The organism is Aeromonas sp. V90_14, from assembly GCF_029967615.1.
Classification (GTDB): Bacteria; Pseudomonadota; Gammaproteobacteria; order Enterobacterales; family Aeromonadaceae; genus Aeromonas; species Aeromonas hydrophila.
Genome location: NZ_JASCAS010000044.1, coordinates 115,344 through 173,014, shown reverse-complemented (window position 1 = coordinate 173,014; position 57,671 = coordinate 115,344). Strand labels below are relative to the sequence as shown.

The following is a 57,671-nucleotide window of genomic DNA, read 5'->3' as shown; positions in this document are numbered from 1 at the left end:
CGTTCCACTGCAGGGTCTGCTTGAGCTCGGGGATGCGGGTGTGCTCGTCGATCACCACGCACTCGATGCCCATGAGGTCGGCGAAGGTACGCAGTTGCTCGATATCCACCGACTGGGTGAACACCGAGTGGTGGGCGGCCCCGGCCAGGATCCAGGCCTCGGCGCTGGTCTGCAGGTCCGGCATGGGCTGCCATAGGGCGCTGGCCACCGGCAGTTTGGGCATGGCCTCTGGCAGGTCCACTACCTCGAGCTGATTGACTACCAGCCGGAAGCGGTTGCCCAGATCGATCAGGCTGGCATTGACCGCCTTGCCGGCGGGGGCCGCAAACAGCAGGCGGGCCGGGTCGGCCTTCTTGCCTATGCCCAGATGCTGGGCATCCAGCACGGGTTTATTGGCGGCGATGGAGGGGCACACCTCCAGCATGTGGGCCCCCAGCACCAGGTTGTTGCCCGCCTCCAGGTGGTAGGTGTAGTCCTCCATGAAGGAGGTTCCGCCCGCAAGACCGGCACCCATCACCTTGAGGGTGCGCAGCAGGGCCGCGGTCTTCCAGTCCCCTTCTGCCCCAAAACCAAAACCTTGCTGCATCAGGCGCTGACAGGCGAGCCCCGGCAACTGGTGCAGGCCATGGAGATCCTCGAAGGTGGTGGTGAAGGCGCCAAAACCGCCGTCGGTGAGGAATTGCTTCATCCCCAGCTCCTGGCGCGCCGCCTCATAGAGGGAGGCGCGAAGCTCCCCGCCTGCCTGCACCGCCTCGGTCAGGGTGTAGGTTTCTTCGTATTCGGCCAGCAGCGCCTCGATGTCGCTTGCGGGCACGGCGTCGATCACCTTCACCAGGTCGCCGACCGGGTGGTAGTTCACCTGATAGCCGAACTGGATCTGGGCCTCAATCTTGTCGCCCTCGGTGACCGCTACGTTGCGCATGTTGTCGCCAAAGCGGGCGATCTTCAGGTGGCGGCTGTCGTGAATGGCGGCGGCGACCCGCATCCAGTTGCCCAGCTTGCGGTGGGCCTCTTCATCCTGCCAGTGACCGACCACCACGGTGCGCGGCAGTCGCAGCCGGGCCCCCATGAAGCCGAACTCGCGGCCGCCGTGGGCGGTCTGGTTCAGGTTCATGAAGTCCATGTCGATCTCGCTCCACGGCAGATCCCGGTTGAACTGGGTGTGGAACTGCAACAGGGGTTTTTGCAACTGACTCAGCGCCGGGATCCACATCTTGGCGGGGGAGAAGGTGTGCATCCACACCATGAGCCCGATGCAGCGCTGGTCGTGGTTGGCATCACGGGCCACCGCGCTTATCTCGTCGAGGGTGGTGCCGGTGGGCTTGAGCACGATCTTGACCGGCAGGCCCGCGCGCTCGTTGAGCTGGCTGGTGATGGTATGGGCGTGATCGGCCACCTGCTTCAGGGTGGCGGCGCCATACAGGTGCTGGCTGCCGACCAGGAACCACACTTCCAGCTGTTTCATCAATTCCATCTTGGTGTCCTCTTTATGCTTTTGTCTGGCCGTAATAGGCGTGTTTGCCATGTTTGCGCTGGTAGTGCTTCTCCAGCAGGTAATCGGGCAGGGGGCGGGCCGCGGGGTTGATCTGGCCGGTGAGCCAGGCCATGCGCGCCACCTCCTCCAGCACCACGGCGTTGTGTACCGCGTCCTCGGCGCTCTTGCCCCAGCTGAAGGGGCCGTGGTTGGCCACCAGCACCCCCGGCATGGTGAGGATGGGGGTCTGCTTGAGGGTCTCGACGATGAGATGACCGGTCAGCCCCTCGTAATCCTCCTCCACTTCCCCTAGGGTGAGCAGGCGCGAGCAGGGGATCTCGCCGTGAAAGTAGTCGGCCTGGGTAGTGCCGAAAATGGGGATGGGGCGCCCCGCCTGGGCCCAGGCGGTGGCGTGGGTGGAGTGGGTGTGCACCACGCCGCCCAGCTCCGGATAGGCGCGATAGAGCACCAGGTGGGTGGCGGTGTCGGAGGAGGGGCGCAAGGCGCCCTCCACCTGCTTGCCCGCCAGATCCAGCACCACCATGTCTTCGAGCAGCATCCGCTCATAACTGACGCCGCTTGGCTTTATCACCACCAGGTTGCGCTCTCGGTCGATGCCACTGACGTTGCCCCAGGTGAAGGTCACCAGCTCGTGGCGCGGCAGATCCAAGTTGGCGACGAGCACCTGCTCCTTGAGCATCTTGAGGTTCATGCCGGAACTCCCCGGTTGTAGAGCGGCTCGGCGGCGGCGCCCCAGGCGAGGTAGCGCTGGTAGAGGCGCTCGTATTCGACGACCCGCTCAGGGTCAGGCTGGTGAGTGCGCTCCACGGCGCTCGCCATGTGGTGCTGGGCCTTGGCCACATCGGCGTGGATACCGGCCGCCACGGCGGCAAAGATGGCCGCCCCCAGGGCGCAGCACTGATCCGAGGCCACCACCTGGATGGGCCTGTTCATCACGTCGGCGCAGGTCTGCATCACGGTGGCCGACTTGCGGGCGATGCCGCCAAGGGCGATCACCTGCTCCACCGGCACCTGCTGACTGGTCATGCACTCCATGATGCTGCGGGCCCCGAAGGCGGTGGAGGCCACCAGGGCACCGAACAGATCGGGCGCATCGGTGCCGAGGTTGAGCCCGGTGACGGTGCCTTGCAGACGCTGGTTGGCGTAGGGGGTGCGGCGGCCGTTGAACCAGTCGAGCACCACCGGCAGGTGGGCCAGATCCCGCTGCTGCTCCCAGGCGGCGGCGAGGCTTGGCAGCAGCTCCCGCTTGTGGGCCTCGATGGCGGTGCGCAGCTCCGGATACTGGGCGGCGAGGCTCTCCAGCGGCCAGCCGAGCTGGCGCTGATACCAGGCATAGATGTCGCCAAACGCCGATTGTCCCGCCTCCAGCCCCACCATGCCCGGCACCACGCTGCCGTCCACCTGGCCGCAGATCCCGGCAATGGCGCGATCACCTATGGTGGCCTCGTCGGCGATCAGGATGTCGCAGGTGGAGGTGCCTATTACCTTGACCAGCGCATTGTTGCCGGCCCCGGCCCCCACCGCGCCCATGTGGCAGTCAAAGGCGCCACCGGAGATCACCACCTCGCAGGAGAGATGCAGCCGCTCCGCCCACTCGGGGGTCAGGGTGCCGACCGGCAGATCGGCGGTCCAGCTGTCGGTAAAGAGCGGGTAGTCGAGATCCTCGGTCAACAGCGGATCCAGCGCGTTGAGAAACTCGGCGGGGGGCAGGCCGCCCCAGCTCGGGTGCCAGAGGGACTTGTGGCCGGCGGAGCAGCGCCCGCGCCGGATGTCGGCCGGGGCCTGGGTGCCGCTCAGGATGGCGGGGACCCAGTCGCACAGCTCGATCCAGTTGCAGGCGGCGGCGCGCACCGCAGCGTCACTGCGGGAGACGTGCAGGATCTTGGCCCAGAACCACTCGGAGGAGTAGACCCCGCCGATGTAGCGGCTGTAGTCGGGGAACTGGCCGCCATGGCACAGGGCGGTGATGGCCTCGGCCTCCTCGATGGCGGTGTGATCCTTCCACAGCACGAACATGGCGTTGGGGTTGTCGGCAAACTCCGGGCGCAGTGCCAGCACTCGGCCCTCCTCGTCGATGGGGGCCGGTGTGGAGCCGGTGCTGTCCACCCCGATGCCACGCACGGCGGCGCGCTGACTCGGGGTGAGCTGGCTCACCACCGCCACCACCGCCTGCTCCATGGATTCCAGATAGTCGAGGGGGTGGTGGCGAAACTGGTTGGTGACCGGCTGACAGTAACGACCGGCCTGCCAGCGCGGGTAATAGACGACCTGGGTTGCCAGCTCGGCGCCGTCGTGGCAGCGCACGGCGAGTGCCCTGACCGAATCGCTGCCGAAATCGAGTCCGATGGTGATCTGCTCGGACCTGGGGTGCTCAGACATAAGTGCTCCTGACCATCAATGAGGGGTGACTGGGGAGGAACCATAGGAGATGGACTGGATGGGCGGTTAGCCATTGGCTGCTGGAAATATGGATTTAAACGCTATGCCGGCAAGAGGGTGACGGCCATCGAAGATCGGATATGTGATTATTTTGCTGAAAACATAGACAAAACAGCTGCAATTTCATGGCGTGATCCTGCTCTCCATTTTTCCATGTGAAAACGATTACAACTTGGTTCGCTCAACTAGCAACAACAATAACGTCCTGTTTAAGCATGTTTTTATATGGCTGCGACTTGATTGACTCAAGGAGCAGCACGGCGTGGATACATGGATTGATAGAACACCTGGAGACACTCGCATGAACAAAATCGTTAACAGCATGATCGCAATGGGGTTTGCCCTTGGTATGGCAAATTCTGCTTTCTCGGCCGAGACACTGAAGCTGGGCTACCTGGTCAAGCAACCGGAGGAGCCCTGGTTCCAGACTGAATGGAACTTCGCCGACAAGGCGGGCAAGAATCTCGGCTTCGAGGTGATCAAGATCGCCGTCCCCGATGGCGAGAAAACCCTCAATGCCATCGACAGCCTGGCGGCCAACGGCGCCAAGGGCTTCGTCATCTGCACCCCAGACCCCAAGCTCGGGGCCGCCATCATGGCCAAGGCCAACAGCATGGATCTGAAGGTCATCACGGTGGACGATCAGTTCGTCAACGCCAAGGGCCAGCCCATGGAGCAGGTGCCGCTGGTGATGATGGCCGCCACCAAGATTGGTGAACGCCAGGGCCAGGAGCTCTACAAGGAGATGCAAAAACGCCAGTGGGACGTGAAGGCGACCGGGGTGCTTGCCATCACCGCCGACGAGCTCGACACCGCCCGCCGCCGGGTCGAAGGCTCCCTGAGCGCGCTCAAGGCCGCCGGTTTCCCCGAGGCCCAGATCTACCGCTCACCCACCAAGGCCAACGACATTCCGGGGGCACTGGATGCCGCCAACTCCATGCTGGTGCAGCACCCCGAGGTGAAGAACTGGCTCATCGTCGGCATGAATGACAACACGGTGCTGGGCGGCGTGCGCGCCACCGAAGGGCAGGGCTTCAAGGCCGAGAACGTCATCGGCATCGGCATCAACGGGGTGGATGCGGTGAACGAGCTCTCCAAGTCCAGCGCCACCGGCTTCCTCGGCTCTTTGCTGCCAAGCCCGGACGTGCACGGTTACAAGAGCATCCAGATGCTCCATGACTGGGTGGTCAACGGCGCCGAGCCGGCCAAGTTCACCGAGGTGACCGACGTGGTGCTCATCACCCGCGACAACTTCAAGGTCGAGCTGCAGAAGAAAGGTCTGTGATTGACGCCATCTAAACCCTGATACCGAGACCGGCATGGCGCAGTGCGCCATGCCGGTCGGCTGGAGTGAAACATGAATCAGTCAGTTCCTTATCTGGAGTTTTGCGGCATCAGCAAGGAGTTTCCCGGCGTCAAGGCGCTGAAGAACGTCTCCTTCTGCTGCCAGCAGGGCACGGTGCACGCGCTGATGGGGGAAAACGGCGCGGGCAAGTCCACCCTGCTCAAGATCCTGAGCGGTTTTCAATCGCCCACCACCGGGGTGGTGAAGCTGGCCGGCCAGGAGCGGGTCTTTCAGAGCACGGTCGATGCGCTGGAGAGCGGGATCGCCATCATCTATCAGGAGTTGCATCTGATACCCGAGATGACGGTGGCCGAGAACATCTACCTCGGTCAGCTGCCGACCCGGCGCGGGGTCATCGATCGGGAGAAGCTCTATCAGGATGCGGCCAGGCAGCTGGCGCGTCTCGGCATGGACGTCTCCCCCGAGACGCCGCTCAAGTACCTGTCGCTCGGGCAGTGGCAGATGGTGGAGATCGCCAAGGCGCTGACCCGGGATGCCAGCGTCATCGCCTTCGACGAGCCGACCAGCAGCCTGTCGTCGCGCGAGATCGAGCAGCTGTTTCGGGTCATCCGCCAGCTGCGTGACGAGGGCAAGGTCATTCTCTACGTCTCCCACCGGATGGACGAGATCTTCGCCCTGTGCGACGCCATCACGGTCTTCAAGGACGGCCAGTTCGTGCGCACTTTCGCCTCCATGGCCGAGGTGGATCGGGATCTGCTGGTCAAGACCATGGTGGGGCGCGAGCTGACCGACATCTATGGCTACAGCCCAAGGCCGCTCGGCGAGGCGGGCCTCAAGGTAGATAACCTGATGGGGCCTGGGCTCAAGGCGCCGGTATCCTTCGAGGTCAAACGCGGGGAGATCCTCGGCATCTTCGGGCTGGTGGGGGCCGGGCGCAGCGAGCTGATGAAGCTCATCTTCGGTGCCGACAAGATGCACAGCGGCGAGATAGCGGTGTTCGGCAAGCCGGTGCTCATCGGCAGTCCCATCGACGCCATTCGCAGTGGCATCATGCTCTGCACCGAAGACAGGAAGGCACTCGGCATCATCCCCATCCACTCGGTGCAGGAGAACATCAACATCAGTGCCCGCCGTCACCACGCGTGGGGGGGCTTCTGGATCAACCAGCAGTGGGAGGACGAGAACGCGAGGCTCAGGATCCGCGACATGCGGGTCAAGACCCCGTCTCCCCAGCAGGCCATCATGAACCTCTCCGGCGGCAACCAGCAGAAGGCCATTCTGGGGCGCTGGCTCTCCGAGGACATGAAGGTCATCTTGCTCGACGAGCCGACCCGCGGCATCGACGTCGGGGCAAAGAACGAGATTTACAACGTGATTTACGATCTGGCCAAGGTGGGCATCGCCGTGGTGGTTGTATCCAGCGAGCTGCCGGAAGTGCTGGGCATCGCGGACCGGATCATGGTCATGCGGGAGGGGGAGATCGCCGGCGAGCTTTCCCACGACGAGGCCAACGAGGTCAAGGCGCTCAATCTGGCCATGCCGGCCCGTTGATCTGCTGACCGCAACGAGATAGCACCCGGAAACTTCAGGAGAAATACCATGACAACTACTACCTCAGTCGGCCAGGCCGCCAGCGCCGCGACGGCCAGCGGCTCCCGCCTGCAACTGGCCCGCGTCTGGGATCAATACGGCATGCTGGTGATCTTCGCCATCCTGTTCCTGCTGGCCTGCGTGCTGGTACCCAACTTCGCCAGCCTGATCAACATGCGCGGGCTCGGGCTCGCCGTCTCCATGTCGGGCATGGTGGCCTGCGGCATGCTGTTCTGCCTCGCCTCCGGCGAGTTCGACATGTCGGTCGGTTCCGTGGTGGCCTGCTCCGGCGTCGCCTGCGCGGTGGGCATCAACGCCACCGAGAGCATCCCCCTCGGCATTCTGGCCGGTCTCTCGGTGGGCCTTGTCTTTGGCCTCATCAACGGCATCGTCGTTGCCAAATTCAAGATCAACGCCCTCATCACCACCCTTGCCACCATGCAGATGGCGCGCGGGGTGGGCTACATCATCTCCGACGGCAAGGCGGTGGGCATCGTGGAGGAGGGCTTCTTCGAGCTTGGCAACTCCGCCCTGCTCGGCATCCCGACGCCCATCTGGCTGACGGCTGTCTGCTTCGTGCTGTTCGGGCTGCTGCTCAACAAGACCACCTTCGGGCGCAATACCCTGGCCATGGGGGGCAACGAGGAGGCGGCGCGCCTGGCCGGGGTGAACGTGGTGCGCACCAAGATCATCATCTTCACCATGACCGGGCTGATTGCCTCCATCGCCGGCATCATACTCGCCTCGCGCATGACCTCGGGCCAGCCGATGACCTCTATCGGCTTCGAGCTGGTGGTGATCTCCGCCTGCGTGCTGGGAGGGGTCTCCATGAAGGGGGGGATCGGCAAGATCTCCTACATCATCGCGGGGGTGCTGATCCTGGGGCTGATGGAGAACGCCATGAACCTGCTCAACATCTCCCCGTTTGCCCAGTACGTGGTGCGTGGCCTCATCCTGCTCGCCGCCGTGCTGTTCGACCGCTACAAGCAGGTGCGCAAGGCGCGTATCTGATCCCTGTCCAACTGCAGGCCCGCGCGTTGCGGGCCTGCCGAGGGTTGTCCCCTGGCGCACGACACATCCCGTTGTGAGCCAGTTCACCAATTTCACACGGCGCCACGCGCCGGATAGCGCGTTCTCAAGGTGAGTCTTTACAATGGCCCAAGCCGATTTTTTTACCCAAGCGCTGTTTTCCGCCATGTCCTCGATGCAAAAAGAGAAGCCGAAACAACTCAACCCCCTGCTGCCGGGCTATGCCTTCGACGTCTTCCTGGTCTCGGGCATGACCCCCATAGAGCAGGGGAGTGCGCTCGACTTCATCATCGACCGCCCTCAGGGGATGAAGGGCTTCATCGTCAATCTGACCATCAGGGGCAAGGGGCAGATCTTTCAGGGGGAGCAGGCCTTCACCGTGGAGCCTGGCGATCTGCTGTTGTTCCCACCCGCGGCCGTGCACCATTACGGCCGGGCGCCGGATGCCCAGGAGTGGTACCACCGCTGGGTCTATTTCCGGCCGCGGGCCTACTGGGCCGACTGGCTCAAGTGGCCGCAGGTGACGGAGCGGGTGGGGCGATTGCAACTGGCGGACGCCACCTTGCTCGCCGAGTTCGATGCCCTCTTCCTTGACATTGAAGAGACCCACCAGCAACTGCGGCCCATGTCGGAGCAGCTGGCCATGAACCTGCTGGAGCGGCTGCTCATTCGCTGCTACGAAGCCTCCTCCCTGGATGCCTATCCCGCCATCGACCATCGGGTTCACCAGGCGTGCCAGATCTTAAGCGAGTCGCTCTGCGCCGAAATCTCGGTGGAGGCGCTGGCCGAGCAGGTGTTCTTGTCCCCCTCGCGCCTCGCTCACCTGTTTCGCGAGCAGGTGGGGGTGAGCATAGTGCGCTGGCGCGAGGATCAGCGCATCATGCGGGCCAAGCTGCTGCTGCAGACCACGCCGCTGTCGGTGGCCACCATCGGCCAGCAGGTGGGCTATGACGATCAGCTCTACTTCTCGCGTGTGTTTCGAAAGCGGGTGGGGGTCAGTCCCACCGAATATCGCAAGTGCGCCACCCCGCTGTGACCCCTCTTGCCTGAGGCTGCGGCCCATCTTGTCCATTCAGCATTCACCCCATGATGGGGTGGCTGCCTGGGGCTGCTGCTTTCTTCATCACTCCTCGTCGATAGCGGCGAAGCGCTCCACCAGATAGTCGATGAGGGCCCGCACCGAGGGGAGCAGGCCGCGCCGGGAGGGGAACACGGCGTGGATGAGCTCGGGCTTCGGCTCCCAGGCGGGCACCACCTTGACCAGGGTGGCGGCGGTCAGCTGCTCCTGCACCATCAGCAGCGGCAGCTGCACCACCCCGACCCCGGCCAGCGCCGCACTGCGCAGCGCCACCATGTCGGTGGTGACGAAGCGGGGCTGGTGGGTGAGGTCGGCATGCGCCCCTTGCGGCCCGAACAGCGACCAGAGGTAGTGCTGCCGCGGTGCCCCCAGCCCCATGCTGGGCCAGCCGTGCAGATCCGCCGGCGCGGCGGGCAAGCCCTGCTGTGCGACGAGTGCCGGGCTGGCCACCAGGCACTGGCGACGCTGTGCCAGTATCCGGATCACCAGCTCGCTGTCCTGCAGCGGCGGTGGCCTGACCCGGATGGCCACATCGACCCCTTCGGCGATAGGGTCGACCCGCCGATTGGTCCCCTCCAGCTCGACCCTGATCTGCGGGTGACGGGCCATGAAATCCGCCAGCATGGGGCCGATATGGGTATGCAGCAGGGCGATGGGGCAGCTCATGCGGATGAGCCCGCAGGGCTCGGCCCGGGTCATCTCGATGGCGGCCTGCGCCGCCTCGGCCTCCACCAGCATCGCCTTGCAGTGCTCGTAGTAGGTGCGGCCCAGCTCGGTCACCGCAAACTGGCGGGTCGAGCGTTGGAGCAGCCGCACGCCGAGCCGCTCTTCGAGCAGTGCGATGCGGCGGCTGAGACGGGATTTGGGCATGCCGATGGCGCGGCCGGCGGGGGCAAAGCCGCCGTGATCCACCACCTGGACGAAATAGTAGAGATCGTTCAGATCTTGCATAGGGTGCTCTCATCGTTCCAAAAATAGGACGCTGATGCCCAATTTAGCAGCCTACCCACCTGTTCGTCTCGAAACTATGCTGTCTCCAGTGTTCAATTCCACCGGATATGTCAGGAGCGACAGATGAAAAAGATCCTCGGCGTTTACAGCGCACCCCGTCCTCACTGGGTAGGCGACGGCTTTCCCGTCCGCTCTCTCTTCTCCTACAACAGCCACGGCAAGCAGTTGAGTCCCTTCCTGCTGCTCGACTATGCCGGCCCGGCCAACTTTACGCCGACCAGCCGGCCGCGCGGGGTGGGTGAACATCCCCATCGCGGTTTCGAGACGGTGACCATCGTCTACAAGGGCGAAGTGGCGCACCGGGATTCGACCGGTCAGGGCGGCGTGATAGGCCCGGGCGATGTGCAGTGGATGACTGCCGGCGCCGGTATCCTGCACGAAGAATTTCACGCCCCGGCCTTCAGCGAGTCGGGCGGTGAGCTCGAGATGGTGCAGTTGTGGGTGAATTTGCCGAGCCGTCACAAGATGACGCCGCCCGGCTACCAGCCCATCCTGGCGGGCGACATTCCGACGGTGGCACTGGCCAGCGACGCGGGGTCGGTGCGGGTCATCGCCGGCGAGTTTGAGGGGATCCGTGGTCCGGCCCATACCTTCAGCCCTCTGCATGTCTGGGATCTGCGTCTGGTGCAGGGCAGTGTCAGCACACTCGAGTTGCCCGAAGGCTGGACCGGCGCGCTCATCGTGCTCAAGGGGACCGTGCAGGTCAACGGCAGTGCCATCGCCCGGGAGGCGCAGATGGTGGTGCTGGACCGGGCAGGGCGGCAGGTGGTGATCGAGGCAAACAGCGACGCCACTGTGTTGCTGCTGAGCGGCGAGCCCATCGAGGAGCCCATCGTGGGTCACGGCCCCTTCGTGATGAACAGCCATGAGGAAATAGTGCAGGCCATCGATGACTTCAACAGCGGCAGATTCGGCGTGATGCCGGAGTGATAAATGGACAAGGCCCTCGCATGAGGGCCTTGTTTTTATGAGGCTGCGGATCAGCGCTGACGGGCCTTGAACCTGGGGTTGCTCTTGCAGATCACGAACAGCTTGCCGCGGCGGCGGACAATCTGGCAATCGGGATGGCGCGACTTGGCCGATTTGAGGGAGGAGAGGACTTTCATGACTGCGCTTTTCCTTTGTTGAAGAACTGACCGAAACGCTGGCCGAAACGGGCGACCTGACCTTCCTTGCTCACCTGCTTCTGCTTGCCGGTATAGAAAGGGTGTGACGCACTGGAGACATCCAGCGTCACATAGGGGTAGGTGTTGCCGTCTTCCCACAGCTTGGTGCGATCGGTCTTGAGGGTGGAGCCCACCAGAAAATAGGTGTTGGCGGTCAGGTCGTGGAACAGAACCTGACGGTACTCGGGGTGAATGTCGGGACGCATGATGCTGGCCTCATAATCTGATTGTTATAACATAACAAATGAATCATGCCTTTGTTGAGAATGAATATCAACAATTTTTTGTCTTGTGTGATGCTGGGGCGATAGACCGAACGAGGTTCTGCCTCTACGGCAAGCAGGGTAACCGGCCGGGTTTGGTGATGCCGCAGCAGGGTTGGCAACAAGAGGTTGATGATGGGCTTTACTTTTGATTTTTACTGTATAAAAATACAGTTATAAATCATGGAGAAGTATCCTATGCGTCTGGAAATCATCATCGACAAAAAACATCAGGTGCCCACCTCGACCATGGAGGCGCTGCGTCAGGAGCTGCTCAAGCAACTGGGCGAGAAATTCCCCGACCTGCATGTGCGGGTCGCCCCCGGCAGCGCCATGGCACTGACGGTCAGCCGCGCCAGCAAGGAGGACAAGGAGCTGGCAGAAGCCATGGTGCAGGAGGTGTGGGAGAATGCCGACAGCTGGATGCCGGAGAATGTTGCCTCCTGAGCCCGCGGGTCGGGCGTCGAATACATGCAATCTGGATGGACAGAAAAAACGCAGCCCAAGGCTGCGTTTTTTGTTGCTGCTGGGATGAGCTCCCGAGCCGATGGTGCGTCAGCACTCAGCCTTTAATCCTCAACCGTCAAAGCCCGGCCCAGCGTTTGAGGCTGTTGACCTGCACCCGCTGATCGGCCTGGGCGATGTCGCCGCTGGCGCGCAGTGCCTTGAGGGCGACAGGCAGGGCGGCCCGTACTTCGCTGGCCGTCATGCCGGCCTGCAGGGCCGGGTGATAGGCGAGCTTGAGCAGCACGTAATCGAGCCCGGTCGGGAAGCTGTCGATGCTGTTGTCGTTGAAGATGGAGGGGAACACCTTGTCCGAATCGTTGGGCAGTCCCATCACCTGGGTGAGTTCTTCCACCACGCAGTCGAGAAAGCGCCCCTTGGCGCGGCTGTAATCCACCGGAATGATGATTGTGGCACGGGCCATCTCGCGGCGGGTATTGGTGGTGAAGTTGGCCATGCAGAGCCCCTCCTTGAGCGCCGTCTTGACGGAGGCATCCTGCCCCATGGTGCGCTTGGCCCAGCTCGCCATCTTGGCGCGTTCGGTCATGATCAGCGTGATGTTGGGCCGCTCGCTGACCAGGGCGATGGGGCGACCTATGATGCCGGCCAGATGCTGGCTCTGTACTCTGACCACCTCGCTTTGCAGCGCCTTGTCGCCAAATTCGTTGACCAGCTTGAGCCGGATGGGCTGCTCCCAGCGGGAGAAGTGCACGTTCTGTTCGTGGCCGTACTCCCGCTTCATGGCGACCTCGAAGAAACTCTCGGTGAGATAGGCATCGCTCTGCCAACGCTCGGCGGCTTGCAGCCAGGGGCTCAGCAACAGGAGCACCACCAGCCAGCGGCCGAGCGGCCGGCGCCGGCCTGAGTGGTGCACGGCAAGGTAACGGCGCAATGAAGTCATGTCTCCTCCTTGAAACAGTCGGGATCAGCGCGTGGCCCGTTCGAGATCGCGCCAGGTGAGCCAGAGCCGCAGATCAAACTCCAGTTGATGATAGTCGGGCTCCATATGCTGACAGAGCTGATAAAAGCCCTTGTTGTGATCCTTCTCCTTCAGGTGGGCCAGCTCGTGCACCACGATCATCTTCAGGAAGGCCGGGTGGGCCTCCTTGAACAGGGCGGCGATGCGGATCTCGTTCTTGGCCTTGAGCTTGTTGCCCTGTACCCGGCTCACATAGGTGTGCAGGCCGAGGGCATCCTTGATCACGTTGATCTTGCCATCGAAGATCACCTTGGAAAGGGGCGCCGAGCTTTTCAGGTAGCGGTTCTTCAGCTCCATGGTGTAGGCGAGCAGCGCCTTGTCACTCTGGATGAGGTGGGTCTCTGGATAACGCTTGGCCAGCACGTCCCCCAGCTTGCCCGCCGCGATCAGCTGTTGCACCTGGGCCTTGAGGGGCTCGGGGTAGCCACCGAGGTAGGTCAGTTCCGCCATGTCTGCATTACTCGTCATATCAAAAGAGCGCCATTGTAGTCAGCGTGCAGTCGCTTGCCTACCGTTTCGGGCCTTGCCTGCGTTGGCGCAATGAAAAGGGCCGTCATCGCGGGATGACGGCCCTGTTCGGTCAAGGGGGCTCAGCGCCTGCGATAGAGGCCCGGATCCACCTCTTCATACTGGTTCACCAGATATTGATAGAAGGCGAGGCTGGAGGGGGAGCTGGGCTTTTTGAGCTCATCGGCCACCCGATCCGGCTTGGCGATGATGAACTTGGGACTCTGGCGCTTGAGGTCGGCCAGCACCCGCTCGCGCACGTCGTAGGGCGGGTTGACGTTGGCAAAGAAGAGGTAGGCGGAGGCCGGCTGGCGATCGGTCCAGAGGTAATATTGCGGCTGGATGCCGTCTACCCAGATCTTGTCGGTGGGGCTGGTTTCGGCCTTGATGCGATCGACCCGTACCTGGGCCGGCGGGTTGAACGGCGTGCCCTTCAGGGTGCCTTCCCAGGCATTGTTGAGCAGCAGGGCCAGCATGGCGAGCGAGGCGAGCCAGGGGGTGGCGCTGCGCACATCCCAGGCGCGCCACAGGGGCACCAGGATGAGCACCGGCAGGGCCCACAACAGGCTGTTGCCGAGCACTTCGCGCACCCGTTCCAGCGACCACTCCTTGGTGCTCCAGCCGTAACCCAGCTGCTGGGCCAGCAGCCAGCTGGCGGTCAGCACCACCAGCGAAATGCAGAGCAGGCCGAGGCCATCGGCCTGCTGTTCGCTGCGATCCAGCAGGCAGGCGAGCGGCAGCAGGGCCAGCGGCAGATAGAGCACATCGTAGTGATCGAACACGTGGCCGGAGACCGAGTTGGCGATCAGGGTGAAGATGACCCCAAACAGGGTGGCGCACAGGGCCGGCAGATACCACTCCTGACGGCGTCCCATCATCAGCACGATGAAGGCGGGCAACAGCATGATGAGGCCGGTACGCAGCAGGCCGACACTGCCCACATCCGGCGAGAAGCCGTTGCCGTAGCTCCCCTCGAAGAAGATGTCGAAGGCGTAGTATTTGAATTCGGCCAGCAGGTTATGATGCTGGAAGTAGGCCAGCAGCGGGCCGCCAACCAGTGCCAGCCCCAGCAGGCTGGAGCAGAGCAGGGAGAGGGCGCAGCGCCACTGTTCGCGCAGGCACCAGTGGCAGAACAGCACCAGATACCAGGCACCCCAGAAGGCGCCGTTGTTGGTGCGCATCCAGGCAACGATGGCAAAGGTGAGCGCGGCCACCAGCGCCGGTCCCCAGCTGCAGCGCTTGTCCAGCAGCATGGTGATGAAGGCCCACTGGGCGATGAGGGCCAGATGGAACGTCCAGTCCTCGGTCATGTTGCCGTAGTAGTAGCGGGTGCCGTAGAGCGCCAGTATCGCCAGCATGCTGCCGAGCCGGGCCCGCAGCGAGAGGCCGAGCTGGCCGAACGCCTGCCAGCTAGCCAGCAGCCCCAGCCAGCAGAGTGCCCACTCCAGCAGCCAGATCCCGAAGAAGCCACCGACGCCGTAGCCGAGGGCGTCGAGGGCGAAGATCATGGGGCCCTTGATGTCGATCATGTCCCGGTAAAGCACGCCCCCTTCGCTCCACATCTTGCCCATCACTGCAAACAGCGAGGCGTCAAAGCCTGGCGCCATGCCGTGGAACAGCGGGTTGCGCAGGCAGAACAGCAAGGCCAGCAAGCCGGTGAGCAGGATCACCAGCGGCCGCAGGCCCGGATTGACGCGAGGAGGGGTAAAACGGATGGCATGATTCATGGGTGACCTGTTCCTGCTGGGAAGTCTCGAAAGCGGGCCTATCTTGCCGAGCCTGACAGCACGATGCAATGGGCGAGGGGAATGTGCTTGAAATAATTTGTAAAAGTGCCGCTTTACGGCATGAAAGCGGCACGTTTTCTGACAAAACCGGCTAAAGCGACCTGGCGGGCCATCGCCAAATGGCCCGCCAGATCCTTACCGGGTAGACGGCCCCTGATACTCCACCAGTGCCGGCGCAGCGGCGAGTTCGGGCAGGTAGCGAGCCCAACGGATGAAGGCATCCGCCAGGGTGATGCCGAGCTCCTGGTTGTGCTGGGTCAGGGTGCGGGCCAGCGCGGTGTAGCCCTCCTTGCCGGAGGCGGTGTAGGCGCTGGAAACCCCCCGATAGATGGCGTCGGCCTCGACCGGCTGCCACTGGCCGGGGGCGCGCTCCCACTCCAGCCGGGTGATCCGGCGCCCCTTGGGCTGGTCTGCCTGATAACAGAAGCGCACGCCGGCGGTATAGGGGAAGCTGCCGCTGCCATTGCCCGTCACGCCGTTGTTGGTGGCGTTGTCGATGGCCCCCTCCAGCGCCTCGGCGAGCTCATGGCCGTGCACCCGATAGAGGGTGAGCGGGATGGCGAAGGGCAGCAGGCGGCCGGCGATGTCCGCTTCGCTGAGCGGTCCGGGTTCGAGGGAACAGCGCACCCCGCCGGCATTGTGCAGGGCGAAGTCCACCTGACCGACCTGCTCGCGGGCCCCGGCCAGCATGGCGCTGGCCACCAGGGGCGCCACCTGGCTGCCGGCCGGCAGGCTGGCATCGGGCAGCCGCTGATGGTGCAGCGGCCCGCCAAGGCGGGTCACGATGCGCTGGGTCATGGTCTCGAGCTCGGGCCGGTAGCGTTTGGCCAGCAGTTGCTCGAGCGCGGGCGCCGGCTCGCAAAAATGCAGCCCGGCCGGCGGCGTCGAGGCAAACGGCCAAGGCTGCCAGGGCAGCCACTCCAGCTGGCCACGGCTGCGCGCTACCCGGCCGTGCTGGTCAAACGTCAGCTCGCACACCCCGAGGCAGAGGGCGCTGTGGGCGGCGTGCAGGATGGCGACGCCGTTTCGCATCAGCGGATAGCTGCCCTCGCTCGCCAGACCGAGCGGCGCCAGATCCCCCAGCAGGCTGTGGGTGTGGCCGCCGATGATGAGGCTGAGCTCGGGGAAATGCTCGGCCAGCTGTTTGTCCTGCTCCAGCCCAAGGTGGCTCAGCAGAATGATGTGGCGGATGCCGGCGGCCTTGATCTCTGCCAGCGCGGCCTTCAGGGTCTGCTCGATGCCGTGAAAGCGGGTATGGGGATCGGGGCTGGCGATGGCCGCCATCTGCGGCAGCGTGATGCCGAGCAGGGCGAAGGGCACGTCGTCGATGATGCGCTGGTGCCAGGGACGGCTGGCATCATACAACTGGGGCAGGCCGCGCAGCCGCAGCGGGGCGTCGACGGGCTCCTGGCTGCTGTCGAGGTTGGCAGCCAGCACCGGAAAGTCGAGCTGGCGCAAAAACTCCACCAGCGGCCCGTTGCCCAGATCGAACTCGTGATTGCCGATCACCATGGCGTCCGGTCGCAGCAGGCTCAGCAGGTCGGCGTTGGCGCGCCCCTTGAAGCGGTTGAAATAGAGCGAGCCCTGGAAGGTGTCACCGCCGTGCAGGAACAGGCAGGTCTGGCCCGCCGCGTCGGCTTGTCGGCGCAAGGCGTTGAGCCGGGTCAGGATGCGGGCGTAGCCGCCACACTGGGTGCGCCACTCGGACTCGCCTGCGGGGGCGAAGCGCATGGGAGCGCCATCGAAATGGGAGTGGCAGTCACTGAAGTGGGCAAGTTGAACCGTAATACTCATCTCGGTCCTCCTTAGAGAAAAAAGAGCACCGAGTCTACTCCAATGGCGGGGGGAGATACCAGCCCGGCTGCAGGCCGGGCTGGTCGAGCGAGATAGAGGCGGGGCATCCGCTCAGGGAGCCCCGGCCAATTTAGGCGGGCACCATGATCTGGGTGGCGAGGATCACCACCAGCAGGCCGACCGCGACCGGCACCGAGGTGCGCTTGACCACTTCGAACGGAGAGAGGTTGCCCATCCCCGCACAGGCGACCACCACCCCGGAGACCGGCGAGATGGTACGGCCCAGGTTGGAGGCCTGCAGCATGGGGATCACCAAATAGGCGGGGTTGACGCCGAGGCTGGTGGCGAGATGGGGAATAAGCTCCACGAAGGCGTAGAAGGGGGCGTTGCCGGACCCCGTGGTAAAGGCGGCCAGGGTGGTGATGACCACCAGCACCAGCATGATGACGATGCCGCCGGTACCAAAGCTCTGGGCCAGATCCAGGAGGTTGGCGATGAAGCCGAGCCCCATCAGGCCCTGGGCAAACACCCCGGCACCCACCAGCAGCATCACCACGCCGGCGAAGGCATCGGCCATGCTGCGCCAGCACACCTGCAGCCCGTCCAGCAGCTCTTTGCCGTTGCGCTTGCGGGCCAGCTCCAGCAGGGCGGCCAGCACCAGGCAGATGACGATGATGGTGACGATGTCGAGCTTGGGCCCGAGTTTGCCGTCAAACAGCAGCACCCCGATGATGGGAGTGAAGGGCAGGATGGCGTAGAAGCCGGGGGCATCGGTGATGAGATCGCTCGGGGCGACCGCCTCGTTGTGCTCGCCGGCCTTCTGATCCAGATAGCGCTGCCAGAAGAAGTGGGTCACCGCCATGGCGGCGATGGCCACCAGCGAGATGGGCAGGGTCAACTTGAAAGCAAAATCGAGCAGCTCCATGTTGGCGGCCTGGGCGGCCATCACCACGTCCCCGGAGGTGGGGGCCAGGATGATGGCGGCCGGTGAGGCGCACACCGCCGCCGCGGCGCCACGGGAGATCCCCATGTTGACCATCAGCGGGAACAGGGTGGCCATCAAGAGCACGCCCAGACCGGTGGCGGAACTCACCGCCAGCGACATGGCGCAGGCCACCAGATAGGCGGCAACCAGCAGGATGTAGGGGGACTTGATGATGCCAAGCGGCTTGCTGGCCAGCTTCACCAAAATGGTGTTGGCGCCGATGTGGCTCATGTAGCCGGCGAAGCCGCACAGCACCATGATGAGCATGCCGAGGCCACCGCCCCGATCCACCAGCAGGAAGCGCACGTATTCGAAGATGTCGGTGGCCACGTGGCCGGTGGAGGTGACGCTGGTGGGCAGCACCGCCTTGCCCATCAGGGCGGTGATCGCCAGCAGCAGCAAGCCGCCGCTGAGCAACACCCCGGTGGCCGAGTAGCCCTTGAAGATGTAGCGACCCACAGCCAGGGTGACCAGGGTGCCGATAAGGAGTTCCATCATAGAGTGAGTTCCTGAGTACGAATGAAGGTGGATGCATTCCTGGCGTCAACTTGGAGGTTAATCTGGCCAATCCCGAAATGTATCGACATAAAACTCGGCGATTATTATCCAATAAGGGGTATCTCACCATGATGTTGCGCATCACTTGTGATCTTGCTTGCAAATCAATGGCGGTGCGGGGTTGCGACTTGTCAACCTGACACTTAGGCTTTGTGACGGGAGTAGGTGACAGTCGCGGGGATCGCGGTTAATCTCCTGCTTCGAGTATTAATGCGTTGATTATTAATTAAAATAACAACCCCGCCAGCAACGAGGTCAAGGCAGCAGAGATGGGAATGGTCAGCAAAGTTTTCATGGTGGCATTGATGTTGTTCGCCGCCACGGCCGGGGCCGAGAGTTCCCATTACACCGGTATCAAGGCGGTGCCTGACATCAAGGTCGACTTTCAGTTTTATCGGGTTTCCGGACCGGACGTGGCGAGCCTGGCACGCCAGATGACCAACGCGGGCACAGCCCGGGCCAACGGCCACATCGGCATGGCCAGTTACCAACTCTCCTGGCAGTTGCAGACCCGTCCCGAGGCGCAGCGCTGCGAGCTGGAACAGGTCAGGGTCACCACCCGGATCAAGGTGATGGTGCCGAACTGGATGGACAAGGCCAGGGCCTCCGCCGCCGAGCGCCAGAAGTGGGACAAGCTGGTGGCCGCCATGTTCGACTACGAGAGCCGCCACAAGGATATCTTGCTGGAGAGTGTCAGCCAGCTCGGCATCCAGCTGGCACAGCTGCCGGTGGAGCGCGACTGCGCCGCCCTGGAATATCAGGCCTGGCAACGGGGGCAGGGGGTACTGGCCAGCTCGCGCCAGCGTTTCAGCCAGTTGCAGCAGCAGACCGATCACGGTCGCAAGCTGGGGCTTAACTGGCCAAAGGGCATCTGAGCCCGACAGGATTTGAGCGAACAAAAAGGGCTCCCGCTGGGGAGCCCTTTTTGTTGTTGCGCCTTGCCGAGCATCTGAATGCTCACTGGAGCGGCTTGCCCTTGAGCAGCTTGCGTACCCAGTAGCGGGCCGGGTGGAGCGCCTCCAGCAGATCGGCTGCCAGCGGCAGCGGATCGCCGCAGATCTCGCTGGCCAGCAGCTCGCCGCAAAGGGGGGCCGAGCAGAGTCCCCGCGAGCCGAGTGCCCCCAGCACATAAAGACCGGGATGCAGCGGCAACGGCGCCGCGTTTTGCTGATCGCCCTGCAGTCCGGCGTAGTGATCCGCCAGGTTGGCCAAGCTGGCGACTGGCCCCACCACCGGCAGGTGATCCCGGCTGGCACTGCGCACGCCGACCCGGGCCTGATTGCCACTCACATCCACCTCGGCGGGCCAGCTCTGCTGTGGCAGGCAGGCTTGCAGTCGCGCCTGGTTCTGGGCCTGTTCGTCGGCGCGAAACCCGAGGTCGGTCTGATTGCGACCATAGCTGGCCCCGATGCAGTGGTGATCGTGGTGGGCCGGGGTGAGGTAGCCATCGTAACAGAGCACGGTGTTGAGCTTGCTCAAACTCGCCGAGGTCGGTACATGGCTCACCTGGCCGCGCACCGGGTAGAGCGGCAGCTCGGCAAAGGGAATGAGCGCAGGCAACTGATGGCCGGCAGCCACCACCAGATTGGGGGCTTGCCAGCGGCGCCCGTCACGACTCTCGACCTGCCAGCCATCGGTCTGTTCGGCCATGGCGACCACCTCGGTATTGAACGCCACCTCAAGCAACCCGCGGGCCTGCGCCTCCTTGATGGCGGCGCGGGTGAGATCCGCCGGGCAGAGCCAGCCCCCCTGCGGATAGCTGACGCCACCGTGACCGCAGGGCAGGCCGATCACTTGCTCAACCTCCGGCTCGGAAAGTACCTGCATCAGTTCGGGCGGGAAGGGGCCTTGTGCCATCTTGGCCAGCTTGGCGGCGGATTTGTCGTCATAGCCGAGCTGGGTGACGCCGCACAGCGAGAAGGCGACGGGGTGGCGCTCGGCCAGGGCCAGCAGTCGGCTTCTGGCGAAGCCGAAGGCCAGGGAATAGAAGCGCGACAGGGCATCGTGCTCGCCGTTGAGCAGCGGGTAGAGGGCCCCTTGCCGATTGCCGGAGGCGCCGGTCGCGGCCTCGCCATCCTGGCACAAGAGCGTCACCCTGCGGCCTCGCTCCACCAAGGAGAGTGCGGTCATGGCCGAGGCGATGCCGCCACCTATGATCAGCACCTCGCCCGCGCGGCCGGCGGGTCTGGCATACCAGGGGGCGATGGTCTGCTGTGGCTGTTTCTCTGCGCGCTCCCCGGCCAGCATCTCCCGCTTGCTGCCGTGGCCCTTGACCTTCTTCATGGCAAAGCCGGCGGCAATCAGGCCGCGGCGCACGAAGCCGGCGCAGGTAAAGGTGGCAATGGAGGCGTCGGGGCGAGCGAGACGGGCCAGGCCATCGAACAAGGCTTGCGTCCACATCTCGGGGTTCTTGGCGGGGGAGAAGCCATCCAGATACCAGGCATCCACCAGCCCGCCCTCCTGATGGGGGACTTGCGGCAACATCTCCTTGATGTCGCCAAACCAGAGATCGAGCCGGATGCGGCCCTTGGCAAACTGCAGGCGATGGCAGCCCTGGACTGGCAGCGGCCACTGGGCGATGAGATCCTGGCTCAAGGGAGCGAGCTCGGGCCAGGCGGCCAGCGCCTTGCGCAGATCCTCCCGGGTCAGCGGGTATTTTTCGAAGCTGATGAAGTGGAGGTGGGCACCGTTGCCGGATTGGGGCGCCTGTTCCAGAAAGGCGGCCATTGTCGCCAGAAAGTTAAGACCTGTGCCGAAACCTGTCTCACCTATCACGAAAATGTCACTATCGTGATGCGAAAATCGCGCTGGCAGCCGATTTTGCTGCAAAAAGACGTAGCGGGTTTCACTTAGACCGTTATCATTGGAAAAGTACACATCCCCGAACTCACTGGAGACTGGAGTTCCCGCTTCATTCCAGTCCAATCGGGCATGATGTAAGGATGTTTGACTCACGTTTTCCTCTGCTCGCGTCACAAAATCGCGGGCATTCTACGTGAAAGCAGACCAGTTTGGCAGCCGAAAGCGGGTAGACTTGGCGCCAGTTTTTCCAGACGAGATGAATTAATGAGAAGAGCAGTGATCACCGGTATCGGCGTCATCTCCAGTATCGGCAACAACAAGGAAGAAGTGCTGGCCTCCCTGAAAGCAGGCAAATCTGGCATCACCTATTCCGAGCAGTTCGAACAGTACAACCTGCGCAGCCGTGTCTGGGGTAACATCAAACTCGACCCGTCTGAACTGATCGACCGTAAAGTCATGCGTTTCATGGGCGATGCAGCGGCGTACGCCTATCTCTCCATGCAACAGGCCATCGAAGACGCCGGTTTGCCGGAAGAGATGGTGTCCAACGAGCGTTCCGGTATCGTGACCGGCTCCGGTGGCGCCTCCGGCAAGAACACCTCCGAGTCTGCGGATATCGCTCGTGAGAAGGGCGTCAAGCGTGTGGGCCCCTACATGGTGCCGCGCACCATGTCCTCCACCACCTCCGCCTGCCTGGCCACCCCGTTCAAGATCAAGGGTGTCAACTACACCATCAGCTCCGCCTGCGCCACCTCTGCCCACTGCATCGGTCACGCTCTGGAACTGATCCAGCTCGGCAAGCAGGACATCGTCTTCGCCGGCGGCGGCGAGGAGCTGGACTGGTCTTCCACCATCCAGTTCGATGCCATGGGCGCCCTGTCCACCAAGTACAACGACACCCCGGAAAAAGCCTCCCGTACCTATGATGCGGATCGCGACGGTTTCGTCATCTCCGGTGGTGGCGGCATTCTGGTGGTCGAGGAGCTGGAACACGCCCTGGCCCGTGGTGCCCACATTTATGCCGAGATCACCGGTTACGGTGCTACCTCCGATGGCTATGACATGGTCGCGCCGAGCGGTGAAGGCGCGGTGCGTTGCATGAAGATGGCGATGCAGGGTGTCGGCAAGGTGGATTACATCAACACCCACGGTACCTCCACCCCGGTCGGTGACACCAAGGAGCTGGAAGCCATCCAGACGCTGTTTGGCAGCAATGCGCCCAAGCTCTCCGCCACCAAGGCCATGACCGGTCATGCCCTGGGCGCCGCCGGCGTGCACGAGGCCGTTTACTCCCTGCTGATGATGGAACACGGCTTCATCGCCCCCAGCATCAACATCGAGACCCTGGACGAGAAGGCCGAAGGCCTGCCCATCGTGCGCGCGTACGAAGAGGCGGATCTCAATACCGTCATGTCCAACAGCTTCGGCTTTGGCGGGACCAACGCCTCCCTGGTGTTCAGCAAGTTCAAGGCTTGATGAGCCCACCATGAGTCGAAAAAAAGGCGCCGCAAGGCGCCTTTTTCATTGGGTGATCGTCAGCCCCGTTGCGGCAATGGCAGCCGCATGTAGGTCGCACCCTCGCCATATTCGGTGAGGGACTTGCGGGTACTGGCCGGCTGGAAGCCCTGCTTGCGCCAGAAGGCTGGCGCATCCTGCACCGCCACCAGACCGGCGTGCTCGAACCCTTCGTCTGCGGCAAACGCAAGGGCGGTGGCGAGCAGCCGCTGCCCTATGCCCTTGCCGCGGGCCTGCCGTGAGACGGCGAGATCGTGCAGATAGAACTCGTCATTGCCGGCCAGGCGCTGAATGGGGACGGAGAGAGGCGGGGGCTGGTGGGCACGCCAGGGGTGGCAGAGCAAATAGCCCAGCACCTGGCCCTGATGTTCGGCCACCCAGCAGCTGGCGGGGGCCAGTTCGGCCTTGTTGCTCATGACTTCGATGGGCTCAGGATCCAGCTGGTGATAACACTCGTCCTGAATGGCCATGATGGCGGGCCAGTCGTTGGCCCGGGTCGTGCGGATCTTGATCATAGTGGTAGGGCATGGCTGCCCGAAAACGCTGATTAAACAATGGATTCGTCAACCAGCGTACCAGAACCGGGTCATGAACTGAACAATCATCTCCAAACGATGCCTTTTTTGATCAGCGCGCCGCCTGTTTGCTGACGACCTTGATGAGCTGGTAGCGCAGGGAAGGGGCATCTGCCGGCACATCGGTGAGCTGCTCCTTGCTGACGGTCAGCTGATAGCGATAGCCAGGTTCAAACTGAAAGCCTTCAATCTGCTGATAGAACAGGGTCCAGGGCTGCTGCTCGTCGCTGCGCACCTGCATGCACTGCATGGGGCCGACGCCGACGCAGTGTACCAGCTGGCTGTTGACGTAGAGGGTCTCGCCTGCGGTTGGCGTGGGGGCGCTTTGACAGGCGCTGAGCAGCAGGGCGGCAGCGGCGCTGAGGAACAGTGGTCTCATGATGAACTCCTTCGATGGAAAGGGGGGCATTAGAGCGGCAAATAAAAAGGCGGTCAATGACCGCCTTTGTAACAAAAAATCCGAAACCTTTGACTCAACGCTGGTCGAGCGGGGTGAACTCGCGCTGCGGCTGACCGGTATAGAGCTGACGCGGACGACCGATCTTCTGATCCGGATCCGAGTGCATTTCGTTCCAGTGGGCAATCCAGCCGATGGTACGGGAGATGGCGAAGATCACGGTGAACATGGACATGGGGATGCCGATGGCCTTCATGATGATGCCGGAGTAGAAGTCCACGTTCGGGTAGAGCTTCTTCTCGATGAAGTAGGGGTCGGAGAGCGCGATGCGCTCCAGCTCCATGGCCACGTCCAGCAGCGGATCCTTGATCTGCAGCTCGGTCAGTACCTCGTGACAGGTTTCGCGCATCACGGTGGCACGGGGGTCGTGGTTCTTGTAGACCCGGTGGCCGAAGCCCATCAGACGGAACGGATCGTTCTTGTCCTTGGCCTTGGCGATGTACTCGGGAATGCGGTCAACGGAGCCGATCTCCTCGAGCATCTTGAGGCAGGCTTCGTTGGCACCGCCGTGAGCCGGTCCCCACAGGGAGGCGATCCCCGCGGCGATACAGGCAAACGGGTTGGCGCCGGAGGAGCCAGCCAGACGCACGGTGGAGGTAGACGCGTTCTGCTCGTGGTCCGCATGCAGGGTGAAGATACGGTCCATGGCGCGTTCGACTATGGGGTTGACCTTGTACTCTTCGGTCGGCACGCCAAACATCATGTGCAGGAAGTTGCCGGCATAGGAGAGGGCGTTACGCGGCTGCATGAACGGCTGACCGATGGAGTACTTGTAGCACATGGCGGCCAGGGTCGGCATCTTGGAGAGCAGACGGAAGGCGCAGATCTCGCGGTGCTCTTCGTTGTTGATGTCGAGGGCATCGTGATAGAAGGCGGAGAGCGCACTGACCACGCCGCACATGACGGCCATGGGGTGGGCATCACGACGGAAGCCGCGGAAGAAGAAGGCAATCTGCTCGTGCACCATGGTGTGGCGGGTGACCAGACGTTCGAATTCCGTGTACTGCGCCTTGGTGGGCGCCTCGCCGTACAGCAGGATGTAGCAGACTTCCAGATAGCTGGCCTGGGTGGCCAACTGGGCGATGGGGTAACCACGGTGCAGCAAGACACCCTGATCGCCATCTATGTACGTAATGGATGATTTGCAAGAACCGGTTGCCATAAAACCGGGGTCGAAGGTGAAGTACCCTTGCGCGCCCAGTTTTCTGACATCGATCACGTCGGGTCCGACAGTTCCTGACAGGATCGGGAGTTCTACCGGGTCTTTACCGGGCAGATGTAGGGTGGCTATCTTATCAGCCATAGCACGTCTCCTTTGCTCTTTTATAATTTGATTCCAGCTCTACTTTATTACGAGTTTGATGACGCTGGCAAAGGTTCTGACCCGTACCAGGGCGGCTGGAGCGCCTTATTTGAAACAGAGTTCAGGGCCGTTGTCAATTTTGCTGGATGATCATTAATGATTTGTTAAATGAGTTGTGAGATCTGGTTTACGGTTTTGGGTTTTCTTTGTAGCTAATTGATTGTCATTGGTTAAGCCCGCCGATATACTGCGCCTCGTGGGTGATGGCTGTCGGTGTTTGAAACGCTTTCGCAAAGCTAGATGTGATATTGAAAATGTTATTTTTGGCTTTCCTGAGTTGTTTTGGTAACAAAAACCTAACAAATGCCACTCCATGCCCTCATAAGCGTGTAAAAACAATAACTAACGTGCTCAATGGAGCTGAGTGGGCAAAGCCGTGAAAAATAAACAGAGACCTGTAAACCTCGACCTACAGACGATCAGCTTTCCTGTCACCGCCATCGCTTCCATCTTGCATCGTGTCTCAGGGGTCATCACCTTTGTGGCGCTCTCAATCTTGCTGTGGATGCTTGGTACTTCACTCGCCTCTCCCGAAGGATTTGAGACCGTGGTGTCCATCATGGACAACTTCTTGGTCAAATTCGTGCTGTGGGGGATCCTGACTGCGCTGGCTTACCACATTGTGGGCGGACTGCGTCACCTGGTCATGGACATGGGCTATTGGGAAGAGCTGGAATCCGGTAATCAGAGTGCCCGTGTGGCCTTCGTGATCACCGCGGTTTTGGCGGTATTGGCGGGGGTACTGGTATGGTAACCAATTCTGCAACCTTCGGGCGCAGCGGCGTTCACGATTACATCCTGATCCGCGCCACCGCCCTCATCATGACCTGTTATGTCCTCTACCTGGTGGGCTTTGTCGCGTTCAACGACATCAGCTACGAGGTGTGGACCGGCTTCTTCGCCAAAACCTTCACCAAGGTGTTCACCCTGTTGGCGCTGCTGTGCGTACTGATCCACGCCTGGATCGGTCTGTGGCAGGTGCTGACCGACTATATCAAGCCGGTGGGGTTGCGCGGTGCGCTGCAATTTGCCCTGGTAGTGGTGCTGTTCGTCTACCTGATGACCGGCTTCGTTGTACTGTGGGGGGTGTAAGGTGACTATTCCAACTCGTGAATTTGATGCTGTGGTGATCGGTGCCGGTGGCGCCGGCATGCGCGCCGCGCTGCAGATTGCCCAATCCGGCAAGAGCTGCGCTCTGTTATCCAAGGTATTCCCGACCCGTTCTCACACGGTTTCTGCCCAGGGCGGGATCACGGTTGCGCTGGGCAATGCCCACGACGACAACTGGCAGTGGCACATGTACGACACCGTCAAGGGCTCCGATTACATCGGTGATCAGGAAGCCATTGAATATATGTGCAAGACCGGCCCCGAGGCCGTTTATGAACTGGAGAACATGGGCCTGCCCTTCTCCCGCTTCGACAACGGCACAGTCTATCAGCGTCCATTTGGTGGCCAGTCCAAGAATTTCGGTGGCGAGCAGGCGGCCCGTACCGCGGCGGCAGCCGACCGTACCGGTCACGCCCTGTTGCACACCCTCTATCAGCAGAACGTAAAGAACAAGACCACCGTCTTCTCCGAGTGGTATGCGCTGGATCTGGTGAAGAACCAGGACGGCCACATCGTCGGCTGTACCGCCATCGACATGGAGAGCGGTGAAGTCGTCTACTTCAAGGCCAAGGCCACCGTACTGGCCACCGGCGGCGCCGGTCGCATCTACCAGTCCACCACCAACGCCCACATCAACACCGGTGATGGCGTCGGCATGGCGCTGCGTGCCGGGGTCGGCGTGCAGGACATGGAGTTCTGGCAGTTCCACCCGACCGGCATCGCCGGGGCAGGGGTGCTGGTGACCGAAGGTTGCCGCGGTGAAGGCGGCTACCTGCTCAATAAAGACGGCGAGCGCTTCATGGAGCGTTATGCGCCGAACGCCAAGGATCTGGCTGGTCGTGACGTGGTGGCCCGTTCCATCATGATCGAGATCCGCGAAGGTCGTGGCTGCGACGGTCCCTGGGGCCCGCACATCAAGCTCAAGCTGGATCACCTCGGCAAAGAGGTGCTGGAATCCCGCCTGCCGGGCATCTGCGAGCTCTCTCGCACCTTCGCCCACGTGGATCCGGTCAAGGAACCCATCCCCATCATCCCGACCTGCCACTACATGATGGGCGGCGTGCCGACCAACGTGAACGGCCAGTGCCTGACCCAGGACAAGGACGGCAACGATGTGCCGGTGGTCGGTCTGTTTGCGGTGGGCGAAATCGCCTGCGTCTCGGTGCACGGTGCCAACCGTCTGGGCGGCAACTCGCTGCTGGACCTGGTGGTATTTGGCCGCGCCGCCGGCATGCACCTGGTCAACACCCTGAGCGAGATGGAGCACGGCCGCGCCGCCTCCGATGCCGATATCGACGCCGCGCTGTCCCGCTTCAATCGCTGGGAAAATTGCCGTGACGGTGAAGATCCGGTGCAGATCCGCAAGGACCTGCAGCGCTGCATGCAGAACAACTTCTCCGTATTCCGGGAAGGTGATGCCATGGCCGAAGGGCTGGCCGAGCTGAAACTCATCCGCGAGCGCCTCAAGAACGCCCGTCTGGACGACACCTCCAAGGAGTTCAACACCCAGCGCATCGAGTGCCTGGAGCTGGACAACCTGATGGAGACGGCCTATGCCACCGCGGTGGCTGCCAACTTCCGTACCGAGAGCCGGGGCGCCCACAGCCGCTTCGATTTCCCGGAGCGTGACGACGAGAGCTGGCTGTGCCACAGCCTCTATCATCCGGACACCGAGTCCATGACCCGTCGCGCTGTCAACATGTCACCCAAGACCCGTGAGGCGTTCCCGCCCAAGGTCCGGACTTACTGATTGCGGAGCTAGCCCTATGAACGTCACATTCTCTGTCTACAGATACAATCCGGATGTTGATAACGTCCCCCATATGAAGGAATATCGTCTTGATATTCCTGAAGGTTCCGACATGATGGTGCTCGACGCACTGATCCAGCTCAAGGAGCTGGATCCCACGCTCGCCTTCCGCCGCTCTTGCCGCGAAGGGGTCTGTGGATCTGACGGTCTCAACATGAATGGCAAGAACGGTCTTGCCTGCATCACCCCGCTCTCCGATCTGCTGAAGAAGGGCAATAACGTCGTTATCCGCCCCTTGCCAGGCCTGCCGGTGATCCGTGATCTGGTGATCGACATGACCCAGTTCTACACCCAGTGGGAGAAGGTCAAACCCTTCCTCATCAACGACGAAAAATTGCCGCCCGTGCGTGAGCACCTGCAATCCCCCGAAGAGCGCGCCAAGCTGGATGGCCTGTACGAGTGTATTCTCTGTGCCTGCTGCTCCACCTCTTGCCCCTCCTTCTGGTGGAACCCGGACAAGTTCATCGGCCCGGCCGGTCTGCTCGCCGCCTATCGCTGGCTGGCGGACAGCCGCGATACCGCTGCTACCGATCGACTGGGTAATCTGGATGACGCCTTCAGCGTGTTCCGTTGCCACGGCATCATGAACTGCGTGAACGTCTGTCCCAAGGGCTTGAACCCGACCAAGGCCATCGGTCAGATCAAGTCGATGCTGCTCAATCGGGCTGTTTAGTATCAGGGCCAGGGCGTCACGCGCCAGGCCCGACCTCTGGATAGCCATCCGTCACCATGGCTGGATGGCTATTTAAACCCTACAAGCTGCGCTGCAGTGAACAAGATGTACAAGGGATAGAAATGCATAACGGCGTGATGAAGGCCTGGTTGGAGTCATCTCACCTGGCTGGTGCGAATGCAAGCTATATTGAGGATTTGTACGAATCCTTCCTGGAAGACCCCGAGTCCGTAGCCGAAGAGTGGCGCAGCCTGTTTAGCTCGCTGCCCCAGGTCAATGGCCATGCGATAGAACAACCTCACTCCCGAGTCCGCGATTATTTCCGTCGCCTGGCCAAGGATCCCTCCCGCTACAGTGCCCCCGTCTCCGATCCGCAAGTGGATGCCAAGCAGGTGCGGGTATTGCAGCTGATCAACGCCTTCCGCTTCCGTGGCCATCAAAACGCCAATCTGGATCCGCTCGGCCTCTGGGCGCGTGAAACCGTTGCCGAACTGGATCCTGCGTTTCACAACCTGCAGGGCGCAGACATGGAGGCCACCTTCAACGTGGGCTCCTACGCCATCGGTCGCGAGACCATGGTGCTCTCCGATCTGTATGCCTCGCTGAAGAAAACCTACTGCGGCAGCATCGGCGCCGACTACATGCACCTCACCTCCACCGAGGAGAAGCGCTGGCTGCAACAGCGTCTCGAATCCATCGAAGGGACGGGCAGCTACACCCTGGAAGAGAAGACTCGCTTCCTCGAGAGCCTGACCGCCGCCGAAGGGCTGGAAAAATACCTGGGTGCCAAATTCCCGGGGGCCAAGCGTTTCTCCCTGGAAGGGGGCGATGCCATGGTGCCCATGCTCAAGGAGCTTATTCGTCGCGCCGGTGAGCAGGGCTGCAAAGAGGCCGTCATCGGCATGGCCCACCGCGGCCGTCTCAACGTGCTGATCAACGTGCTGGGCAAGCGCGCCCAGGACCTGTTCGACGAGTTTGCCGGCAAGCACGGCGAATCCTGGGGCACGGGTGACGTGAAGTACCACATGGGCTTCTCGTCCGACTTCGCCACCCCGGGCGGCAACGTCCACCTGGCGCTCGCCTTCAACCCGTCTCACCTCGAGATCGTCAACCCTGTGGTCATCGGCTCGGTCCGAGCCCGCATGGACCGCCGTGGTGACAAGGACGGCTCGACCGTACTGCCCATCACCATCCACGGCGACTCGGCCATGGCCGGTCAGGGCGTGGTGGCCGAGACCTTCAACATGTCCCAGACCCGTGCCTATGGCGTGGGCGGGACCGTGCGCATCGTCATAAACAACCAGGTCGGTTTCACCACCTCTTACATCCGTGACCTGCGCTCCACCGAATATTGCACCGACATCGCCAAGGCGGTGCAGGCCCCCGTGCTGCACGTCAACGGCGATGACCCGGAAGCCGTGGTGCTGGTGACCCAGATTGCGCTGGATTACCGCAACACCTTCAAGCGCGACGTGGTGATCGAGCTGGTCTGCTACCGTCGTCACGGTCACAACGAGGCCGACGAGCCGAGTGCGACCCAGCCCTTGATGTACCAGAAGATCAAACAGCACCCGACCCCGCGCAAGATCTACGCCGACCAGCTGGTGGCGGAAGGCAGCATCAGTCAGGAGCTGGCCACTACCCTGGTCAACGAATATCGCGAGACCCTGGATCGCGGTGAGCGGGTGAGCAAGGAGTGGCGTCCGATGGAGCTGCACTCCGTCGACTGGACCCCGTATCTTGGTCACGACTGGGCCATGGCCTATGACAGCACAGTGCCGATGGATCATCTGAAATCCCTCGGTGAGCGGATCAGCCAGTACCCGGCCACCCACGTGTTGCAGCGCCAGGTCGAGAAGATCTATGAAGACCGTCGCCTGATGGCCGCCGGCGAGAAGCTGCTGGACTGGGGCTTTGCCGAGACCCTGGCCTACGCCACCCTGGTGGACAAGGGCTCGCGCATCCGCTTCACCGGTGAAGACTCCGGCCGTGGCACCTTCTTCCACCGCCACGCCGTGCTGCACAGCCAGACCGATGCCAGCACCTACACTCCGCTGTGCAACCTGCACGACGAGCAGGGCCCATTCGAGGTGTACGACTCCGTGCTGACCGAGAACGCGGTCCTGGCCTTCGAATATGGCTACGCCAGCGCCGAGCCGGCTGGCCTCACCATCTGGGAAGCCCAGTTCGGCGACTTCGCCAACTGCGCCCAGGTGGTGGTGGATCAGTTCCTCTCCTCCGGCGAGCAGAAGTGGGGCCGGATGTGCGGTCTGACCATGCTGCTGCCGCACGGCTACGAAGGGCAGGGCCCGGAGCACTCCTCCGCCCGTCTGGAGCGCTATCTGCAGATGTGTGCCCAGCACAACATGCAGGTGTGCGTACCGTCCACCCCGGCGCAGGTGTTCCACATGCTGCGCCGTCAGGTGGTGCGCCCGATGCGCCGTCCGCTCATCGTGATGACGCCCAAATCCCTGCTGCGCCACCCGCTGGCGGTGAGCAAGCTCGAAGAACTGGCCGAAGGCACCTTCCAGAACGCCATCGGCGAGATCGATGCGCTGGATCCGAAGGGCGTCAAGCGCGTGGTGTTCTGCTCCGGCAAGGTCTACTACGACCTGCTCGATGCCCGCCGCAAGGCCGAGCAGCAAGATGTGGCGCTGGTGCGAATTGAGCAGCTCTACCCCTTCCCGGAAGAGGAAGTGCGCGCCATCCTGGCCGACTACAGCCATGTCACCGACTTCGTCTGGTGTCAGGAAGAGCCGCAGAACCAGGGCGCCTGGTACTGCACTCGCCATCACTACGACAGCGTGCTGCCAAGCCATGCCCGTCTGCGTTATGCCGGTCGCCCGGCGTCGGCTTCACCGGCCGTCGGTTACATGTCAGTCCACGCCAAGCAGCAAAAAGCCCTGGTGGAAGACGCGCTGACCCTGGAATAAACCCGTTGCGAAGGAGAGGGCACGCCTCTGCGCCGACCCTCTCCGACTCTGGAACAAGCCTGCTGGCCAAGAAGTAACAAGGAACTGATTAGATGACTATCGAGATCAAAGTACCGGACCTGCCGGAATCAGTGGCGGATGCCACCATCGCCACCTGGCACAAGAAACCGGGTGATCTGGTTGCCCGTGATGAAGTGCTGGTCGACATCGAGACCGACAAGGTCGTGCTGGAAGTGCCGGCGCCGGAAGCCGGCGTGCTGGGCGACATCCTGCAAAGCGAAGGGGCCACCGTGCTCTCCCGCCAGCTGATCGCCATGCTCAAGCCTGCCCCGGTGGCCGGTGAAGAGACCAAGGAGAAGCCGGTCGAAGCGGTGGCCGATGACGCTGCCGATGGCCTGAGCCCCTCCGTGCGCCGCCTGGTGGCCGAGCACGACATCGATGTCGCCAAGCTGACCGGTACCGGCAAGGGCGGTCGCGTCACCAAGGAAGATGTGGAAGCCTTCATCAAGGGTGGCAACAAGCCTGCCGCCGCACCGGTTGCCGCTGCGGCCCCGGCTGCACCGGTCGCCCCGCTGGCTGGTCGCACCGAAAAGCGCGTGCCCATGACCCGTCTGCGCAAGCGCATCGCCGAGCGTCTGCTGGAGGCCAAGAACACCACCGCCATGCTGACCACTTTCAACGAGATCAACATGGCGCCCATCATGAAGCTGCGCAAGCAGTACGGCGAGATCTTCGAGAAGAAGCACGGCATCAAGCTCGGCTTCATGTCCTTCTACGTGAAGGCGGTGGTGGAATCCCTCAAGCGCTACCCGGAAGTGAACGCGGCGCTGGACGGTGACGACATCGTCTACCACAACTACTTCGACGTCAGCATCGCCGTCTCCACCCCCCGTGGTCTGGTGACCCCGGTGCTGCGTGACTGCGACAACATGAGCCTGGCCGACATCGAGAAGGCCATCAAAGACCTGGCCGGCAAGGGCCGTGACGGCAAGCTGACCGTGGATGAACTGACCGGCGGCAACTTCACCATCACCAACGGTGGCGTGTTCGGCTCCCTGATGTCCACCCCGATCATCAACCCGCCCCAGAGCGCTATTCTGGGCATGCACAAGATCCAGGACCGCCCCATGGCCGTCGACGGCAAGGTCGAGATCCTGCCGATGATGTACCTGGCGCTCTCCTACGATCACCGCATCATCGACGGCCGCGAGTCGGTGGGCTTCCTGGTCTCCATCAAGGAGCTCTTGGAAGATCCGACCCGTCTGCTGCTGGACGTCTAAAGAAATCGGCCGGACCGGCAAGCCTGTGGGCTTGACGGCTCGCGCCACAAGCTTGCCACCGGACTTCCCGTTCGGCGGCAAGCGGGGGCCAACCCGGCCCCGACGGAACGTCTGAGTGAAAGTGAAATTAGAAAGATAACGAGGGGCCGCCTTGGCCCCTTTCACAGGGGATTGAGAAACACGAGCCCCGGACGGAAATACCTACAACACGGATAGAGCATCTATGAATCTGCATGAATATCAGGCAAAACAGCTGTTTGCCGAGTATGGCCTGCCGGTCTCCGAAGGTTATGCCTGTGCCACCCCGCAGGAAGCGGCCGAAGCGGCCGACAAGATTGGCGGCAATACCTGGGTCGTCAAATGCCAGGTCCACGCCGGTGGCCGCGGTAAAGCGGGCGGCGTCAAGCTGGCCAAGAGCAAGGACGAGATCCGTGCCTTCGCCCAGAACTGGCTCGGCAAGAACCTGGTGACCTATCAGACTGACGCCAACGGTCAGCCGGTCACCAAGATCCTGGTGGAATCTTGCACCGACATCGCCAAGGAGCTCTATCTGGGCGCCGTGGTTGACCGTGGTTCGCGCCGCGTGGTCTTCATGGCCTCTACCGAAGGTGGCGTGGAGATTGAGAAAGTCGCCCACGAAACCCCGGAACTCATTCACAAAGCCGCCATCGATCCGCTGGTAGGCCCGCAGCCTTATCAGGCCCGCGAGCTGGCCTTCAAACTGGGTCTGGTTGGCGAGCAGATCAAGCAGTTCACCAAGATCTTCATGGGTCTGGGCCAGATGTTCCTGAACTGCGACTTCGCCCTGCTGGAAATCAACCCGCTGGTGATCACCGCCCAGGGTAACCTGCACTGCCTGGACGGCAAGATCAACATCGACGCCAACGCCCTGTACCGTCAGCCCAAGCTGCGCCAGATGCACGATCCGTCCCAGGATGACCCCCGCGAAGCGCACGCCGCCCAGTGGGAGCTGAACTATGTGGCACTCGATGGCAACATCGGCTGCATGGTTAACGGCGCGGGCCTGGCCATGGGTACCATGGACATCGTTAACCTGCACGGCGGCTCACCGGCCAACTTCCTGGACGTCGGCGGCGGCGCCACCAAGGAGCGGGTGACCGAGGCGTTCAAGATCATCCTCTCCGACAGCAAGGTACAAGCCGTGCTGGTCAACATCTTCGGTGGCATCGTGCGCTGCGACATGATCGCGGAAGGCATCATCGGCGCCGTCAAGGAAGTAGGGGTGAAAGTGCCCGTGGTGGTGCGTCTGGAAGGCAACAACGCCGAACTGGGTGCCCGTAAACTGGCCGACAGCGGCCTCAATATCATCGCCGCAACGAGTCTGACTGACGCAGCTCAGCAAGTGGTAAAAGCAGCGGAGGCCAAATAATGAGCGTTCTGATCAACAAAGACACCAAGGTGATCTGCCAGGGCTTTACCGGCGGTCAGGGCACTTTCCACTCCGAACAGGCGATTGCCTACGGTACCCAGATGGTCGGCGGCGTCTCCCCGGGCAAGGGTGGTACCACCCACCTGGGCCTGCCGGTGTTCAACACCGTCCGTGACGCCGTGGAAGCCACCGGCGCCACCGCCTCCGTCATCTATGTTCCGGCGCCGTTCTGCAAGGACGCCATCCTGGAAGCCATCGATGCCGGCATCAAGCTCATCGTCACCATCACCGAAGGCATCCCGACCCTGGACATGCTGGACGTCAAGGTGAAGCTGCAGGAAACCGGCGTGCGCATGATCGGGCCGAACTGCCCGGGCGTCATCACCCCGGGTGAATGCAAGATTGGCATCATGCCAGGCCACATCCACAAGCCTGGCAAGGTGGGCATCGTCTCCCGCTCCGGCACCCTGACCTATGAAGCGGTCAAGCAGACCACGGACGAGGGCTTCGGCCAGTCCACCTGCGTCGGTATCGGTGGCGACCCCATCCCGGGCTCCAACTTCATCGACATCCTGGAGATGTTCCAGAACGACCCGCAGACCGAAGCCATCGTGATGATCGGCGAGATCGGCGGCAACGCCGAGGAAGACGCGGCTGCCTACATCAAGGCCCACGTCACCAAGCCGGTGGTCTCCTACATCGCGGGTGTCACCGCCCCGGCTGGCAAGCGCATGGGTCATGCGGGCGCCATCATCGCCGGTGGTAAAGGCACCGCGGCCGAAAAATTTGCCGCCCTAGAAGATGCCGGCGTGAAAACCGTGCGCTCCTTAGCCGATATCGGCAAGGCCCTGCGTGAAGTAACCGGCTGGTAAGTTCTTTTGCCTGTTATCTCTGATAAAAATGCCGCCCTTGGGGCGGCATTTTTTATAGGGATAGTTTTTTCGCCTGCGTAACTTAATTCAGTACACATCTCAGCTCAAAGGGGCGCTGGTCTCTGCGCGCGATGAATTGAAGATCATTATGTAAGCGATGCAGTCATAATAATAAAATTTGCACATGCTGAATGGCGAACTATATTCTTATGGCTTGCAAGTGATGTTGGTGTCAATACTACTGGAGGAGGTAATATGATGACTTCGAAATGTATGTTTTTCTTTTGTGTTTCTTCTGCACTTATTTCTGGCTGTTCTAGTAATCTAAGTGCAGTAGATAAGCTGACTAGTTCGACTCAAAATGATGGTGGTATTTCATCTTACTTTAATGATATTCCATTTCAAAGTCGCTTTCTGGCAATAAATGGCCAACTTCCTATAGATACTGTAGGAATGCCTTGTGTTGCGAGTAGTTATCGAGTGCCATATTCAATGATATGTCTGAGTACAGATAAGTCGAAAGTCATCGAATATGACTACCCCGTGACTGGAAATCCTGGTAAAAAAATAAAAGATATTAAAAACAGTCTCACTAATTTAGAGAAAAAATCACAAGATTTAGTTACCAAATTGCTTGTTAAGGCTACTTGCCAAAATGCAGGAAAAGAAGAATGCACGGCGGAGGTTGAGAGTGCATCTACTGCTCAGTCAGAATTTCAATCTTTACAGGCGGAAGTATTATCAAAGTTGTCAGATGGTAATACGTTTATATTTCAGTGGAGCAGCACAGCCGGTGGTGGATTCGATGTAGAAGCTGACCCCTATGGGAAAATTGATGGGCAGGGTGGCTATCAGAATAGTGGGATTACAATCGTGTCTGGTTTACGCATATCCCAATTTTTAGTGGGAAATGATATCAGCAGTATTTATCGGAATTTGCCAAAGGATACTAAGTTAGCAACATTTGTCATGCAGGCGCAAGGAATTGCATATATAAGTACTCGAAGCATTAGTGCTACGGTGCAAGCTCGTTTAGGGCTAACGCCCACTCAATTTAGTGACATAATAAGCACTTTGTCTGGCGCTCAGAAAATACAACTGGCAGCAGCTTTCAATTATGTAAGCAACCTGAGCAATGAAGGTCAATTTCACACTGTAAATAAGAACATTAAAGATGTGCCGACGTGGGGCGTAACAGGTAAGATAGAAGACCATGGATATCAAACATTCTATGCAACCATGACAAAATTAGATGAGCTTAAAAAAATGATTGAGAGGAAATAGTAAATTAGTTACAGACCATATCTGCATATACAGTGTGATTACATATGGTTGTTTTATAGTTTGGCTTGTGAACCACTGAGTCATTTCAATAACTTTTTAAATATATTTTGACAGTTTTTGTGGTTGTATTACCGCAGTGTAATTGGATGCTTGAAAAACATTATTAATGCTTTCCCATTTATTCGAGTGAAATGCCATTTTTGACATTGCAATTGTTTGATGTGGCTACTGATAGAGTAATGCCTTGACCAAGAAAGTCTGATACTCATACTCAATAGGGCAATTCAACCCATCATGGGAACATTAGAATTTCAAAATTTGTTGTCTTGTATTTATTTGTCTCCCCTTGTTTTACCGATAGCTACTAGTGAGTAGGCGAGCAAGGTTCTTCCGCCAACCTTGAAAAATCGGGCCATAGGGCGTATAACCACGCGCTTGTCAGTGTATTGAGTGAGCCAATTTTTATGCAGCAGAGTGAACCCGTGCAGAACGCCCCCTTTTGGCAGGTAAAAAGCCTGCAGCAGATGACCATGACGGAGTGGGAGTCCCTGTGCGACGGCTGCGGCAAGTGCTGCCTGAACAAGCTGATCGACGAGGACACCGAGGAGCTGGTGTTCACCAACGTGGCCTGCAACCTGCTCAATACCAAGACCTGCCAGTGCTCCGACTACGGCAATCGCTTTAAAAAAGAGCCGGACTGCCTGCAGATCACTCACGACAAGATTGCCGAATATGACTGGCTGCCCTCTACCTGCGCCTACCGCCTGCTGGCGGAGGGGCAGAGTTTGCCAGAGTGGCATCCGCTTATCACCGGCAGCCGCAGCGCCATGCACCAGGCTGGTCAGTCGGTGCGCGGCAAGGTGGTGCACGAGGTGGATGCCGGCGACTGGATCGATCACATCATTACCTGGGCCAGCTAACGCCAGGCCTGTCTATTGGGCCAGTCGCGAGCCGTACCAACTGCGAAGGGGCAGGGGAGTCATCACTCTCCTGCCCCTTCGGCTTTCTGGCTCCTTCCAAAGCGCTGTGAAGGTGTCTATTTGTCCGCCTTGCCAGCGGCATCGGCAAGTTTGGCCAGCTGTTTGTCATACCAGTCCACCGGACGGTTCTCATCTTCCGCCCGCTCCTTGCGCCGGATGGCGTTGCGCACCGCCATGGTGCCCAGCCAGCGAAACGGCTCGGGCGGAAAATAGCCGCGCGGGCCGCTGACCAGCGCGCAGTCGCGCCACGGCTTGTCCTCCTCCCGTACTTCATCGCGCACCAAGGCCGCCAGGAGCTGGCCACCCATCCAGCTCTGCGCCACCCCGTTGCCGGAGTAACCGAGGCCATAGACGATATTGGGCTGCCCTCGCCAATGGCCGAAGAAGGGGAGGCCATCCACCGAGCGGTCGGAGGCACCGCACCAGCTGGCGGCGATGGGCACCTCTGCAAGGGCCGGAAAGAAGCGGCGCAGGGTGCGGGTGAGAGGGGCAAGATAACGACTGGGGGCATCGAACTCGGCCAGATGGCGGTTGGCAAAGGCGAAGGTGTTGCCCCCCTTGCCCAGCATCAGCCGCCCTTGCGGGGTCGAGCGGTAGTAATGGACAAAGGTGCGGCCATCCACCACAGAGCGGCCGTGCGCAAGTTGCTGGGCGGCCAGTGCATCCGGCGCGGGGTCGGTTATCACCATATCGGAGGAGACCAGCACGATACTTCGGCGAAACTCGCGAAAGTGCTGCACCATGGCGCTGTTGAGCGCCAGCACCACCTTGCGGGCGCGCACCTCACCTTGCGGTGTCTGCACCCGCGCTGGCTGGCCCGCCTCAAGGCGCTGCATGGGGGAGTGCTCATAGACCTCGACCCCCAGCTCCCGCGCCACCCGCAGCAGGCCACGCACCAAGAGCGCCGGTTGCACCGAACCGGCGTGGGGGCTGTAGAGCCCCTCCAGATGGACGTGGGAGCCGCTCTGGCTCGCCAGTTCACCCTCTTCAATCGCCTGCCACTGGTTAAGACCGGCGTGTTTCAGCTCCCGCAATACCGGCGCCATCAGGCCGCGCTGGGCCTCGCTGGTTGCGGTGTAGCAGGTGCCCTCGACTCTCAGATCCGCCTCTATGTGGTGCTGTTCGCAGAAGCGGGCGATTTCGTGCACCGCCAGCTCGGATCTTTGTACCAGCCAGGCCGCCTGCTGCTCGCCAAAGAGGCGCTTTAACGTCAGGTATTTGGCCGACCAGGTGAGCAAACAGCCGCCGTTGCGCCCCGAGGCGCCGCTGCCGCAGCGATCTTTCTCCAGCACCATGATACGCAAGGCTGGCTCGGCCTCTTTAAGGGCGATGGCACTCCAGAGCCCGGTAAAGCCGCCACCGACGATGCAGACATCGACCTCGTGGTTGCCGTGAAGTGGCGTGGGCGGCGCGGGCTGTTCGGCGGCGAGCGCCTCGGCCAGCCAGAAGGGGAGAGTGGACATCATGACTCCTCGATAAGGTTATGGGTGGCGCCAGCGCTGGGTGCGATCCAGCAGGGCGCGGCTCAAAAAGAGCTGGAGCAGCTTGACGGTGGTGGCGGCCAGCAGGATCAGGGTGGCCATGGCTGCAGCCGCGGCGGTATCGCCGGAATCCTCCATATTGAGCACGGCGATGGAGGCGAGCACGCTGTCGCTCGAATAGAGGAAGATCACCGCCGAGGTGGTGGTCATGGCGTTGACGAACAGATAGATAAAGATCTCCAGCAGTGCAGGCAGGGAGGCGGGCAGGGTGACTCGCCAGAACGCCTTCCAGAGCGGAATGCGCAATGAGATGGCCACCAGCTCCAGCTCCTTGGGCAACTGCTTGAGGCTGGTCAGGGCCGTCATATGACCCACGGTGTAGTAGTGGATGACGCAGGAGAGCACCATCAGCGGCAGAGTGCCATAGAGAGTGCCGTAGAGGCTGCCAAAGAGCGGATTACCGTTGAAAAAGAAGATGTAACCCAGCCCCAGCACCATGCCGGGCACCGCCAGCGACAGCATGGCGAGCAGATGCAGCAACTGGCGAAGCCATGCAAAGTGGCGCCCCTTCTCCTGGGCCCAGGCCAGCACCATCACCAGCACGGTGCCGATAAGCGCGGTATAGAGGCCCAGTTGCAAGGTGTTGGTAAAGGGCTGCCAGCCATAGACGCTGTTGCTGTCAAAGGCGTAGTGATCCAGCGTCAGCCCAAGGTTGTAGGGCCAGAACTGCACCAGGGAGCCGTAAACGGCCATCCCGACCAGCGCCAGAAACAGCAGTGCCCACAGCGAACACCAGCCGAGCGCCAGCAGATCCCGCAGCCGATGGGGTTTGGGCTGATAGGGCACCGCCTTGGTGCTGCTCTGCTCCTGCATCTTGCTGCGAACCCTGTGCTCCAGTGCAAAGCTCAAGAGCGCCGGCAGCAGCAGGGTGACGCTGGCAACTGCGCCAAGCGAGAAGTTCTGCATCCCGATCACCTGCCGGTAGATGTCGGTGGCCAGCACGCTGTACTGGCCGCCAATCACCTTGGCCACCCCGAAGTCGCAGATGGTGAGGGTGAAGACGGCGATGGCGGCGCTGAGCAGGCCATAGCGGGCGGTGGGCAGGGTGACGGTGACAAAGGTGCGCCAGCCGCTGCTGCCCAGCACCCGGGAGGCTTCATAGAGGCGGGCGTCGCTCTGACCCAGTGCCGTGATGAGGATCATCAGGGCGTGGGGGAAGCACCAGAAGCCGAGGCCAATGACGATGCCGATGGGGCCGTAGATGCTCTCGCCGCCGAGCAGCCCCTTGGCGATCCCCTGATTGCCAAACCAGTAAACCAGACTGATGGCGGGCAGCAGGGAGGGCATCAACAGCGGAATAAGGCCGATGAGGCGAAACAGGGGCTTGCCCGGCATGCAGGTGCGGGTGAGGGCATAGGCGTAGCCAAAGGCGATGGTCACCACCAGCGCGGTGATCAGCACCCCGAGCCAGAGGGTGTTGCCGATGGTGCGCCCCAGATGAGGGGAGTCGAAATAGGCGCTGAAGTTGGCAAGGCCCACCCAGAGCCCGTTCTCATCCTGCAGGCTCTTTTGCAGCATGGTGAGCAGCGGCAGCAAGAGGCCCCCCACCAGCAGAGCGATGCCGAGCACCAGCAGGATCAGTTGCAGCAGTTGATCCCGGCTCCAGCCGCGACAAAGCCGCTGCCAGCGGGAGCCGTGCCTGGCTGTCGCTGGCAGCAACAGGGAAGAGGTCGCGAGGGGGGCAGTCATGGGCGCTCTCCTTCAAACAGTTGCATCGCCCCGGCGGGCCAGTGCAGCGAGCAGCGCATGCCGCTGTGCCAGCCACCCTGCTCGTGGCGGGGCAGCTCGTGGGTCGGGCGCTCCACCAGAATTTGCTGGGGGCCCAGATAGGTGTCGGCGGTGCAGATCAGGCGCTGGGCGGCGCCGAGAAACTCCACCTGATCGATCTGCGCGTCGATGCCGTGCTGACCAAGATACAGCTCGCTCGGCGCACTCAGGGTGATTGCCTCGGGGCGGATCGCCACCTGCAATTTGCTGCCGGCCGCGGCCCGGTTGGCCAGTGTCAGTGGCTGATCGTTGAGGCGCACCTGAGTGGGGCTCAGCACCAGGGTGTCGAGGAAGTTCATGGTGCCGACAAAGCTTGCCACGAAACGGCTGGCAGGCTGGTGGTAGATCGCCTGCGGGGTGCCCACCTGCACGATGCGGCCGCCCTCCATCACCACGATGCGATCGGCCATGGTCAGCGCCTCTTCCTGATCGTGGGTCACCATGATGGTGGTAATGCCAAGGCGCTGCTGCAGGGCGCGGATCTCGCTGCGAAGGTGGGTGCGCACCAGCGCATCCAGCGCGCTGAGCGGTTCGTCCAGCAGCAGCAGGCCGGGGGAGAGGGCGAGCGCCCGGGCCAGCGCCACCCGCTGCTGCTGGCCGCCGGAGATCTGGCTCGGGTATTTGTGGGATTGGGCCGTGAGATCCACCAGCCCCAGCCAGTGATCGACCCGCTGCTTGATGAGATCCCGCGCCAGCCCCTGATTCTCAAGGCCGAAGGCGATGTTCTGGGCCACCGTCAGGTTGGGGAAGAGGGCATAGGACTGAAACACGATGCCAAAATCACGCTGCTGGGGCGGCAGCCGGGAGATATTGCGCCCCCCTTGCCAGATCTCGCCGCTGTCCGGCAGATCCAGTCCGGCGATGGCTCTGAGCAGGGTGGTTTTGCCGCAGCCGGAGGGGCCGAGAAAGCAGATAAACTCCCCCGGCTCAATGGTCAGAGTGATCCCCTTGAGGGCCTGAAAAGCACCGAACTGCTTGTTGAGATGTTGAATGTCCAGATAGGGCTGGGTCATGGTTCGACTCGCTACTGATTTGGTATATACCAGTTTGCGGGTGAAGTGTGACGGTCAGGTGATCGAGGGATGACAGTCAGATGACGACGGGTCCTCAACAGGTGGCTTGGCAGCGTGTGGATGGGTGAGGCGTTGCTAATTCAAGGCAATACAAACTCGGGAAGTTAAAACCAAAAAACGAAGGCCAACACCTGTTGGCCTTCGACTGGCAGTTTATTGGCTGCGGTGTGTGGCGTGAACAAACCGCTGCCCTTCACGCTTACTGCTTGGCTTCGGTCTTGCCGTCGAAGCTGGCGCTCCACTGGGCCAGGATGGCGTTACGCTCACGGGCGGCCCAGCCAAAGTCGTTGTCGATCATCTGGCCCTTGATGTTGGCGGGATAGCCGGCTCTGGGCTTGGCCACCTCCGGGATGGCGACCACTGCGAACGACTTGTTGTAGAGGGCGTTGGCCTGCTCGGTGGCGGCAAAGTCGAGCAGCTGTTTGGCGGCCTCCAGCTTGGGGGTGCCCTTGATGATGGCGGCGGCTTCCATGTCCCAACCTGAGCCCTCTTTCGGGAACACCACCTCGATGGGGGCGCCCTTGGCTTTGAGGCTGGTGGCCGGGAAGTCGAAGGAGATACCGATCACCGTCTCGCCGCTGGCGGCCAGCTTGCAGGGGGCGGAGCCCGAGTGGGTATAACGGTCAATGTTCTGGTGCAGGCCGTTCATAAATTGCCAGCCCTGCTGTTCGCCCATGGTCTGCAGCCAGCCAGCGACGCTCAGGTAACCGGTGCCGGAAGAGCTGGGGTTGGGCATGATCACCTTGCCCTTGTAGATGGGCTTGGTGAGGTCGGCCCAGCTGGTGGGGGCCGGGATCCCCTGTTTCTCGGCCTCTACCTTGTTGAAGCAGATGGCGCTGAAGAAGGCGTCCAGACCGATCCAGTGCGGCTCGGCCTTGCTGTCGCGAAAGCGGCTGTCGAGCTTATCCAGCCCTTTCGGTGCATAGGCATTGAGCATCTGCTGCTGATCGAGCTGCATCAGGCTGGTAGCCGCCAGTCCCCATACCACATCCGCTTTGGGCTGCGCTTTTTCTGCCAGCAAGCGTGCGGTGACCACGCCGGTGGAGTCACGCACCCACTTGATGTTGATGTCCGGATGCTGGCGTTCGAACGCGGTTTTCAGCTCGCTGAGCTGCTCCGGTTCGAAGGCGGTGTAGACGGTGAGATCGGTGGCGGCCAGAGCCGGGGCTGTCGTGGCGGCCAGCACGGCGGCGGCCAGCAGATGGGTTCCCTGTTTCATCCTCTTCTCCAGTTAAATTGGTTTGGTATAAACCAGATTGGTCGAGAGAGAGGCTAGGGGATCTTTATGACGTGACCGTGACGGCCCCGTGACGTTTTGCCGTTCCTGATGTGCCCCTGACTAATCCTGGGTATCCACCTCGATCTCCAGACTGTCGTGACGCCAGTACTCCAGATCGAAGTCGAGCACACGGCCGTGCTGATCGAAGTTGAGTCGCTCGAGACGCAGGGCGGGCAGACCGGCGGTGGCCCCCAGTGCCTTGGCCACCTCGTCCGGCAGGGCGGTGGGGAAGAAGCGCACCTGCATGCGGGCGTAGTGGAGATCGTAATGGGCCTGATAGATCTCGGTCAGACTGCCGTTGAGATCCTGCTCCAGCAGGCCGGGCACCCGCTCTGGCAGGCAGTGATTCTCGCAGTAGCAGATGGCGCGCCCGTTGGCGTAGCGCAGCCGTTTTAGCAGAAACAGGCTGTCGAACGGCTTGAGCTGCAGCTGCGCCATCAACGCGGGTGGCACCGCCTGGCGGCTTTTCTCCAGCAGCTCGGTGCGCGGCTCGCCCCCTTGCTCCCGCACTATCTGGTGAAAGTTGGAGGTGCGTCTGGGGTTCAAGCGAAAGCGCGGCGGGGTGACGAACCAGCCACGGCGATCCTCCCGATAGATAAGGCCGTTCGCCTCCAGCTGCACCAGTGCCTCGCGGATGGTGACCCTTGTTGTGCCATAGAGTTCCCCCAGCAGCCGCTCGGAGGGGAGCTTGTCGTTGGGGGCCAGACCCCCCGCCAGTATCTGGTTGGCGAGGGCATCCTTGATCTGCAGATATTGCGGTTTGCTCATGAAAATCCCTGGTTTTGCAATGAGTTGTGCAATGCGTTGTGCAATGGGCTGGGCGCAGGGCTGGTTATCTGCCCGGTCGTTAAACGGCGACATCAACATGCGTTGGTAGATACCAGCATCGCCCCTGTTGTTCAGGCTTCCTAGATTATCGCGATCCCGACGCTGAAAATGAATTTTTTGTTGCACGTAGCGCCACCCCTTTGACCTTGGCGGGGCAGTTACCCACAATGCGCCCATTCTGGTATATACCAAAAGGAGCGAAGTCATGACCCATATTCCTGCGGCCCCTGCCGCCGTTGATTACCTGCTGCTGACCCCGGGCCCCCTCTCGACCACCGCGACTGTGCGCGCTGCCATGCTGCAAGACAGCTGCACCTGGGATGCGGACTACAACCAGGGCGTGGTGGAGCCCATCCGCCGCGAGCTGGTGCGACTGGCCACCGGCCCGGAATATGAAAGCGACTACAGCGCCGTACTGCTGCAGGGGAGCGGCAGCTATGTGGTGGAGAGCGTGCTGGGCTCGGCGATCGGCAGCGATGAGTGCCTGCTGATCATCAACAACGGCGCCTACGGTGCCCGCATGGGGGAGATGGCTCGCTGCCTTGGCCTGCGCCACCATGAGCTCGACTGCGGCGAGACAACCCGCCCCGAACCCGCCGCCATCGAGGCCATGCTGGCACGCCACCCCGAGATCACCCATCTGGCCATGGTGCACTGCGAGACCACCACCGGCATGCTCAACCCGTTGGAGGAGGTGGCTGCGCTCTGCCAGCGCCGCGGCATTCGCCTGATCGTCGATGCCATGAGCAGCTTTGGCGGCATCCCCATCGACATGGGGCGCCTTGGCATCGAGTTTCTCATCAGCTCGGCCAACAAGTGCATTCAGGGGGTACCGGGTTTTGGCTTCGTTATCGCCCGCCGCGCCGCGCTGGCGGCCTGCGCCGGTCGCGCCCGTTCGGTCTCCCTCGACCTGCACGCCCAGTGGCAGACCATGGAGCAGCAGGGGGGCAAGTGGCGCTTTACCTCGCCCACCCATACCGTGCTCGCCTTTGCCCAGGCCCTGCGAGAGCTGGACGAAGAGGGGGGGATCGCCGCCCGCCATCGGCGCTACCGCGAGAATCAGCGCACGCTGGTGGATGGCATGGCCGCCCTCGGCTTTGCGCCGCTGCTGCCAGAACAGTGGCAATCCCCCATCATCACCGCCTTCTACTCTCCGGCACATCCTGACTACCGCTTCGCCGACTTCTACCAGCGGCTCAAGGCGCAGGGCTTTGTCATCTATCCGGGCAAGGTCTCGCAGGCCGACTGTTTCCGCATTGGCAATATCGGCGATGTGACCCCAGCGCGGGTGCGCTGCCTGCTCGCCGCCATGGCCAGCGCCTGCTACTGGCAAGGGGACGCGCGATGACGAGCCAAGCGCCTCAGGGTTGCGTTCAGCACGACCATAAGCTGTACGGCAGCGGCCGCGCTGACAGCGAAGGGGATATCAACCTCGGTGAGGGACGAACGCGCTGGTGGGCGGGGCAGAGAGAAGAGGTACAGGCGGGATTGGCGGAAGATAGCCGCTACTTCCTCCATCAGGCGCTCTCCACCCCCTGTCTCGATCTGCTTGAGGGGGCGCAGGGGAGCTGGCTGACCAGTGTATCGGGCAAACAGTATCTCGATTTCCATGGCAACAGCGTCCATCAGCTGGGCCATGGTCACCCCAGAGTGGTGGCCGCGGTGCAGCAGCAACTCGCCGATCTGCCGTTTTCGCCCCGCCGCTACACCCATCATGTCGCCATCGATTGTGCCCGCACTCTAGCCGAACTGGCCCCCGGCGATCTCAACCGGGTACTGTTCGCCCCCGGTGGCAGCGAAGTGGTGGGGATTGCCCTGAAGCTCGCCCGTTTCATCACCGGCAACAGCAAGGTGGTATCCCTGTGGGATGCCTTTCACGGCGCCTCCCTCGATGCCATCTCGGTCGGCGGCGAGGCCTGCTTTCGCGCAGGCATGGGCCCCTTGATGGCCGGGGTGGAGCGCATCCCGCCCCCCACCCGTTATCGCGGTGTCTGGTATCGGGGGGAGGGGGATGACCTGCACTATGCCGATTATCTGGAGTACGTCATCGAGAAGGAGGGAGGGATCGGTGCCTTTATCGCCGAGCCCATCCGCAACACCGATGTGCAGGTGCCTTCAAAAGCCTACTGGCAGCGGGTGCGGGAGATCTGCGATCGCCACAAGGTGCTGCTGATCGTCGACGAGATCCCCAATGCCCTGGGTCGCACCGGCCACTGGTTCAGCTTTGAGGAGTTCGGCATCGAGCCCGACATCATCTGTCTGGGCAAGGGGTTGGGGGGCGGGGTGGTGCCGTTTGCCGCGCTCATCACCCGCGACCGTTTCAATCAGGCGGCGGCCATTTCGCTCGGTCACTACACCCACGAGAAGAGTCCCATCGGCTGCGCGGCGGCTCTCGCCACCATAGCTACCATCCGTGAAGAGGGGTTGCTGGCCAAGGTGCGGGAGGATGGTCGCTTTATGGCGTGCGAGCTCGGCAAGTTGGCCGAGCGTCACCCGCTGATCGGGCAGGTGCGCGGCATAGGTCTCTTGTGGGCACTCGATCTAGTGGTCGATCACCAGAGTCGAAAGCGCAATAGCCAGGCTGCCGAGCGGCTGCTCTACCGCTGTCTGGAGCTGGGGCTCAGCTTCAAGGTCTCCCAGGGCAATGTCATCCAGCTCTCGCCGCCGCTCAATATCGCTCGCGCCGATCTGGTGCGCGCCATTTCCATTCTCGATCGCGCCCTTGGCGAGATCGCACTTTCACCGAAACAGGAACACCACCATGACTGACTTGCAGATTGCTGTAGACCCGACCACCGACGTAGAGGCGCTGATCCTCGACTGGGCCGGTACCGTCGTCGATTTCGGTTCCTTCGCCCCCACCTCCATCTTCGTCGAGGCTTTCGCCCGCGCCTATGACTTCCCCGTGACTCTGGATGAGGCGCGCCAGCCCATGGGCCTTGGCAAGTGGGATCATATCGCCGCGCTGGGCCGCCTGCCCTCGGTGGATGCGCGCTGGCAGGCCCGCTTTGGCCACCCCATGAGCCACGCCGAGGTGGACCACATTTATCACACCTTTATGCCGCTGCAGATTGCCGCGGTGACCCGCTTCGCCGACCCCATCCCCGGTGTGTTGCCGGTGCTGGATGGGCTACGCGCACAAGGGCTGCGTATCGGATCCTGCTCCGGTTATCCCCGTCCGGTGATGGAGGCGCTGGTACCTGCGGCGGCCGATCACGGCTACCGGCCGGATCACTGGGTCGCCACCGACGATCTCAAGGCCGGTGGCCGCCCCGGTCCCTGGATGGCGCTGGCCAACGTGATTGAGCTGGGAGTGAGCGCGATGCATCGCTGCATCAAGGTGGATGACGTCGTGCCGGGTATCAGCGAAGGGTTGAACGCGGGCATGTGGACGGTGGGGCTGTCGGTCTCCGGCAACGAATTTGGCGCCACCTGGGAAGCGTTTTCCGCCATGAGCGAGGCGGAGATCGCCGCCCGGCGCGCACCGGCCGAGGCCAAACTGCGGGCGGCGGGGGCGCACTACGTGATCGACACCCTGGCGGATATCGCCCCGGTCATCGCCGATATCAACCGCCGTCTGGCGGCAGGAGAGCGGCCCTGAACAAGGCGGGAGAGAGGAGGGGAGTGCCGGGCTTGCCGGCAGGTTTCAGGTCGATGCTCCCTGACTATCAGGCATAAAAAAACCGGCGCCTTGGCGCCGGTTTTTGTTCACCGAGACTCTATTACAGAGAAGCGGTGAAGGTACGGGTGATGACGTCTTGCTGTTGCTCTTTGGTCAAAGAGTTGAAGCGAACGGCATAACCGGATACGCGGATGGTCAACTGCGGATATTTCTCCGGGTTTTCCATGGCGTCCAGCAGCATTTCACGGTTCATCACGTTGACGTTCAGGTGCTGACCGCCTTCCAGGTTGGACTCATGGTGGAAGTAACCATCCATCAGACCGGCCAGGTTGGCTTTCTGGGCTTCCATGTCTTTACCCAGTGCGTTCGGCACGATGGAGAAGGTATAGGAGATACCATCTTTGGCGTAAGCGAACGGCAGCTTGGCAACGGAAGTCAGGGAAGCAACGGCACCCTTCTGGTCACGACCGTGCATCGGGTTGGCACCCGGGCCGAACGGTGCACCAGCGCGACGGCCATCCGGGGTGTTACCGGTCTTCTTGCCGTACACCACGTTGGAGGTGATGGTCAGCACGGACTGGGTAGCCACGGCACCACGGTAGGTGTTCAGCTTCTGAATTTTCTTCATGAAGCGCTCAACCAGGTCGCAGGCGATGTCATCGACGCGAGCGTCGTTGTTACCGAACTGCGGGTACTCGCCTTCGATTTCGAAGTCGATGGCAACGCCATCTTCGTCACGAACCGGCTTGACCTTGGCGAACTTGATGGCAGACAGGGAGTCAGCGGCTACGGACAGACCGGCGATACCACACGCCATGGTGCGATAGACGTCACGGTCGTGCAGTGCCATCAGAGAGGCTTCGTAGCTGTACTTGTCGTGCATGTAGTGGATGATGTTCAGCGCGGCAACGTATTGCTTGGCCAGCCAGTCCATGAAGTGATCCAGACGATCCATCACGTCGTTGTAGTCGAGGTACTCGGACTTGACCATTTCGGTCTTCGGACCGACCTGGATCTTGAGCTTCTCGTCCATACCGCCGTTGATTGCATACAGCATGGTCTTGGCCAGGTTGGCACGGGCACCGAAGAACTGCATCTGTTTGCCGACGATCATCGGGGACACACAGCAAGCGATGGCGTAGTCATCGTTGTTGAAGTCCGGACGCATCAGGTCGTCGTTCTCGTACTGAACGGAAGAGGTCTCGATGGATACCTTGGCGCAGTACTTCTTGAAACCGACCGGCAGCTTCTCGGACCACAGGATGGTCAGGTTCGGCTCAGGGGACGGGCCCATGGTGTACAGGGTGTTCAGCATACGGAAGCTGTTCTTGGTGACCAGGGTACGGCCATCAACGCCCATACCAGCCAGGGTTTCGGTGGCCCACATCGGGTCGCCGGAGAACAGTGAATCGTATTCCGGGGTACGCAGGAAGCGAACCATGCGCAGCTTCATGACCATGTGGTCCATCAGCTCCTGGGCTTCTTGCTCGGTGATCAGGCCTTTCTTCAGGTCACGCTCGATGTACACGTCCAGGAAGCTGGAGGTACGACCGAAGGACATGGCGGCACCGTTCTGGGACTTGACTGCCGCCAGGTAGGCGAAGTAGGTCCACTGGACGGCTTCTTTGGCGTTCTTGGCCGGTACGGAGATATCGCAACCGTACTTGGCAGCCATTACCTTCATCTGTGCCAGGGCACGGTGCTGCTCGGAGATCTCTTCGCGCAGACGGATGGTGGCTTCCAGGTTGACACCGTTTTCCAGGTCAGCCTGCAGAGACTTGAACTGGGCCAGTTTGTCGGCCATCAGGAAGTCGATACCGTACAGGGCAACACGACGGTAGTCACCGATGATACGGCCACGGCCGTAGGCATCCGGCAGACCGGTGATGACGCCGGACTTGCGGCAGTTCAGGATGTCTTTGGTGTAAACGTCAAACACGCCCTGGTTGTGAGTCTTGCGGTACTCGGTGAAGATCTTCTCGACCATCGGGTCCAGCTGACGACCGTACACTTCGCAAGAGGTCTTGACCATCTTGATACCGCCGTTGGCGATGATGGCGCGCTTGAGCGGCTTGTCGGTCTGCAGACCAACGATTTGCTCCAGGCTCTGATCGATATAGCCGGCATCGTGAGCGGTAATGGTGGAGGGCAGGTCGGTATCAAAATCGACCGGCGCGTGGGTGCGGTTCTCGATCTTGATGCCTTCCATGACCTTGTCCCACAGCTTGGTGGTAGCTTCGGTCGCGCCAGCCAGGAAGGACTCGTCACCTTCATACGGGGTGTAGTTCTTCTGGATGAAGTCACGGGTGTTGACAGAGATCTGCCATTCACCGGCCGCGAAGCCTTCCCATGCTTTTTGGAACTGTTCGTTAAGTTCTGCCATTTTCATTACCTCACACGGTATTGATGTAGTATCCCGCAATCATCCTTAATGATGACGACGGAAGATAAACCAGTAAGTCAGACCAACCATGACGCCACCACCAATGATATTACCTATGGTGACGGGAATGAGGTTGTGTAGGACGAAGTTGGATACGGTCAGGTCGGCAAAGGTCGCCGGGTCCTGGCCGATGGCCTGCCAAAATTCCGGGCCTGCTACCGCATGGATAGCGATACCGACCGGGATCATAAACATGTTTGCGATGCTGTGCTCAAAACCGGAGGCCACGAACATGGCGACGGGGAGCAGCATGACCATCACCTTGTCGGTCGCACTGCGGGCGCCGAACGCCATCCAGACGGCGAGACACACCATGAGGTTGCAGAGGATACCGAGGGCAAGGGCCTCGAAGAAGGTATGGTGGATCTTGTGCTGGGCCACCTTGAGGGCGTTCAGACCCCACTGGCCATCTGCCGCCATGTATTCGGCCGACATGATGATGAGGCCGACGATGATGAGACCACCGATGAGGTTGCCGAAGTAGACCAGTCCCCAGTTCTTGAACAGCTGAGCCCAGGTGATGCGATTGGCCGCCTTGGCCACCAGGGTCAGGGTGGTGGAGGTGAACAGCTCGGCACCGAGCAGCACGCAGAGGATCAGACCCAGTGCGAAACAGAGACCGCCGACCAGCTTGCTGAGGCCCCAGGCCACATTGCCGGCACCGGTCGTCACCGTGATGAAGAAGACGAAAGCAATGGCGATGAAAGCGCCTGCGGTGATGGCCAGGGGGATGACCTTGTATGCAGGCTTGGTGGCCTTGGCATAGGTGATATCTTCTGCCAGTGCAGCGATGGCTTCTGGCTTGAGACAATCAAAGGGAGATTCTGCTTTCAATTCTCATGTACCTGATGTTTTGCCTGTGGAAATCATAACAAAGGGCCAGATCGTCAAAATTGACTCCGATCAAGAATTGCAGATTGTGAATGTAATTTTACTACAAAAATTTGAGTCCTCCGGCAGCGTTGCTTTACACCAGGTTTCAGCTGAAACATAAATGCTGATTTTTTAATGCAATGATTTTAAACAATTTATTTTTCATCGCCTAAAAATGGTACTGGCAAGGCATCTTTGCATCTCCCCAGCATTCTCTGCCCCGGCTTGGCAACCCCCTAAGAGGTATTTTTTGTTTTTTATTTCATCTTTGAATAACAAATCGCCTCTCTGGCGACCATAAAGCAAAAGGGGCCATCAGGGCCCCTTCACATACTACCACATCAACCCCATGAATGGGCTCGTTTGGCCTTCTGCAGCTTCTCATAGGCTGCCAGCAGCTTCTGATGCAGCGGGAACTGGCTGAGGGACAGGTCGGCAGCTGCCAACCCGTGGAAGCGAGCTTCACCGCTGGCGTGGGCCCAGGCCTGTGCCAGCGTCTCTTCACCATACATGCGGGTGAACACGGCGCGGTACTGCTCGGGGTCGCGATCCTCATCCAGGAACAGCTCGACGCAGGCGCGCAGGGCACGGTAGTAGTTGGCACGATCGGCCGGGAACACCGACTGGTTGAACTCCATGGTCCAGTCGATGAGATCGAGCGCCGTGTCGAGTTCGCCGGCGGCCAGTGCCAGCATGGCTTTGAGCTCGCCCACCCGCAGGGTGTGCAGGGCGGTGCCCTTGGCGGCGGCGATGCCGAGCAGCTCGCGCACCCGGGTGCGCTCGTCGTGACCCTCTTCATCCAGCTGGTCGAACAGCGCCATGTACTGCTCCGCGTCCCACTCCAGCGCCGGCAGCGCCAGGATGGTCTCCCGCAGGTGGGCACCCATGGTGTTGTTGGCCAGCAGCAGATCTTCGGCCGGATAGATGTCGGACATGCCGGGCACCAGGATGCGGCAGGCGTAGACGCCCAGGTGCTCGTAATCGGCGATATAGACCGGCTGCTCCAGCTCGTGGAAGATGCCGATCAGGTGGTCGAACTCCTCCTGCGAGGTACCGCGGAAGTCCCAGTCGGCAAACTCGAAGTCCGCATCCTGCTTGAACAGATCCCAGCTGATGAGGCCGGAAGAGTCGATGAAGTGGGTTTCGAGATTGTGGTGATCCGCTACCTGCTCGTTGTCGAACGAGGGCGGCACGAACACGTCGAGATCCTTGAGGCCACGGCCCTGCAGCAACTCGGTGACGGTGCGCTCGAACGCCACTTCGAAGCGCGGGTGGGCGCCGAAGGAGGCAAAGCAGGTGCCGTTGCTCGGATTGAGCAGCACCACGCAGATGACCGGGTAGCGACCGCCCAAGGAGGCGTCGAAGCTGTAGATGGGGAAGCCTTCGGCTTCCAGCGCATCGATGGAGGCCTTGATGCCGGGGTAACGGGCGATCACCTCATTCGGGATCAGCGGCAGGCTGAGGGCCTCTGCGATGATCTTGTTCTTCACGTGGCGCTCGAACACCTCCGACAGCCCCTGGGTGCGGGCCTCGGTGCGGGTGTTGCCGGCGCTCATGCCGTTGGAGACATACAGGTTGCCGATGATGTTCATCGGGATGTAGACGGTCTGGTGATCAGACTGACGCTCGAAGGGCAGGGCGACGATGCCGCGCTCTTCGTTGCCGGATTGCAGATCCACCAGCATGTCGGCGGTCACTTCACCGTCCGGGTTGTAGAACTTGCGGGTGAAGGGGTCGAGCAGACCGGCGGGCAGCTGATCCCCTTCGATGGGGAACCACTTCTCGTTCGGGTAGTGAACGAAGTCGCCATTGGCGACCTGCTCGCCCAGATAGAAGTCGGCGAAGAAGTAGTTGGTGGAGAGACGTTCGAAATATTCACCCAGGGCGGAGGCGAGCGCCGCCTTCTTGCTGGCACCCTTGCCGTTGGTGAAACAGAGGGAGCACTCCTTGTCCCGGATGTGCACGGACCAGACGTTGAGCACGGGGTTGAGCCAGGAGGCCTCTTCGATATCAAACCCCAGGGCTTGCAGCTTGGTCTGGAAGCGTTCGATGGAGTCTTCCAGCGCCGCGTCCTTGCCGGGAATAAAAGTGTGGTCGGTCATCACGATATCCTGATTTTTATTGGCTCATGTTTGGCCGCAGATAATAGCAGGGGTCGGCGCGTTTGGCAGGCAAAAAACGGGGCCCATGCCCCGTTTTGCTCTCCATTCAACCGAGCTCGGTCACGGCTCAGCCGATGAACTTCAGACCCAGGATCCCGCCGATGATCAGCAGCAGGCAGAGCACCCGGGCGAGGGTGGCCGGTTCGTTGAACAGCCAGATCCCCATCAGCACGGTGCCGACCGCGCCGATGCCGGTCCATACCGCGTAGGCGGTGCCAAGGGGCAACTGTTTGACCGCCATGGCGAGCAGCAGCACGCTCACCCCCATGGCGATCAGGGTCAGCAGGGTGGGCAGGGGACGGCTGAAACCGTCGGTGTATTTGAGGCCGATGGCCCAGGCGACCTCGAACAGGCCGGCCAACAGCAGGAGCAACCAGGACATAAGGCAGATTCCGCAGGAAGCAGGGTCGTCCCTGCGTATCAGGAGGCCTCGGGGTCGTCCCCGAGGGGCAGCGGGGCTGCCGGTCGGTCTCAATGATGCCCCAAGTGGGGGCGGGATGCCAACCGGCTGCCCGCAGGTCGGCCAGGCTGACGGATATTGCAGCGAACGGCACAGAATATTGCGCAATTCGACTTGCGCCCGCCGTCACAATCCGTAATGTGGACAGACGCATTTTTCGCAACCCATATTTTGTGAATCGCTTGTAAACGGCCCGCGCCGGACAAGGGATCACGGGTATCACACTCGGTTTCTATAAGCAGCTATCCAGGGTAGGACATTATGAAAAAAGTAGGTTTGGTCGGTTGGCGTGGCATGGTGGGTTCGGTGTTGATGAGCCGGATGCAGGAAGAGAAGGATTTTTCCCGCATTCAGCCCACCTTCTTCACCACCTCCCAGGCCGGTGAGGCCGCCCCCAATTTCGGCGTCGATGCCGGCACCCTGCAGGATGCCTTCGACATCGAGGCACTGGCCGCACAGGACGTCATCATTACCGCCCAGGGCGGCGACTACACCAAGGATGTCTATCCGCGCCTGAAAGCCGCCGGCTGGCAGGGCTACTGGATTGATGCAGCCTCCTCCCTGCGCATGGAGAAGGACGCGGTCATCATCCTGGATCCGGTCAACGGCGACGTCATCGAGCATGCCCTCAACAACGGCATCAAGACCTTCGTCGGCGGCAACTGCACCGTCAGCCTGATGCTGCTGGCCCTGGGTGGCCTGTTCAAGGCCGATCTGGTGGAGTGGGTGAGCGTGGCCACCTATCAGGCCGCCTCCGGTGGCGGTGCGCGCCACATGCGCGAGCTGGTCACCCAGATGGGCCTGCTGCGCGATGAAGTGGCGGTGGAGCTTGCGGATCCCGCCTCCGCCATCCTCGACATCGAGCGCAAGATCACCGAGAAGACCCGCTCCGGCACCCTGCCGGTGGACAACTTCGGCGTGCCGCTGGCCGGTGGCCTCATCCCCTGGATCGACACCAAGCTCGACAACGGCCAGAGCCGAGAAGAGTGGAAGGGCCAGGCCGAGACCAACAAGATCCTGGGCATCGAACACGCCGCCATTCCGGTGGATGGTCTGTGCGTGCGCATCGGCGCCCTGCGCTGCCACAGCCAGGCTTTCACCATCAAGCTGAAAAAAGACGTGCCGCTGGCGGAAATCGAAGCCCTGCTGGCCGCCCACAACGACTGGGTCAAGGTGATCCCCAACGATCGCGACATCACCGCCCGCGAGCTGACTCCGGCTGCCGTCACTGGCACCCTCAGCATCCCGGTCGGTCGTCTGCGCAAGCTCAACATGGGTCCGGAGTATCTGGCCGCCTTCACCGTGGGTGACCAGTTGCTGTGGGGCGCCGCCGAGCCGCTGCGCCGCATGCTCAACATCCTGCTGGATCGCGGTTGAGCCGGTTGCAGCCAGCATGCACAGGGGGCCGCGGCCCCCTGTTTTTTTTTCGCCTTTGCCAACTCTGCAGGCCGGCAGAGAGTGCCAAAAGGGTGGGCTGGCGAGTGGTGCCAGCAAGGCGGCTGCCACCCGCTTGTTATTAATTGAATCAATATTGACTAACCGCCGGGTTTATTTGTTTGTGACTCAATAACGGCAGACTTATTTCCCTGCAGCGGTCGAAACGCCATACCGACGATATTTTCTGGCACTGTTAATCGGTACGGTTAACAGGGTTAAATAGCGCCGTTCAGGCTATTCAAGAGCGCTGACTGATGGGCCAGATATATACCTTGTTACAAAAGCACGTCTGTTGCTGATATCCCTTCGGGGCTTGATTGATTACACTGACGACCACAGCCGGGTTGCAGGCTGCCAGCCTTTGGCAGCTATATTGACTGGCGCGGGGCAGACATTGCTGCCGGCAAAAATATTATTCATGTCATCAATAATGCGAGGCACCAGCAGAGTGCTGTCGCCATTTTTCCGTTGTCGCGCGCTGGATATGAACGACGCGCAGCGACCGCCAATAATAATGTTCAGGTTTGAAAATTGGGAAATAACATGAGAGTCGTGTGGAGTTTGCTCTATTTCTTCAGTGTCTTGGCCTTGGCCAGCCCGGTGCTGGTCAAGGAGCAGAAAAAAGTGGCCGATCCGCTGATCGTCCCCTATCAGCAATATCGGCTCGACAATGGCCTGACGGTGATCCTGACCCAGGATCACTCCGACCCCTTGGTGCACGTGGCGGTCCACTACCGGGTTGGGTTGCCGGAAGAGGCCCCCGGCCAGTCCGGGCTGGCCCATCTGTTCGAACACATGATGTTTCAGGGCTCGGCTCACGTGGGGGAGGAGGGCTATATCCGACTGCTGCAACAGGTGGGCGGGCGCAACATCAACGGCTTGACCTCCCGGGATCAGACCCGTTATTACCAGACGCTGCCAGCCAATCAGCTGGAGAAGGTGCTCTGGCTGGAGGCGGATCGCATGGGGTTTCTGCTCGATACCCTCTACCAGCAGAAATTGGAGGCCAAGCGCGACATCGCCAAGAACGAGCGAGCCACCCTGGTGGATGCTGCCCCCTACGGCCGGGTGCTGGAGGTGCTCAACCGCACTCTCTACCCCCCCAATCACCCCTATTTCAACACGCCGTTTGGCCGGGTGGCGGACCTGGATCGCCTCACCTTGGAGGACGTGCGCCAGTTCTTCCTGCGCTGGTACGGGCCCAACAACGCCACCCTGGTGATTGGTGGCGACATTCAGCCGGCCCAGACCCTGGCCTGGGTCGAGCGTTATTTTGTCGCGCTGCCTCCGTCACCAACCCAGACAAGCCCGGTGGTGCGTCCGGTGACGCTGAAAAAGAGCCGCTATCGCACCCTGGTCGATCGGGTCAGCGAGCCCATGCTGGTGCTGGCCTATCCGACCGTCTCCGCCCGCGAGCCCGACTTCGAGGCCCTCGATCTGCTGGCGGATCAGCTGGGGGGCTCGGCCAGCGGCCTGTTGCAGCGACAACTGCAGCAAAGCGGCCAGCTGGTCTCGGTGACGGCCAGACAGGAGTGCGGGGTGCTGGCCTGCATGCTGGTGATTGAGGCGGTGCCCAATCTGGCCAAAGGGGGCGAACTGGGCCCCATCAAGGCGGAGATCGACCGGATCGTCGGCCAGCTCGCCAGCGAGGGTGTCTCCCGGGAGCAACTGGCCCACTCGGTCAATGCCCAGCGGGCCCAGCGGATCTGGCCGCTGGACAGCGTGGCTGGCAAGGTGGAGCAACTGGCCACCGGCCACACCCTGTTTGCTGACCCCAACTTCCAGTACCGCAACCTCCAGCGCATCGCCCGGGTGACGCCGACCGATCTGCAACGGGTGTTGACGCGCTATGTGCTGAACAAGCCCAGGGTGGTGCTGAGCGTGGTGCCGGCCGAGCACCCTGAATGGCAGGCGGGCAGCCCCAACTTTGTCGAGCCGCCCCCCTTGCCGCTGGCCCGGCCGACCCCCTCTTTGCTGCCTCATGTCATCAAGGAGACCCTGGATCGGCGCCAGGAGCCGGCCAGCGGCGGCGCCTTGCCGGTGCCCATGCCGGCCCTGTGGCAGGCCAAGCTGGGTGAGCGGATCTCCCTGCTCGGTCACTACAGCGACGAGGTGCCGGCCTTTGCCATGAGCATCAGCTGGCCGGGCGGTGAGCGGGCCGAACCCGAGGGCAAAGGCGGGGTCGCCACCCTGGCCGACGCCATGCTCTTCCTTGGCAGCGAGCAGCTGCTGGCGGCCAGCATCGAGGAGCGGGCCCGTCAGCTGGGGGCCAGCATTCGCTTCAATCATGGGGAGGGGCGCAGCTACGTCGAGATCGAGGGGCTCACCTCCCATTTTGACGAGACGCTGGCACTGGTGCGGGAGCTGGTGCAGCAGCCCGCCATGCGCGTAGCCGATTTTGAGCGCAGCCGCTTTGATCATGTCCAGTGGCTGCAACAGCTGATGCAAGATCCCCAGTGGCAGGCGGACTGGCAGTTCGGCGCCCTGCTCGAGGGGCGCAAGCGACCGGATCTGCTGGCCAGTGTACGTGCGCTGACGCTCGACGATGTGCGCAACTTTTATCAGTCGGTCTATCGCAGCGGGGAAGCCCAGGTGGTGGTGAGCGGGGATCTGGCCCAGGAGCGGGTGATGAAGGCCCTCGGCTTTCTGGT

47 protein-coding genes (2 of these 47 cut by a window edge) are annotated in these 57,671 nt (G+C 61.5%); 23 read left to right on the top strand and 24 right to left on the bottom strand.

The genetic code is table 11. The annotated features are described in order from the left end of the window. The 3 genes in view from araA to QLG02_RS18460 are tightly spaced (at most 13 nt apart) and all read right to left on the bottom strand, a layout consistent with a single transcriptional unit that may run on beyond the window. Window positions 1-1,474: the 5' portion of an L-arabinose isomerase gene (gene araA, locus QLG02_RS18470; protein ID WP_282465845.1), read on the bottom strand. Its footprint begins 26 nt before the window's first position; the window shows 1,474 of its 1,500 coding nt (coding positions 1-1,474); the start codon lies at window positions 1,472-1,474; its stop codon lies off the left edge, out of view. Between the two features lie 13 nt (window positions 1,475-1,487). Then, window positions 1,488-2,186, bottom strand: a complete 699-nt coding sequence (locus QLG02_RS18465) for an L-ribulose-5-phosphate 4-epimerase (protein ID WP_282465844.1) — start codon at window positions 2,184-2,186, stop codon at window positions 1,488-1,490. Next, on the bottom strand, window positions 2,183-3,874 hold the full coding sequence (locus tag QLG02_RS18460; RefSeq protein WP_282465843.1) for a ribulokinase: 1,692 nt from the start codon (window positions 3,872-3,874) through the stop codon (window positions 2,183-2,185). Before QLG02_RS18460 ends, QLG02_RS18465 begins: the two co-directional genes overlap by 4 nt. A gap of 361 nt (window positions 3,875-4,235) precedes the next feature. On the opposite strand from QLG02_RS18460, the gene QLG02_RS18455 reads away from it, so the two are divergent. The 4 genes from QLG02_RS18455 (at window position 4,236) to araC (ending at window position 8,895) form a co-directional block, all read left to right on the top strand. Beyond that, the gene (locus QLG02_RS18455) at window positions 4,236-5,219 is read left to right on the top strand and encodes an arabinose ABC transporter substrate-binding protein (protein WP_077095933.1); all 984 of its coding nucleotides are present in this window, start codon (window positions 4,236-4,238) and stop codon (window positions 5,217-5,219) included. Window positions 5,220-5,291: 72 nt separating this feature from the next. Further along, window positions 5,292-6,791, top strand: a complete 1,500-nt coding sequence (gene araG, locus QLG02_RS18450) for an L-arabinose ABC transporter ATP-binding protein AraG (protein WP_282465842.1) — start codon at window positions 5,292-5,294, stop codon at window positions 6,789-6,791. 48 nt (window positions 6,792-6,839) lie between these two features. After that, the gene (araH, locus tag QLG02_RS18445; RefSeq protein WP_282465841.1) at window positions 6,840-7,841 is read left to right on the top strand and encodes an L-arabinose ABC transporter permease AraH; all 1,002 of its coding nucleotides are present in this window, start codon (window positions 6,840-6,842) and stop codon (window positions 7,839-7,841) included. Between the two features lie 142 nt (window positions 7,842-7,983). Continuing rightward, on the top strand, window positions 7,984-8,895 hold the full coding sequence (araC, locus tag QLG02_RS18440) for an arabinose operon transcriptional regulator AraC (protein WP_051773361.1): 912 nt from the start codon (window positions 7,984-7,986) through the stop codon (window positions 8,893-8,895). An 87-nt stretch (window positions 8,896-8,982) separates the two neighbouring features. Here araC and QLG02_RS18435 read toward each other — a convergent pair whose 3' ends face one another. Beyond that, window positions 8,983-9,888, bottom strand: a complete 906-nt coding sequence (locus QLG02_RS18435; RefSeq protein WP_139389917.1) for a LysR family transcriptional regulator — start codon at window positions 9,886-9,888, stop codon at window positions 8,983-8,985. 123 nt (window positions 9,889-10,011) lie between these two features. Here QLG02_RS18435 and QLG02_RS18430 point away from each other — a divergent pair, with 123 nt between their 5' ends. Continuing rightward, complete coding sequence (locus QLG02_RS18430; RefSeq protein ID WP_282465840.1) at window positions 10,012-10,878, top strand: pirin family protein; 867 nt, start codon at window positions 10,012-10,014, stop codon at window positions 10,876-10,878. A gap of 50 nt (window positions 10,879-10,928) precedes the next feature. Here the strand turns inward: QLG02_RS18430 and ykgO are convergent, their stop codons facing one another. Then, complete coding sequence (gene ykgO / locus QLG02_RS18425; protein WP_005300174.1) at window positions 10,929-11,054, bottom strand: type B 50S ribosomal protein L36; 126 nt, start codon at window positions 11,052-11,054, stop codon at window positions 10,929-10,931. Beyond that, window positions 11,051-11,320: a type B 50S ribosomal protein L31 gene (locus QLG02_RS18420; RefSeq protein WP_010634187.1), complete on the bottom strand. Its 270-nt coding sequence runs from the start codon at window positions 11,318-11,320 to the stop codon at window positions 11,051-11,053. Before QLG02_RS18420 ends, ykgO begins: the two co-directional genes overlap by 4 nt. Before the next feature lie 255 nt (window positions 11,321-11,575). Here QLG02_RS18420 and QLG02_RS18415 point away from each other — a divergent pair, with 255 nt between their 5' ends. Then, window positions 11,576-11,824 (top strand): DinI family protein, encoded by a 249-nt coding sequence (locus QLG02_RS18415; RefSeq protein WP_275202117.1) that lies wholly within the window; start codon window positions 11,576-11,578, stop codon window positions 11,822-11,824. A 136-nt stretch (window positions 11,825-11,960) separates the two neighbouring features. Here the strand turns inward: QLG02_RS18415 and QLG02_RS18410 are convergent, their stop codons facing one another. From QLG02_RS18410 to dcuC, 5 genes are all read right to left on the bottom strand, one after another. After that, complete coding sequence (locus QLG02_RS18410; RefSeq protein WP_282465839.1) at window positions 11,961-12,782, bottom strand: DUF2927 domain-containing protein; 822 nt, start codon at window positions 12,780-12,782, stop codon at window positions 11,961-11,963. A 24-nt stretch (window positions 12,783-12,806) separates the two neighbouring features. Further along, the gene (locus QLG02_RS18405; protein ID WP_044799844.1) at window positions 12,807-13,310 is read right to left on the bottom strand and encodes a M48 family metallopeptidase; all 504 of its coding nucleotides are present in this window, start codon (window positions 13,308-13,310) and stop codon (window positions 12,807-12,809) included. A 140-nt stretch (window positions 13,311-13,450) separates the two neighbouring features. After that, window positions 13,451-15,094, bottom strand: coding sequence for a hypothetical protein (locus QLG02_RS18400; RefSeq protein WP_282465838.1), 1,644 nt, complete (start codon window positions 15,092-15,094; stop codon window positions 13,451-13,453). A 195-nt stretch (window positions 15,095-15,289) separates the two neighbouring features. Next, on the bottom strand, window positions 15,290-16,948 hold the full coding sequence (locus tag QLG02_RS18395; RefSeq protein WP_282465837.1) for a bifunctional UDP-sugar hydrolase/5'-nucleotidase: 1,659 nt from the start codon (window positions 16,946-16,948) through the stop codon (window positions 15,290-15,292). A gap of 130 nt (window positions 16,949-17,078) precedes the next feature. Next, window positions 17,079-18,431, bottom strand: a complete 1,353-nt coding sequence (gene dcuC, locus QLG02_RS18390; protein ID WP_016350497.1) for an anaerobic C4-dicarboxylate transporter DcuC — start codon at window positions 18,429-18,431, stop codon at window positions 17,079-17,081. Window positions 18,432-18,766: 335 nt separating this feature from the next. On the opposite strand from dcuC, the gene QLG02_RS18385 reads away from it, so the two are divergent. Next, window positions 18,767-19,366, top strand: a complete 600-nt coding sequence (locus QLG02_RS18385) for a DUF922 domain-containing Zn-dependent protease (RefSeq protein WP_162498574.1) — start codon at window positions 18,767-18,769, stop codon at window positions 19,364-19,366. Window positions 19,367-19,448: 82 nt separating this feature from the next. Here the strand turns inward: QLG02_RS18385 and mnmC are convergent, their stop codons facing one another. Beyond that, the gene (mnmC, locus tag QLG02_RS18380) at window positions 19,449-21,467 is read right to left on the bottom strand and encodes a bifunctional tRNA (5-methylaminomethyl-2-thiouridine)(34)-methyltransferase MnmD/FAD-dependent 5-carboxymethylaminomethyl-2-thiouridine(34) oxidoreductase MnmC (RefSeq protein ID WP_282465836.1); all 2,019 of its coding nucleotides are present in this window, start codon (window positions 21,465-21,467) and stop codon (window positions 19,449-19,451) included. Between the two features lie 90 nt (window positions 21,468-21,557). Between mnmC and fabB the strand changes: the two genes are divergently transcribed. Beyond that, window positions 21,558-22,769 (top strand): beta-ketoacyl-ACP synthase I, encoded by a 1,212-nt coding sequence (fabB, locus tag QLG02_RS18375; RefSeq protein ID WP_016350500.1) that lies wholly within the window; start codon window positions 21,558-21,560, stop codon window positions 22,767-22,769. A gap of 59 nt (window positions 22,770-22,828) precedes the next feature. On the opposite strand, the gene QLG02_RS18370 is transcribed toward fabB, so the two are convergent. The 3 genes from QLG02_RS18370 to QLG02_RS18360 all read right to left on the bottom strand — a co-directional run bounded on the left by QLG02_RS18370 (window position 22,829) and on the right by QLG02_RS18360 (window position 25,143). Beyond that, window positions 22,829-23,323 (bottom strand): N-acetyltransferase, encoded by a 495-nt coding sequence (locus QLG02_RS18370; RefSeq protein WP_118881365.1) that lies wholly within the window; start codon window positions 23,321-23,323, stop codon window positions 22,829-22,831. Between the two features lie 112 nt (window positions 23,324-23,435). After that, window positions 23,436-23,762, bottom strand: coding sequence for a DUF4377 domain-containing protein (locus QLG02_RS18365; RefSeq protein WP_077095926.1), 327 nt, complete (start codon window positions 23,760-23,762; stop codon window positions 23,436-23,438). Window positions 23,763-23,856: 94 nt separating this feature from the next. After that, the gene (locus QLG02_RS18360; RefSeq protein WP_005300205.1) at window positions 23,857-25,143 is read right to left on the bottom strand and encodes a citrate synthase; all 1,287 of its coding nucleotides are present in this window, start codon (window positions 25,141-25,143) and stop codon (window positions 23,857-23,859) included. A gap of 424 nt (window positions 25,144-25,567) precedes the next feature. Here QLG02_RS18360 and sdhC point away from each other — a divergent pair, with 424 nt between their 5' ends. The 10 genes from sdhC (at window position 25,568) to QLG02_RS18310 (ending at window position 37,475) form a co-directional block, all read left to right on the top strand. Continuing rightward, entirely contained in the window at window positions 25,568-25,957 is a 390-nt protein-coding gene (gene sdhC / locus QLG02_RS18355) for a succinate dehydrogenase cytochrome b556 subunit (protein ID WP_011705795.1), read from the top strand. Beyond that, window positions 25,951-26,295, top strand: coding sequence for a succinate dehydrogenase, hydrophobic membrane anchor protein (gene sdhD / locus QLG02_RS18350; RefSeq protein ID WP_011705796.1), 345 nt, complete (start codon window positions 25,951-25,953; stop codon window positions 26,293-26,295). Before sdhC ends, sdhD begins: the two co-directional genes overlap by 7 nt. 1 nt (window position 26,296) lies before the next feature. Beyond that, window positions 26,297-28,063, top strand: a complete 1,767-nt coding sequence (gene sdhA / locus QLG02_RS18345; RefSeq protein ID WP_011705797.1) for a succinate dehydrogenase flavoprotein subunit — start codon at window positions 26,297-26,299, stop codon at window positions 28,061-28,063. Between the two features lie 16 nt (window positions 28,064-28,079). After that, window positions 28,080-28,796 carry a succinate dehydrogenase iron-sulfur subunit gene (locus QLG02_RS18340; RefSeq protein WP_011705798.1) on the top strand — a complete coding sequence of 239 codons (717 nt, stop codon included), beginning with the start codon at window positions 28,080-28,082 and terminating at the stop codon, window positions 28,794-28,796. Between the two features lie 122 nt (window positions 28,797-28,918). Next, a complete protein-coding gene (sucA, locus tag QLG02_RS18335; protein WP_043162312.1) occupies window positions 28,919-31,729 on the top strand; it encodes a 2-oxoglutarate dehydrogenase E1 component in 2,811 nt (936 codons plus the stop codon). 92 nt (window positions 31,730-31,821) lie between these two features. Next, window positions 31,822-33,009, top strand: a complete 1,188-nt coding sequence (gene odhB / locus QLG02_RS18330) for a 2-oxoglutarate dehydrogenase complex dihydrolipoyllysine-residue succinyltransferase (protein ID WP_011705800.1) — start codon at window positions 31,822-31,824, stop codon at window positions 33,007-33,009. A 223-nt stretch (window positions 33,010-33,232) separates the two neighbouring features. Continuing rightward, window positions 33,233-34,399: an ADP-forming succinate--CoA ligase subunit beta gene (sucC, locus tag QLG02_RS18325; RefSeq protein ID WP_282465835.1), complete on the top strand. Its 1,167-nt coding sequence runs from the start codon at window positions 33,233-33,235 to the stop codon at window positions 34,397-34,399. Further along, window positions 34,399-35,271, top strand: coding sequence for a succinate--CoA ligase subunit alpha (sucD, locus tag QLG02_RS18320; protein WP_005300222.1), 873 nt, complete (start codon window positions 34,399-34,401; stop codon window positions 35,269-35,271). The genes sucC and sucD overlap by 1 nt, the downstream gene beginning before the upstream one ends. Before the next feature lie 255 nt (window positions 35,272-35,526). Next, window positions 35,527-36,555 carry a hypothetical protein gene (locus QLG02_RS18315; RefSeq protein WP_282465834.1) on the top strand — a complete coding sequence of 343 codons (1,029 nt, stop codon included), beginning with the start codon at window positions 35,527-35,529 and terminating at the stop codon, window positions 36,553-36,555. Between the two features lie 464 nt (window positions 36,556-37,019). Then, window positions 37,020-37,475 (top strand): YcgN family cysteine cluster protein, encoded by a 456-nt coding sequence (locus tag QLG02_RS18310; RefSeq protein WP_005300228.1) that lies wholly within the window; start codon window positions 37,020-37,022, stop codon window positions 37,473-37,475. Between the two features lie 116 nt (window positions 37,476-37,591). Here the strand turns inward: QLG02_RS18310 and QLG02_RS18305 are convergent, their stop codons facing one another. The 5 genes from QLG02_RS18305 to phnR form a co-directional block, all read right to left on the bottom strand. Continuing rightward, on the bottom strand, window positions 37,592-38,998 hold the full coding sequence (locus tag QLG02_RS18305) for an FAD-dependent oxidoreductase (protein WP_282465833.1): 1,407 nt from the start codon (window positions 38,996-38,998) through the stop codon (window positions 37,592-37,594). Between the two features lie 18 nt (window positions 38,999-39,016). Continuing rightward, a complete protein-coding gene (locus QLG02_RS18300) occupies window positions 39,017-40,765 on the bottom strand; it encodes a putative 2-aminoethylphosphonate ABC transporter permease subunit (protein ID WP_282465832.1) in 1,749 nt (582 codons plus the stop codon). After that, window positions 40,762-41,856, bottom strand: a complete 1,095-nt coding sequence (locus QLG02_RS18295; RefSeq protein ID WP_282465831.1) for a putative 2-aminoethylphosphonate ABC transporter ATP-binding protein — start codon at window positions 41,854-41,856, stop codon at window positions 40,762-40,764. Before QLG02_RS18295 ends, QLG02_RS18300 begins: the two co-directional genes overlap by 4 nt. A gap of 259 nt (window positions 41,857-42,115) precedes the next feature. After that, entirely contained in the window at window positions 42,116-43,135 is a 1,020-nt protein-coding gene (locus QLG02_RS18290) for a putative 2-aminoethylphosphonate ABC transporter substrate-binding protein (RefSeq protein ID WP_282465830.1), read from the bottom strand. A gap of 120 nt (window positions 43,136-43,255) precedes the next feature. Continuing rightward, complete coding sequence (gene phnR, locus QLG02_RS18285) at window positions 43,256-43,963, bottom strand: phosphonate utilization transcriptional regulator PhnR (RefSeq protein WP_206829906.1); 708 nt, start codon at window positions 43,961-43,963, stop codon at window positions 43,256-43,258. A 265-nt stretch (window positions 43,964-44,228) separates the two neighbouring features. On the opposite strand from phnR, the gene phnW reads away from it, so the two are divergent. From phnW to phnX, 3 genes are read left to right on the top strand one after another with little or no spacing between them, the layout of a single operon-like run. Next, window positions 44,229-45,371: a 2-aminoethylphosphonate--pyruvate transaminase gene (phnW, locus tag QLG02_RS18280; RefSeq protein ID WP_282465829.1), complete on the top strand. Its 1,143-nt coding sequence runs from the start codon at window positions 44,229-44,231 to the stop codon at window positions 45,369-45,371. After that, window positions 45,368-46,792, top strand: coding sequence for an aspartate aminotransferase family protein (locus QLG02_RS18275; RefSeq protein WP_282465828.1), 1,425 nt, complete (start codon window positions 45,368-45,370; stop codon window positions 46,790-46,792). The genes phnW and QLG02_RS18275 overlap by 4 nt, the downstream gene beginning before the upstream one ends. Beyond that, entirely contained in the window at window positions 46,785-47,624 is an 840-nt protein-coding gene (gene phnX, locus QLG02_RS18270; RefSeq protein WP_282465827.1) for a phosphonoacetaldehyde hydrolase, read from the top strand. The genes QLG02_RS18275 and phnX overlap by 8 nt, the downstream gene beginning before the upstream one ends. 121 nt (window positions 47,625-47,745) lie before the next feature. On the opposite strand, the gene pflB is transcribed toward phnX, so the two are convergent. The 4 genes from pflB to sugE all read right to left on the bottom strand — a co-directional run bounded on the left by pflB (window position 47,746) and on the right by sugE (window position 53,505). Beyond that, the gene (gene pflB / locus QLG02_RS18265; protein ID WP_282465826.1) at window positions 47,746-50,028 is read right to left on the bottom strand and encodes a formate C-acetyltransferase; all 2,283 of its coding nucleotides are present in this window, start codon (window positions 50,026-50,028) and stop codon (window positions 47,746-47,748) included. A 45-nt stretch (window positions 50,029-50,073) separates the two neighbouring features. Further along, a complete protein-coding gene (gene focA, locus QLG02_RS18260; protein ID WP_011705812.1) occupies window positions 50,074-50,922 on the bottom strand; it encodes a formate transporter FocA in 849 nt (282 codons plus the stop codon). A 380-nt stretch (window positions 50,923-51,302) separates the two neighbouring features. Next, on the bottom strand, window positions 51,303-53,063 hold the full coding sequence (gene ycaO / locus QLG02_RS18255; protein WP_282465825.1) for a 30S ribosomal protein S12 methylthiotransferase accessory factor YcaO: 1,761 nt from the start codon (window positions 53,061-53,063) through the stop codon (window positions 51,303-51,305). Window positions 53,064-53,190: 127 nt separating this feature from the next. Beyond that, window positions 53,191-53,505, bottom strand: a complete 315-nt coding sequence (gene sugE, locus QLG02_RS18250; protein WP_011705814.1) for a quaternary ammonium compound efflux SMR transporter SugE — start codon at window positions 53,503-53,505, stop codon at window positions 53,191-53,193. Window positions 53,506-53,844: 339 nt separating this feature from the next. Here sugE and asd point away from each other — a divergent pair, with 339 nt between their 5' ends. Next, window positions 53,845-54,960, top strand: a complete 1,116-nt coding sequence (gene asd / locus QLG02_RS18245; protein WP_077096509.1) for an aspartate-semialdehyde dehydrogenase — start codon at window positions 53,845-53,847, stop codon at window positions 54,958-54,960. A 603-nt stretch (window positions 54,961-55,563) separates the two neighbouring features. After that, window positions 55,564-57,671, top strand: partial view of a pitrilysin family protein gene (locus QLG02_RS18240; protein ID WP_282465824.1) — the 5' portion only. It continues 670 nt past the right edge of the window; the window shows 2,108 of its 2,778 coding nt (coding positions 1-2,108); it begins with the start codon at window positions 55,564-55,566; its stop codon lies beyond the right edge, outside the window.

Bases quoted from the DNA above. Each gene is read 5' to 3' on its own strand.
- QLG02_RS18465 (WP_282465844.1), bottom strand. From the start codon at position 2,186: ATGAACCTCAAGATGCTCAAGGAGCAGGTGCTCGTCGCCAACTTGGAT.
- QLG02_RS18460 (WP_282465843.1), bottom strand. From the start codon at position 3,874: ATGTCTGAGCACCCCAGGTCCGAGCAGATCACCATCGGACTCGATTTC.
- QLG02_RS18455 (WP_077095933.1), top strand. From the start codon at position 4,236: ATGAACAAAATCGTTAACAGCATGATCGCAATGGGGTTTGCCCTTGGT.
- araG (WP_282465842.1), top strand. From the start codon at position 5,292: ATGAATCAGTCAGTTCCTTATCTGGAGTTTTGCGGCATCAGCAAGGAG.
- araH (WP_282465841.1), top strand. From the start codon at position 6,840: ATGACAACTACTACCTCAGTCGGCCAGGCCGCCAGCGCCGCGACGGCC.
- araC (WP_051773361.1), top strand. From the start codon at position 7,984: ATGGCCCAAGCCGATTTTTTTACCCAAGCGCTGTTTTCCGCCATGTCC.
- QLG02_RS18435 (WP_139389917.1), bottom strand. From the start codon at position 9,888: ATGCAAGATCTGAACGATCTCTACTATTTCGTCCAGGTGGTGGATCAC.
- QLG02_RS18430 (WP_282465840.1), top strand. From the start codon at position 10,012: ATGAAAAAGATCCTCGGCGTTTACAGCGCACCCCGTCCTCACTGGGTA.
- ykgO (WP_005300174.1), bottom strand. From the start codon at position 11,054: ATGAAAGTCCTCTCCTCCCTCAAATCGGCCAAGTCGCGCCATCCCGAT.
- QLG02_RS18420 (WP_010634187.1), bottom strand. From the start codon at position 11,320: ATGCGTCCCGACATTCACCCCGAGTACCGTCAGGTTCTGTTCCACGAC.
- QLG02_RS18415 (WP_275202117.1), top strand. From the start codon at position 11,576: ATGCGTCTGGAAATCATCATCGACAAAAAACATCAGGTGCCCACCTCG.
- QLG02_RS18410 (WP_282465839.1), bottom strand. From the start codon at position 12,782: ATGACTTCATTGCGCCGTTACCTTGCCGTGCACCACTCAGGCCGGCGC.
- QLG02_RS18405 (WP_044799844.1), bottom strand. From the start codon at position 13,310: ATGGCGGAACTGACCTACCTCGGTGGCTACCCCGAGCCCCTCAAGGCC.
- QLG02_RS18400 (WP_282465838.1), bottom strand. From the start codon at position 15,094: ATGAATCATGCCATCCGTTTTACCCCTCCTCGCGTCAATCCGGGCCTG.
- QLG02_RS18395 (WP_282465837.1), bottom strand. From the start codon at position 16,948: ATGAGTATTACGGTTCAACTTGCCCACTTCAGTGACTGCCACTCCCAT.
- dcuC (WP_016350497.1), bottom strand. From the start codon at position 18,431: ATGATGGAACTCCTTATCGGCACCCTGGTCACCCTGGCTGTGGGTCGC.
- QLG02_RS18385 (WP_162498574.1), top strand. From the start codon at position 18,767: ATGGTCAGCAAAGTTTTCATGGTGGCATTGATGTTGTTCGCCGCCACG.
- fabB (WP_016350500.1), top strand. From the start codon at position 21,558: ATGAGAAGAGCAGTGATCACCGGTATCGGCGTCATCTCCAGTATCGGC.
- QLG02_RS18370 (WP_118881365.1), bottom strand. From the start codon at position 23,323: ATGATCAAGATCCGCACGACCCGGGCCAACGACTGGCCCGCCATCATG.
- QLG02_RS18365 (WP_077095926.1), bottom strand. From the start codon at position 23,762: ATGAGACCACTGTTCCTCAGCGCCGCTGCCGCCCTGCTGCTCAGCGCC.
- QLG02_RS18360 (WP_005300205.1), bottom strand. From the start codon at position 25,143: ATGGCTGATAAGATAGCCACCCTACATCTGCCCGGTAAAGACCCGGTA.
- sdhD (WP_011705796.1), top strand. From the start codon at position 25,951: ATGGTAACCAATTCTGCAACCTTCGGGCGCAGCGGCGTTCACGATTAC.
- QLG02_RS18340 (WP_011705798.1), top strand. From the start codon at position 28,080: ATGAACGTCACATTCTCTGTCTACAGATACAATCCGGATGTTGATAAC.
- sucA (WP_043162312.1), top strand. From the start codon at position 28,919: ATGCATAACGGCGTGATGAAGGCCTGGTTGGAGTCATCTCACCTGGCT.
- odhB (WP_011705800.1), top strand. From the start codon at position 31,822: ATGACTATCGAGATCAAAGTACCGGACCTGCCGGAATCAGTGGCGGAT.
- sucC (WP_282465835.1), top strand. From the start codon at position 33,233: ATGAATCTGCATGAATATCAGGCAAAACAGCTGTTTGCCGAGTATGGC.
- sucD (WP_005300222.1), top strand. From the start codon at position 34,399: ATGAGCGTTCTGATCAACAAAGACACCAAGGTGATCTGCCAGGGCTTT.
- QLG02_RS18315 (WP_282465834.1), top strand. From the start codon at position 35,527: ATGATGACTTCGAAATGTATGTTTTTCTTTTGTGTTTCTTCTGCACTT.
- QLG02_RS18310 (WP_005300228.1), top strand. From the start codon at position 37,020: ATGCAGCAGAGTGAACCCGTGCAGAACGCCCCCTTTTGGCAGGTAAAA.
- QLG02_RS18305 (WP_282465833.1), bottom strand. From the start codon at position 38,998: ATGTCCACTCTCCCCTTCTGGCTGGCCGAGGCGCTCGCCGCCGAACAG.
- QLG02_RS18300 (WP_282465832.1), bottom strand. From the start codon at position 40,765: ATGACTGCCCCCCTCGCGACCTCTTCCCTGTTGCTGCCAGCGACAGCC.
- QLG02_RS18295 (WP_282465831.1), bottom strand. From the start codon at position 41,856: ATGACCCAGCCCTATCTGGACATTCAACATCTCAACAAGCAGTTCGGT.
- QLG02_RS18290 (WP_282465830.1), bottom strand. From the start codon at position 43,135: ATGAAACAGGGAACCCATCTGCTGGCCGCCGCCGTGCTGGCCGCCACG.
- phnR (WP_206829906.1), bottom strand. From the start codon at position 43,963: ATGAGCAAACCGCAATATCTGCAGATCAAGGATGCCCTCGCCAACCAG.
- phnW (WP_282465829.1), top strand. From the start codon at position 44,229: ATGACCCATATTCCTGCGGCCCCTGCCGCCGTTGATTACCTGCTGCTG.
- QLG02_RS18275 (WP_282465828.1), top strand. From the start codon at position 45,368: ATGACGAGCCAAGCGCCTCAGGGTTGCGTTCAGCACGACCATAAGCTG.
- phnX (WP_282465827.1), top strand. From the start codon at position 46,785: ATGACTGACTTGCAGATTGCTGTAGACCCGACCACCGACGTAGAGGCG.
- pflB (WP_282465826.1), bottom strand. From the start codon at position 50,028: ATGGCAGAACTTAACGAACAGTTCCAAAAAGCATGGGAAGGCTTCGCG.
- ycaO (WP_282465825.1), bottom strand. From the start codon at position 53,063: ATGACCGACCACACTTTTATTCCCGGCAAGGACGCGGCGCTGGAAGAC.
- sugE (WP_011705814.1), bottom strand. From the start codon at position 53,505: ATGTCCTGGTTGCTCCTGCTGTTGGCCGGCCTGTTCGAGGTCGCCTGG.
- asd (WP_077096509.1), top strand. From the start codon at position 53,845: ATGAAAAAAGTAGGTTTGGTCGGTTGGCGTGGCATGGTGGGTTCGGTG.